This is a genomic window from Streptomyces sp. NPDC002701 (assembly GCF_042889045.1).
Lineage (GTDB): Bacteria > Actinomycetota > Actinomycetes > Streptomycetales > Streptomycetaceae > Streptomyces.
The window spans coordinates 1-54,615 of the sequence record NZ_JBIAQL010000026.1; the positions used below are offsets into that span (position 1 = coordinate 1).

61 protein-coding genes and 2 pseudogenes (1 of these 63 only partly in view) are annotated in these 54,615 nt (G+C 70.2%); 13 read left to right on the forward strand and 50 right to left on the reverse strand.

Going from position 1 to position 54,615, the window contains the following annotated elements; translation table 11 throughout:
* Nucleotides 1-724: 724 nt before the first annotated feature.
* Nucleotides 725-1,201: an ATP-binding protein gene (locus ACFYXC_RS36285; RefSeq protein ID WP_389556768.1), complete on the reverse strand. Its 477-nt coding sequence runs from the start codon at nt 1,199-1,201 to the stop codon at nt 725-727.
* Between the two features lie 1,298 nt (nt 1,202-2,499).
* Between ACFYXC_RS36285 and ACFYXC_RS36290 the strand changes: the two genes are divergently transcribed.
* Nucleotides 2,500-2,868 (forward strand): STAS domain-containing protein, encoded by a 369-nt coding sequence (locus ACFYXC_RS36290; protein ID WP_389556769.1) that lies wholly within the window; start codon nt 2,500-2,502, stop codon nt 2,866-2,868.
* 221 nt (nt 2,869-3,089) lie between these two features.
* Complete coding sequence (locus ACFYXC_RS36295) at nt 3,090-3,299, forward strand: DUF6207 family protein (protein WP_389556771.1); 210 nt, start codon at nt 3,090-3,092, stop codon at nt 3,297-3,299.
* 126 nt (nt 3,300-3,425) lie between these two features.
* Here the strand turns inward: ACFYXC_RS36295 and ACFYXC_RS36300 are convergent, their stop codons facing one another.
* The 5 genes from ACFYXC_RS36300 to ACFYXC_RS36320 form a co-directional block, all read right to left on the reverse strand.
* Nucleotides 3,426-3,725, reverse strand: a complete 300-nt coding sequence (locus ACFYXC_RS36300; RefSeq protein WP_389556772.1) for a hypothetical protein — start codon at nt 3,723-3,725, stop codon at nt 3,426-3,428.
* Nucleotides 3,726-3,805: 80 nt separating this feature from the next.
* Nucleotides 3,806-3,940, reverse strand: coding sequence for a hypothetical protein (locus tag ACFYXC_RS36305; RefSeq protein ID WP_389556774.1), 135 nt, complete (start codon nt 3,938-3,940; stop codon nt 3,806-3,808).
* Between the two features lie 15 nt (nt 3,941-3,955).
* On the reverse strand, nt 3,956-4,141 hold the full coding sequence (locus ACFYXC_RS36310; protein ID WP_389556776.1) for a hypothetical protein: 186 nt from the start codon (nt 4,139-4,141) through the stop codon (nt 3,956-3,958).
* 401 nt (nt 4,142-4,542) lie between these two features.
* The gene (locus ACFYXC_RS36315; protein WP_389556777.1) at nt 4,543-5,586 is read right to left on the reverse strand and encodes a magnesium and cobalt transport protein CorA; all 1,044 of its coding nucleotides are present in this window, start codon (nt 5,584-5,586) and stop codon (nt 4,543-4,545) included.
* A 213-nt stretch (nt 5,587-5,799) separates the two neighbouring features.
* Nucleotides 5,800-6,948 carry a magnesium and cobalt transport protein CorA gene (locus ACFYXC_RS36320; protein WP_389556779.1) on the reverse strand — a complete coding sequence of 383 codons (1,149 nt, stop codon included), beginning with the start codon at nt 6,946-6,948 and terminating at the stop codon, nt 5,800-5,802.
* Nucleotides 6,949-7,274: 326 nt separating this feature from the next.
* On the opposite strand from ACFYXC_RS36320, the gene ACFYXC_RS36325 reads away from it, so the two are divergent.
* Nucleotides 7,275-7,667 (forward strand): hypothetical protein, encoded by a 393-nt coding sequence (locus tag ACFYXC_RS36325; protein ID WP_389556781.1) that lies wholly within the window; start codon nt 7,275-7,277, stop codon nt 7,665-7,667.
* A 44-nt stretch (nt 7,668-7,711) separates the two neighbouring features.
* Here ACFYXC_RS36325 and ACFYXC_RS36330 read toward each other — a convergent pair.
* A pseudogene (locus ACFYXC_RS36330) lies at nt 7,712-7,925 on the reverse strand (IS5/IS1182 family transposase); the annotation flags it as partial.
* 204 nt (nt 7,926-8,129) lie between these two features.
* Nucleotides 8,130-9,599, reverse strand: coding sequence for a replication-relaxation family protein (locus ACFYXC_RS36335; RefSeq protein WP_389556783.1), 1,470 nt, complete (start codon nt 9,597-9,599; stop codon nt 8,130-8,132).
* A 282-nt stretch (nt 9,600-9,881) separates the two neighbouring features.
* On the opposite strand from ACFYXC_RS36335, the gene ACFYXC_RS36340 reads away from it, so the two are divergent.
* Entirely contained in the window at nt 9,882-10,550 is a 669-nt protein-coding gene (locus ACFYXC_RS36340) for a DUF3223 domain-containing protein (protein ID WP_389556785.1), read from the forward strand.
* 255 nt (nt 10,551-10,805) lie between these two features.
* Nucleotides 10,806-10,931, forward strand: a complete 126-nt coding sequence (locus tag ACFYXC_RS36345) for a hypothetical protein (RefSeq protein ID WP_389556787.1) — start codon at nt 10,806-10,808, stop codon at nt 10,929-10,931.
* A 1,913-nt stretch (nt 10,932-12,844) separates the two neighbouring features.
* On the opposite strand, the gene ACFYXC_RS36350 is transcribed toward ACFYXC_RS36345, so the two are convergent.
* Nucleotides 12,845-14,449 (reverse strand): carboxylesterase/lipase family protein, encoded by a 1,605-nt coding sequence (locus ACFYXC_RS36350; protein ID WP_389556788.1) that lies wholly within the window; start codon nt 14,447-14,449, stop codon nt 12,845-12,847.
* A 237-nt stretch (nt 14,450-14,686) separates the two neighbouring features.
* Between ACFYXC_RS36350 and ACFYXC_RS36355 the strand changes: the two genes are divergently transcribed.
* Entirely contained in the window at nt 14,687-15,058 is a 372-nt protein-coding gene (locus tag ACFYXC_RS36355) for a DUF6233 domain-containing protein (protein WP_389556790.1), read from the forward strand.
* Between the two features lie 80 nt (nt 15,059-15,138).
* Complete coding sequence (locus ACFYXC_RS36360) at nt 15,139-15,351, forward strand: hypothetical protein (RefSeq protein WP_389556792.1); 213 nt, start codon at nt 15,139-15,141, stop codon at nt 15,349-15,351.
* 202 nt (nt 15,352-15,553) lie between these two features.
* Here the strand turns inward: ACFYXC_RS36360 and ACFYXC_RS36365 are convergent, their stop codons facing one another.
* Entirely contained in the window at nt 15,554-16,309 is a 756-nt protein-coding gene (locus ACFYXC_RS36365) for an ANTAR domain-containing protein (RefSeq protein ID WP_389556794.1), read from the reverse strand.
* A 488-nt stretch (nt 16,310-16,797) separates the two neighbouring features.
* Entirely contained in the window at nt 16,798-18,705 is a 1,908-nt protein-coding gene (mobF, locus tag ACFYXC_RS36370) for a MobF family relaxase (RefSeq protein ID WP_389556795.1), read from the reverse strand.
* 337 nt (nt 18,706-19,042) lie between these two features.
* Here mobF and ACFYXC_RS36375 point away from each other — a divergent pair, with 337 nt between their 5' ends.
* The gene (locus ACFYXC_RS36375; RefSeq protein ID WP_389556796.1) at nt 19,043-19,345 is read left to right on the forward strand and encodes a hypothetical protein; all 303 of its coding nucleotides are present in this window, start codon (nt 19,043-19,045) and stop codon (nt 19,343-19,345) included.
* Between the two features lie 304 nt (nt 19,346-19,649).
* Here the strand turns inward: ACFYXC_RS36375 and ACFYXC_RS36380 are convergent, their stop codons facing one another.
* The 23 genes from ACFYXC_RS36380 to ACFYXC_RS36490 all read right to left on the reverse strand — a co-directional run bounded on the left by ACFYXC_RS36380 (nt 19,650) and on the right by ACFYXC_RS36490 (nt 34,927).
* Entirely contained in the window at nt 19,650-20,084 is a 435-nt protein-coding gene (locus ACFYXC_RS36380; RefSeq protein WP_389556797.1) for a peptidase inhibitor family I36 protein, read from the reverse strand.
* 421 nt (nt 20,085-20,505) lie between these two features.
* The gene (locus ACFYXC_RS36385; RefSeq protein WP_389556799.1) at nt 20,506-21,696 is read right to left on the reverse strand and encodes a ParB/RepB/Spo0J family partition protein; all 1,191 of its coding nucleotides are present in this window, start codon (nt 21,694-21,696) and stop codon (nt 20,506-20,508) included.
* Nucleotides 21,693-22,928 (reverse strand): ParA family protein, encoded by a 1,236-nt coding sequence (locus tag ACFYXC_RS36390; protein ID WP_389556801.1) that lies wholly within the window; start codon nt 22,926-22,928, stop codon nt 21,693-21,695. The genes ACFYXC_RS36385 and ACFYXC_RS36390 overlap by 4 nt, the downstream gene beginning before the upstream one ends.
* A 402-nt stretch (nt 22,929-23,330) precedes the next feature.
* Nucleotides 23,331-23,858, reverse strand: a complete 528-nt coding sequence (locus ACFYXC_RS36395; protein WP_389556802.1) for a hypothetical protein — start codon at nt 23,856-23,858, stop codon at nt 23,331-23,333.
* A complete protein-coding gene (locus ACFYXC_RS36400) occupies nt 23,855-24,544 on the reverse strand; it encodes a hypothetical protein (protein WP_389556804.1) in 690 nt (229 codons plus the stop codon). Before ACFYXC_RS36400 ends, ACFYXC_RS36395 begins: the two co-directional genes overlap by 4 nt.
* The gene (locus ACFYXC_RS36405) at nt 24,541-24,978 is read right to left on the reverse strand and encodes a hypothetical protein (protein ID WP_389556806.1); all 438 of its coding nucleotides are present in this window, start codon (nt 24,976-24,978) and stop codon (nt 24,541-24,543) included. Before ACFYXC_RS36405 ends, ACFYXC_RS36400 begins: the two co-directional genes overlap by 4 nt.
* Nucleotides 24,979-25,082: 104 nt before the next feature.
* Complete coding sequence (locus ACFYXC_RS36410) at nt 25,083-25,511, reverse strand: NUDIX domain-containing protein (RefSeq protein ID WP_389556807.1); 429 nt, start codon at nt 25,509-25,511, stop codon at nt 25,083-25,085.
* 22 nt (nt 25,512-25,533) lie between these two features.
* Nucleotides 25,534-25,716 carry a hypothetical protein gene (locus tag ACFYXC_RS36415; protein WP_389556809.1) on the reverse strand — a complete coding sequence of 61 codons (183 nt, stop codon included), beginning with the start codon at nt 25,714-25,716 and terminating at the stop codon, nt 25,534-25,536.
* Nucleotides 25,716-26,195: a hypothetical protein gene (locus ACFYXC_RS36420; protein ID WP_389556810.1), complete on the reverse strand. Its 480-nt coding sequence runs from the start codon at nt 26,193-26,195 to the stop codon at nt 25,716-25,718. Before ACFYXC_RS36420 ends, ACFYXC_RS36415 begins: the two co-directional genes overlap by 1 nt.
* The gene (locus ACFYXC_RS36425; RefSeq protein ID WP_389556812.1) at nt 26,192-27,304 is read right to left on the reverse strand and encodes an RNA polymerase sigma factor; all 1,113 of its coding nucleotides are present in this window, start codon (nt 27,302-27,304) and stop codon (nt 26,192-26,194) included. The genes ACFYXC_RS36420 and ACFYXC_RS36425 overlap by 4 nt, the downstream gene beginning before the upstream one ends.
* A complete protein-coding gene (locus tag ACFYXC_RS36430) occupies nt 27,301-27,948 on the reverse strand; it encodes a hypothetical protein (RefSeq protein ID WP_389556813.1) in 648 nt (215 codons plus the stop codon). The genes ACFYXC_RS36425 and ACFYXC_RS36430 overlap by 4 nt, the downstream gene beginning before the upstream one ends.
* A complete protein-coding gene (locus ACFYXC_RS36435; RefSeq protein WP_389556815.1) occupies nt 27,945-28,253 on the reverse strand; it encodes a hypothetical protein in 309 nt (102 codons plus the stop codon). The genes ACFYXC_RS36430 and ACFYXC_RS36435 overlap by 4 nt, the downstream gene beginning before the upstream one ends.
* A 223-nt stretch (nt 28,254-28,476) precedes the next feature.
* Nucleotides 28,477-28,773, reverse strand: a complete 297-nt coding sequence (locus ACFYXC_RS36440) for a hypothetical protein (RefSeq protein ID WP_389556816.1) — start codon at nt 28,771-28,773, stop codon at nt 28,477-28,479.
* Nucleotides 28,770-29,471, reverse strand: coding sequence for a GGDEF domain-containing protein (locus ACFYXC_RS36445; RefSeq protein ID WP_389556818.1), 702 nt, complete (start codon nt 29,469-29,471; stop codon nt 28,770-28,772). Before ACFYXC_RS36445 ends, ACFYXC_RS36440 begins: the two co-directional genes overlap by 4 nt.
* 309 nt (nt 29,472-29,780) lie before the next feature.
* Nucleotides 29,781-30,698 (reverse strand): AAA family ATPase, encoded by a 918-nt coding sequence (locus ACFYXC_RS36450; RefSeq protein ID WP_389556819.1) that lies wholly within the window; start codon nt 30,696-30,698, stop codon nt 29,781-29,783.
* 48 nt (nt 30,699-30,746) lie between these two features.
* The gene (locus ACFYXC_RS36455) at nt 30,747-30,914 is read right to left on the reverse strand and encodes a pRL2-8 (protein ID WP_389556821.1); all 168 of its coding nucleotides are present in this window, start codon (nt 30,912-30,914) and stop codon (nt 30,747-30,749) included.
* 1 nt (nt 30,915) lies between these two features.
* Nucleotides 30,916-31,254 (reverse strand): hypothetical protein, encoded by a 339-nt coding sequence (locus ACFYXC_RS36460; protein ID WP_389556823.1) that lies wholly within the window; start codon nt 31,252-31,254, stop codon nt 30,916-30,918.
* Nucleotides 31,251-31,835 (reverse strand): hypothetical protein, encoded by a 585-nt coding sequence (locus tag ACFYXC_RS36465; RefSeq protein ID WP_389556825.1) that lies wholly within the window; start codon nt 31,833-31,835, stop codon nt 31,251-31,253. The genes ACFYXC_RS36460 and ACFYXC_RS36465 overlap by 4 nt, the downstream gene beginning before the upstream one ends.
* A 132-nt stretch (nt 31,836-31,967) precedes the next feature.
* On the reverse strand, nt 31,968-32,474 hold the full coding sequence (locus tag ACFYXC_RS36470) for a hypothetical protein (RefSeq protein WP_389556827.1): 507 nt from the start codon (nt 32,472-32,474) through the stop codon (nt 31,968-31,970).
* A 98-nt stretch (nt 32,475-32,572) separates the two neighbouring features.
* Entirely contained in the window at nt 32,573-32,860 is a 288-nt protein-coding gene (locus ACFYXC_RS36475; RefSeq protein ID WP_389556829.1) for a hypothetical protein, read from the reverse strand.
* 2 nt (nt 32,861-32,862) lie between these two features.
* Complete coding sequence (locus ACFYXC_RS36480; protein WP_389556831.1) at nt 32,863-33,393, reverse strand: hypothetical protein; 531 nt, start codon at nt 33,391-33,393, stop codon at nt 32,863-32,865.
* Between the two features lie 28 nt (nt 33,394-33,421).
* Nucleotides 33,422-33,886 (reverse strand): RRQRL motif-containing zinc-binding protein, encoded by a 465-nt coding sequence (locus ACFYXC_RS36485; protein WP_389556833.1) that lies wholly within the window; start codon nt 33,884-33,886, stop codon nt 33,422-33,424.
* A gap of 249 nt (nt 33,887-34,135) precedes the next feature.
* Complete coding sequence (locus tag ACFYXC_RS36490; RefSeq protein WP_389556835.1) at nt 34,136-34,927, reverse strand: hypothetical protein; 792 nt, start codon at nt 34,925-34,927, stop codon at nt 34,136-34,138.
* 113 nt (nt 34,928-35,040) lie between these two features.
* On the opposite strand from ACFYXC_RS36490, the gene ACFYXC_RS36495 reads away from it, so the two are divergent.
* Complete coding sequence (locus ACFYXC_RS36495; RefSeq protein ID WP_389556837.1) at nt 35,041-35,235, forward strand: hypothetical protein; 195 nt, start codon at nt 35,041-35,043, stop codon at nt 35,233-35,235.
* Nucleotides 35,236-35,320: 85 nt separating this feature from the next.
* Here the strand turns inward: ACFYXC_RS36495 and ACFYXC_RS36500 are convergent, their stop codons facing one another.
* The 16 genes and pseudogenes from ACFYXC_RS36500 to ACFYXC_RS36575 all read right to left on the reverse strand — a co-directional run bounded on the left by ACFYXC_RS36500 (nt 35,321) and on the right by ACFYXC_RS36575 (nt 48,091).
* Nucleotides 35,321-35,833, reverse strand: a complete 513-nt coding sequence (locus ACFYXC_RS36500; protein WP_389556839.1) for a hypothetical protein — start codon at nt 35,831-35,833, stop codon at nt 35,321-35,323.
* A 79-nt stretch (nt 35,834-35,912) separates the two neighbouring features.
* Nucleotides 35,913-36,104, reverse strand: a complete 192-nt coding sequence (locus ACFYXC_RS36505; protein WP_389556841.1) for a hypothetical protein — start codon at nt 36,102-36,104, stop codon at nt 35,913-35,915.
* A 72-nt stretch (nt 36,105-36,176) separates the two neighbouring features.
* Entirely contained in the window at nt 36,177-37,622 is a 1,446-nt protein-coding gene (locus ACFYXC_RS36510; RefSeq protein ID WP_389556843.1) for a transfer protein, read from the reverse strand.
* A complete protein-coding gene (locus ACFYXC_RS36515) occupies nt 37,619-38,461 on the reverse strand; it encodes a hypothetical protein (RefSeq protein WP_389556845.1) in 843 nt (280 codons plus the stop codon). The genes ACFYXC_RS36510 and ACFYXC_RS36515 overlap by 4 nt, the downstream gene beginning before the upstream one ends.
* Before the next feature lie 82 nt (nt 38,462-38,543).
* Entirely contained in the window at nt 38,544-38,978 is a 435-nt protein-coding gene (locus tag ACFYXC_RS36520) for a hypothetical protein (RefSeq protein WP_389556846.1), read from the reverse strand.
* An 11-nt stretch (nt 38,979-38,989) separates the two neighbouring features.
* Complete coding sequence (locus ACFYXC_RS36525; RefSeq protein WP_389556848.1) at nt 38,990-41,152, reverse strand: hypothetical protein; 2,163 nt, start codon at nt 41,150-41,152, stop codon at nt 38,990-38,992.
* A 132-nt stretch (nt 41,153-41,284) separates the two neighbouring features.
* Nucleotides 41,285-41,485 (reverse strand): hypothetical protein, encoded by a 201-nt coding sequence (locus ACFYXC_RS36530; protein WP_389556850.1) that lies wholly within the window; start codon nt 41,483-41,485, stop codon nt 41,285-41,287.
* Nucleotides 41,486-41,488: 3 nt separating this feature from the next.
* Nucleotides 41,489-42,007 carry a hypothetical protein gene (locus ACFYXC_RS36535; protein ID WP_389556852.1) on the reverse strand — a complete coding sequence of 173 codons (519 nt, stop codon included), beginning with the start codon at nt 42,005-42,007 and terminating at the stop codon, nt 41,489-41,491.
* Nucleotides 42,008-42,161: 154 nt separating this feature from the next.
* Nucleotides 42,162-44,069, reverse strand: a complete 1,908-nt coding sequence (locus ACFYXC_RS36540; protein WP_389556853.1) for a DUF2637 domain-containing protein — start codon at nt 44,067-44,069, stop codon at nt 42,162-42,164.
* Between the two features lie 318 nt (nt 44,070-44,387).
* A complete protein-coding gene (locus ACFYXC_RS36545; RefSeq protein ID WP_389556914.1) occupies nt 44,388-44,582 on the reverse strand; it encodes a DUF5999 family protein in 195 nt (64 codons plus the stop codon).
* Between the two features lie 190 nt (nt 44,583-44,772).
* Nucleotides 44,773-45,027: pseudogene (locus ACFYXC_RS36550) on the reverse strand (WhiB family transcriptional regulator); the annotation flags it as partial.
* 156 nt (nt 45,028-45,183) lie between these two features.
* On the reverse strand, nt 45,184-45,726 hold the full coding sequence (locus ACFYXC_RS36555) for an ATP-binding protein (protein ID WP_389556855.1): 543 nt from the start codon (nt 45,724-45,726) through the stop codon (nt 45,184-45,186).
* 164 nt (nt 45,727-45,890) lie between these two features.
* Nucleotides 45,891-46,166 (reverse strand): hypothetical protein, encoded by a 276-nt coding sequence (locus ACFYXC_RS36560; protein WP_389556857.1) that lies wholly within the window; start codon nt 46,164-46,166, stop codon nt 45,891-45,893.
* Between the two features lie 142 nt (nt 46,167-46,308).
* Nucleotides 46,309-47,055, reverse strand: coding sequence for a hypothetical protein (locus ACFYXC_RS36565; protein ID WP_389556859.1), 747 nt, complete (start codon nt 47,053-47,055; stop codon nt 46,309-46,311).
* 262 nt (nt 47,056-47,317) lie between these two features.
* Nucleotides 47,318-47,629, reverse strand: coding sequence for a hypothetical protein (locus ACFYXC_RS36570; protein ID WP_389556861.1), 312 nt, complete (start codon nt 47,627-47,629; stop codon nt 47,318-47,320).
* Between the two features lie 42 nt (nt 47,630-47,671).
* Complete coding sequence (locus ACFYXC_RS36575; protein WP_389556863.1) at nt 47,672-48,091, reverse strand: hypothetical protein; 420 nt, start codon at nt 48,089-48,091, stop codon at nt 47,672-47,674.
* A gap of 188 nt (nt 48,092-48,279) precedes the next feature.
* Between ACFYXC_RS36575 and ACFYXC_RS36580 the strand changes: the two genes are divergently transcribed.
* From ACFYXC_RS36580 to ACFYXC_RS36595, 4 genes are all read left to right on the forward strand, one after another.
* A complete protein-coding gene (locus ACFYXC_RS36580; RefSeq protein ID WP_389556865.1) occupies nt 48,280-48,612 on the forward strand; it encodes a GntR family transcriptional regulator in 333 nt (110 codons plus the stop codon).
* 153 nt (nt 48,613-48,765) lie between these two features.
* On the forward strand, nt 48,766-50,199 hold the full coding sequence (locus ACFYXC_RS36585; RefSeq protein ID WP_389556867.1) for a helix-turn-helix domain-containing protein: 1,434 nt from the start codon (nt 48,766-48,768) through the stop codon (nt 50,197-50,199).
* Nucleotides 50,200-50,220: 21 nt separating this feature from the next.
* Entirely contained in the window at nt 50,221-50,904 is a 684-nt protein-coding gene (locus ACFYXC_RS36590) for a RibD family protein (protein WP_389556869.1), read from the forward strand.
* 1,640 nt (nt 50,905-52,544) lie between these two features.
* Nucleotides 52,545-54,615 carry the 5' portion of a hypothetical protein gene (locus ACFYXC_RS36595; RefSeq protein WP_389556871.1) on the forward strand. Its footprint extends 371 nt past the window's final position, so only the first 2,071 of its 2,442 coding nucleotides appear in the window; the start codon lies at nt 52,545-52,547; its stop codon lies beyond the right edge, outside the window.

Sequence of the window (54,615 nt, forward strand, 5' to 3'; positions counted from 1 at the left end):
CAGCCGGTGATGGCCAGAGCGCTGATGACGGCGCCGGTGCCAAGTGCGCGGCGTGTCAGGGGAGTCAGTGGCGTTTTCACCACGACATCGTTGTGTAGAGAACTGATCAGATGGGCGTGCTTTCCGGAAATCGGCTGAAAAACCACTGCTCAGGCTGACAGTGCATCCCTTGTTGCGGCCGCTTCCCGCCCCGTTGGGGACCGGCGGGGACCCGTTCGTGGGCGGCCAGGCCACGCAAACAGCCTCCCGGTTCGCCCTGCTGCTCCGGCGCCGGGTCGTTGAACTAGCAGCCTGGATGATGAACAGCCCGCTGGCATGCTCGGACTACGTGCCTGTTTACTGCGTGCCGGGGGCACAGACGGCGGCTGCGGGGTATTGGGGGGCAGGGCCGTCGTACTTCCATCGTCACGGGGCATTTCCGTGGGTGCTGCCGCGTCAAGGACGACCACCAAGACCACGGTGGGAGCCCTTCGCAGGGCTCCCACCACCTTCCCCTGTCTTGAAAGGTGGACTCACACTTCCCCACTGGCCACTCGCATGACGTGCGACCCGCCGGTTTGCACCCCACGCGTGATCAGGAGCGGTCCGGCCGGAGGAAGACCGGGCGGGCTGCTCGAGCGCCGGGGCGAATGGCACCGCACGCTTTGGAACCGCCGGGGCTCACGACACACCGCTTGTCCTGCCCGGCCAGGAGCCCACGGGCCTTGGACTTCGCAGCCCGGCCTCACATGGCCCGACGGCCGGCAGGATCCCCGCCGGGATCGTCGGCGAGCATGACGGACGCAGTGATCCGCTTGCCCACCGGTTCCTGGTGAACGCAGAAGGTCTGGGACACCGCCATCACGATCTCCAGGCCATGCTGACCGATGCGTTGCGGGTCGGCCGCCTGGATGGACGGCTGTGTGGGGCTGCTGTCCCATACGCTGATCTGGACAGCGCCCTCGCCGATCTGAAGGTCCAGCAGGCACGGGCCGGGGGCGTATTTGGCGGCGTTGGTGACCAGTTCACTCACGACCAGCTGCACCGTGTCCATCGCCCGCGCCGAGACCGGCAGACCGTGCTGGGCCTGCACCGCGGTGAGGAAGTCGCGGGCGAGACCGCGGGCCTCGGCGATGCCCGCGCTGTCCTCGAACGCGGCAGACGCCGTGACCGGGGCGTCGGCAAGGGGCTCCTGGCCCTCGTTTCGGGCAGCAGCATCCACGGGAACCGCCTCACTTCCGAAGCGTCGAGCACTGCCCAGTGCAGTTACCCCACAAACCCTGCAGCATCCTCACACCAAAGAGACCGGTTTCCGGAACCTTGGTGCGGGTTCTTCGCACGGGCAGAGGAGGAAAGGGCAAAGGTGAACGAGCGAACCGGGCAGTGGCACTTCCCGGCCCGCCACGCCCGCGGGGTGTTCGCCGTCGTACGCCATTGCGCCACCCGGCTCCGCGGCCTCGCCGAGGTCTGCCACATCGCCAAACGCACCGCCCGGGGGGATACGGGCGGGGCCGCACCCCTGCGAAATGCGCCATCGCGCCCCTGGTCCGGCACTACAGCAAGCGCGGACCATCTGGCACGCTGCAGATACGCGCCATGCGCGTCAGCCCCTTGACCGTCCCGTATCCCCGCGACGGTCAGGGGTTGTTCCCCCGCTCTGCGACCGCTTCCCGCCGGCTGGGAACGCGACGCCCACCGACCACCGTGACCGCGCGGTGGAACCGTCGTTGCATACGACGCTCCGTGTTTTCACCCCCGCCCCCGGGACCTGCGCGAGTGAGCCCTGCGGGTCCGTCCAGGATCCGCAGGGCTCGCTGCTGTCACAGCCGCACACGGCCCTGATCACTGCAGACCCGATCACGGCAAGTCATCACGGTGCCCAGGGCGGGGTACATTCAGCGCAGGTCCGTGCCTGACGGAGCCGGCACGGACCGCCCACCGCCGTGTGCGCAGACCGCAGGGGCCTCGTACCCGATCGGTGACAGGCACGAGACCCCTGCACCCTCCCCCTGCGGTCCCAGCCGGGGAGGCAGGCCGGACGCGCTTTCGGGAGTCGCCGCCGGCCCGGTCACCAGACTGCCCCCGGCCGCCGGACCTCACACCGGCACCCCGGACCGGTCATCCCTTCGTGTCTTCCTCACACCCGCCGGCCCCGATGAAAAATCCCTCCCCCGCAAGACCTCGCATGCGCACCCAGATGCCACCCGGACGCCCGGACTGATCCGGATACGGCCCCACCACGGCAAACCGTCACCGACCACAGCCACGCCGTCCCAGATGTCCGCGTGAGCACCAACTCATCACCTGGTCCTCACCCACGCCCTCAGGACGGATCCCACCGAGACCACCTCCTGCTCCCCCGCTCGCCCTTGTCCGCGTAGCCTGCACTCTTGCCCGCCTGTCCCCGGCAGGTACGGGCTCACAGACCGAAGTGCTGCTCGCCGCCATACAGGGGCAGGCTTTCAGCGCCAATCGCACCAAGCCCTCTCTCAGCGGGCGCAGCCGAGGAAACGGGACACGTTGACAGACACCCAGGAACCAGACCCCTTGCGCCATCTGTCGGTCACCCACACCACCGTTGACGGCGTCCAGGTCGTCACCCTGCGCGGCGAGATCGACCAGCGTGTCAAGGACGCGTGCCTGAAGGCCCTGCTCCCCGCCGGCGATGGTGCGGCGCCCTGGCGGGTCGTGGCGGACCTCAGCGGCGTGACCTTCATGGACTCCACCGGCATCAACACCCTCATCACCGCACATCAAGCCGCGAGCGGCACCGGGGGATGGCTGCGCATCGCCGGCGCACAGGAAGCCGTCCAGCGCGTTCTGGCCATCGTCGGCCTCGACCAGCTCATCGACTGCCACCCCACCCTCACCCAAGCCCTCAACAGCTGACCTCCCGGCACCCCACCCAGTCATCGCACTCGGCGCCGGCTGCGGACAGAAGACGGTCAACTACGAGCTGGCGCCGTAACGGTATTTCCCGGCTTGCCGGTGCCCGTCGCCTGTTCCAGGCCGCGAGCACCGACAGGTTGCGGGCTCCGGCAGCCGAACCCAGTCGGGTGAAACCGTCCCGGCACCCGAACCTCCACGGACGCCGGCACGTCGTGCCAGGCATGAGACCCATCCATGACGCACACATCGCCCTGCCCGGCCTGGCCGTGGTAGACATCGCGGCCGCCGACGACGCCACCGCCTTCGCCATCCAGAACCTCCTCGCCACACACCACGCCATCGCCCCCGCCGACCGGACCACGAGAGAACCCGGCGAGCCCGGCGTACGACTGCGCTGCTTCATCGACCTACGCCAGCAACCCGATTCGTAGCGCTGCGGCCGGCCATGCTCGGCTGACCAGTCGTGGTCGGGGTGGACGGCAGCGTGGTCTGCGCCGTGGTCGGTCAACCAGCCGACCGCGGGCGAATCGCAGGCAGCGGTGCTGGCGGACTGTGGGTCAGGGCGTGTCGCCGCAGTAGTAGAAGCGGCAGCTCACTCCCGGGCCGGGCGTGCGGGGCTCGCCGGTGAGCGGGTCGTACAGCGCGCGGCCGCCGGGCCACCGCCCCAGCTCGGTCATCAGGGCGACGCCGTCGTCTATCTCTTCCGGCCGCCAGCCGGTGATGTCGAGCAGCAGGCCGTCCAGCGGGCCGCCGACCAGCGCGGCGTACGTCTGGTGGGGCAGCGGGCCGGGGTTGGGGTCGTCGTGGTCGTGGCCGTACACCCGGCCGCGCAGCATCTGCTCGTCACCATCGTTCATCCGACCAGCCTCCCAGCCGCCACCGACAGCCGGGACAGACCCAGCGGGCCCGGCCTGGGTGGAGACCGGGCCTGCTGTGCTCACCGCGGCTTGGGCAGCGCGGTCAGCGTCCGCCGGCCCTCGCTATGGCCGACGACCCGCCACACCGGCCGGTCGGCCCCGCGTTGGGTGAGCTGGTGCAGGGTCGTCGTCGCCACGGTCATCCGGTAGTTCACGCGCGATACGGGACGTCAGTCGATGCGCTCGCCGTCGTACCTGCCGCCCACACACCGGTCGCCACGTTCTTTTCCTCCGCCACGTTCGCACTGGTCATCGCCGATGATGGAGACGGTGGCCGAGGCGGTAGTGGCCAGGCCGACGCCGATCGGGGCAGTGAGGGCAATGACGGTGGCGAGTGCGGTCAGTGCACGGCGCATAAGAACCTCCTTGTCGGTGGAAGACGGTCCTCCACGAGAGGGGTTCTTCACCGCCGCTTACTCCTGTATGCGCTGGTTCCCACGAAGGAGGGACTGTTGTGGGTTGTTCGGGTGAAATGAGGGGCAGGGTGCATCGGCGAACCGGCTCGGCAGGCTCCCGGTCCCGCGCCCAGTCGGCGCGTCGGCTGCCGACAAGGGGCCGCACTCCCACGTGCCGGGGCGGAACGACGGTCAAGGTCTCCTGACACACGGCCAAAAGTCCCTGTCAAAGGCAAGGAGGACGGGCGCGAACTGACTCCGTTCTTCCGGGCCGTCAAGATTGACATCTCTCCGGTGTCCAAGACCTCGCGGTCAAGGCCTGGGTTTTCGTCCTGGTGTGGGCCTCCCTTCGAGGAGGCTGGTCAGAGCCATTTGTTGCGACGTAGGGCGCGGTAGATGAGTGCGCAGACGGTGACGATGACGGTGAGGACGGCGGGGTAGCCGTAGCGCCAGGTGAGTTCGGGCATGTGGTCGAAGTTCATGCCGTAGACGCCGACGGCCATGGTGGGCACCGCGATGAGGGCGGCGAAGGCGCTGACGCGGCGCATGTCGGCGTTCTGCTGGACGCCGAGCTGGCTGATGCTGGCGGTGAGGATGCCGGAGACGAGTTCGTCGAAGGCGGTGATCTGTTCGTTGGCGCGCTGGTGGTGGTCGGCGACGTCGCGGAAGTAGGCCGCCACCTTCGCAGGCACGTGGGGAAGGGAGCCTTCGCTGAGGCGTTGCAGGGCGGGGGTGAGCGGTTTGACGGCGCGTTTGAATTCCAGCAGTTCCCGCTTGAGCTGGTAGATGCGGGCGGCGTCGACCGGGTGGTCGGGGGAGAACACTTCGGCTTCCAGGGTGTCGATGTCGCCGGCGAAGGCGTCGGCGACTTCCAGGTAGCGGTCGACGACCATGTCGGCGACGGCGTGCAGGACCGCGGCGGGTCCGTGACCGAGCTGGTGGGCGTCGGCCTCCAGGCGGCGGCGCACCTCTTCCAGGGGCGGGGCGCTGCCGTGGCGGACGGTGATGGCGAAGCCGGGGCCGGCGAAGACCATGATCTCTCCGGTGTCGACGATCTCGCTGCTGGCGGTGACCTGCTCGTGGTCGACGTAGACGATGGTCTTGAGTACCAGGAAGAGGGTGTCGCCGTAGCGTTCGAGTTTGGGCCGCTGGTGGGCGTGGACGGCGTCCTCGACGGCGAGGGGGTGCAGGTCGAAGGCGTCGGCGACCTGCTGGAGCTGTGCGGCGGTCGGTTCGTACAGGCCGATCCACGCGAAGCGGCCGGCATCGGGGTCTATCCGGTCCAGGATCGTAGGCAGGGCGATCTGGCCGGGGATGCGTGCGCCGTTCTCGTACACGGCGCAATCGACGACTGCCTCCGGCAGGTTCGCGGCGCTGTGCGCCGTGCCGTTGTCCTGTCCCGTCATCGCCTGGTCCTCCCGTGTAATCGACTGGTGGTGCCCGTCAGGGGTTGCTGAGGGGCCGCTGCCTGGCGGGCCTGCCCCGGGGCGCTATTCGCTGAGGTGGATCGTTACGGTGATGAAGACGATCCAGGCCACCAGGGCCGCGGTGCACAGTGTTCGCAGCGTCGGTTTCATCGGTGCTCTTTTTCCTTTCGTTGGCCGGCGTGGTGCCCGAGGTCAGAGCCAGTTGCGGCGTTTGAAGACGACATACAGGCTGGCGCACACGATGCCCATGAGCAGCAGGGCGAAGGGGTAGCCCCACATCCAGCCGAGTTCGGGCATGTGGTCGAAGTTCATGCCGTAGATGGTGCCGACCAGCGTCGGGGCGAACAGGATCGCCGCCCAGGAGGAGATTTTCTTGATCTCCCCGTTCTGCGCGTGGCTGGCCTGTGCCAGGGCCTGCATCTCGGCGTTCTGCTGCTGGGTGACCAGCGTGGCGTTGACGGTGAGGATGTCCTGCAATGCCTGCTTGAAGCTCTCGACGCGTTCGGTGACGTGCGTGGCGTGGTCGGCGACGTCGCGCAGGTAGCGGCGCAGTTCCTCGTCGATGTTGTACTTCTCGAAGCCGGCCGTCAGCCCGCCGACGATGGCGGCCAGCGGGCGGGTGGCGCGCTGGAACTCCACCACCTCCCGGGAGAGCTCGTAGATGCGGCGGGAGACGCCCGGGGCGTTGCCGAAGACCTCGGTCTCGATCTCGTCGATGTCGTTCTGCAGGCCGGCGACGACGGGGGCGTAGCCGTCGACGACCGCGTCCAGGATCGCGTAGAGGACCGCCTCGGGGCCCAGGCGCAATAGGTCGGGGCTGTTCTCCATGCGGGTGCGGACCGCGGCCAGGTCGGGGGCGGCGCCGTGGCGGACGGTGATGACGAAGTCCGGGCCGACGAACAGGTGCAGTTCGCCGAAGTCGACTTCCTCGGCGGCGTCCATGTAGCGGGCCGCACGCAGTACGACGAACAGGGTGTCGCCGTAGCGTTCCAGTTTGGGCCGCTGGTGGGCCTCCAGCGCGTCCTCGACCGCCAGCGGGTGCAGATCGAACTCCCCGGCCAGGGAGTGCAGTTCCGCCGGGTCGGGCCGGTACAGACCGATCCACGCCAGACCACCGGGCCGCTCGCGCAGCTGCCGGAACGTCTGCGTCAGCGAGTCGTGGGTGCTGGCACGCCGGCCGTCCTCGTACAGCGCGGCTTTGATGACACTGCCCTCGCGCCCCCTGGGCCCGGCCTGCGGCTGAGGCGCACAGTGCTCACCGGCGTCAGGGCCGGGGGCGGAGCGCTTGGCGGTCTTGGAGGGGGTGAGTGCGCGCAGGGCGCGCCGACGACGCTCAGACATGGGAAAGGGACCCTTTCCGCAGAGGGCAGGGAGATCAGGAGTGACGGACGGGCGGCATGCCGCTGGCGCCACCCCCAGGTCTCCTGCTTCAGGTCCCGGAGCGGACGGCGCCGTGCGGCATGCGACTGGGAGGTTCAGCGCTCATCGCGAACCCCACCACCTTTCGACGCAATACGGACACGACCGCTGAGCAGGTTATACCCCGCTCCCGGCAGGCAAGATCGGACCGGGGAAGTCCATACGTAATCTGTACGCCGTCCAGCAGCGCATACCGCGTCCTGCGAGGGCCCTGCCACCCTGAGCAGACCCCTACATAACCTGTACGCATGAACATGCAGGCAGCGGCAGACGCGGCGATCACCCAGGCCCGGACCTGGCGCGAAACGGGCGTCTGGAACGTCACCGACACCGACACCGCCATGGCCGCCGAGTTGCTGACCTCCCTGCCCTGGCCGACCGAATCAGCCCACTCAGCGGGCGACAGACTCGATCACCTGCGCGAGGTGCTCGCCGCTCTCGCCGTCGCCACCGCAACCTCCCGCACCCCGATGGGCTGGTTCCTGGGCCAGTGCGCCGCAGCCCTCGCCCCCGTCCTGCAATGGCAGCCCGACGGCACCGCCGACCACGCCACCATCACACCCACCCCCGGCGAAATCACCGATGCCGAAACGGCCTTCGCCCATATCCACGACTTCCTCGCCGCTCTCCAGCACAGCTGACAACCGGCCGGTACCGGCAGCCGGACCGCCGACCGGGCTGTCTATCCGTCGATTTCCTTGCCTGCGTCGATGCCCTGGTCGGCCGCCGGCACGTTGGCGGAGGTCTTGACGCTCTGAGCGCCCAGCACGCAGGCGGTCGACTCAGCATCCCGGCCTTCGGCTTCACGCACCAGGCGGCTCAGCAGGCCGTTAAGCCGGTCGAAGACACTCTCCTTCTGCCAGGTGGCGAAGTAGTCCGTAGACCGTCTCCCACGGTGCGAAGCCGTCGCAGACGTACAGGCCGGGCTCGATGAAGGGCATGGTGACGATCCCCTTCCGCCCGGCCGTGCCGGTCTCCCGGGTGGAGACGCGGTCGCGGGACCGAGCGGGCGGGAACGTAGAGCACCGACCTCGTTAGCGTCGCGGCAATCGGCCGGTAGCGCGGCACGGCGTGGGTCAGGCCGGATCCCACGCCGTGCCGCGCTACCGGCGACGCCCGAACAGGCCGCGGCCCTTCTTCGCGTCCGCTTCGGCCGCCTCCCGCGCGGCGTCCTCCTGCGCCTGCCGCCGCGCGACACGCTCGGCTTCGAGCTGGGCGAAGTGCTCGTCCAGGCACGGCCCGCACAGCTTGTCGGTACGGTCGGCCCCGAGCCTTCCCCGACTCAGCAGGGACGCCCAGCACTCGTTGGTGAACTTCGCCCCACACCGGGCGCACACCGGGCGGCGTGCCTCCTTCGCCGCTGCTTCACGCTCCTTTCGCCGGCGGTGGGCCTCCTTCGACTGCACGGCGTGCAACTGGTCGCCGTCGGGGTTGTCCAGCGCCTCGTTCAAGGTCTGCCACTCCTGCCGTCCGAGCCTGCGCCACACCTTCCCCGCGGCCCCGGCCGGGTCGGTGGTGATGCGCTCCAGCTCGGTGACGACCACGGGCACCGCCTGGTGGTAGTCGACGGCCGTGATCCCTGCCTCGCTGCCCGGGTAGGGGGTGCCGGCGAAGTAGCGGCGGGCGGCGTGCTCCATGCGTCGGATGCGGCTTTCGCGCTGCGCGGCCGTCTTGCCGGTGAAGACGAACGCGACCGGGACGTAGCCCTCGCGGCCGGTCGCCGGATAGAGGCGCGACCACAGCCGGGGGACGTGCACCGCCGCTCCCCGGGCCGGCCTACGGTCCTTCGCCACCGGGAGCCCGAACCAGTCGTGGTAGCGGCGCAGCTTGTCCACGAGGTCGTCGACGGGCTCGGTGACGCGGTCGACCTCCAGGAGCATCGCGGGCACCCCGGCGTCGGGGGCGCGCATCGTCAGGTCGGCGTACTGGGTGTATCCGTACGGCAGGCGGTGGGCGATCTCGGTCTGCCAGGACAGCGGGGTGCCGAACCCGGCCCCGGTGAGGACCGAGGCGGTCATCGTCACGGCGGCCGCGTGTTCGTCGTAGCCGTCGCCGTCGACCGGCTCTCCGTCGTCGTCGTACTGGAGCTTGCGCAGCACGGACATCCGCGCGCTCTTCGGGAGCAGCTGCTTGGCTTCCTTGTGTCCTCGCTCGGTCAGCACCCACAGCTGGTGGCCCGACTCCAGTCGTGTCTCCACCCGGACCTTCCCCTCGCCCTTGAGGGCGTTGAGGGTGTCCCTCGTGCACCGGTCGTGCCGGTCCCCGGGACGCAGCATCCGCCACAGGTGGTCAGCGGTAGCCCTCTGGAAGATGCCCAGAGCCTTCAGCACTTCCTTCTTCCTGGTGTGGGTCGGCTTCCATGTCTGCTTCAAAGACTTGGAAGGGTTGTCGAACGTGTCGGGGACCCCCGGTTTCTGGGGCTGACCTGCACCGACGCGTCCGGCGGCCGTGGAGGGGGTGATGGAGGGGCCCGTGGAGGGGGTCGGCGGGATCTGGTCGACGTCGTCGGCAGGCCCGCGGTCGGCCGGCTCGTGCGGCTCGGAGACGGGGCCGGGGGTGAGGTCGGTGGGCACGGTGTCCTCGGTTTCTCCGGCCTGCGGGCCGGGTCGGTGAGCGTCCGGCCCGCACGCGAGGGTGCGCGCGGGCCGGAGCCACCGTCGGAAGGACCCCCTTGTCCGCGGTCTGACGGTCACCGACGCCGGACGCCCGATTCCTCCTTGACCACCCCTTGCAGTCCTTTTTTGTCCGTGACTGGAGTCACAACCGTCTCCCTGTCCCCCGGCGGGCTGACAGCAAGGACGAAGCTCCGTCCGGACCGGGAGATGTGCTCTAGCGTGAGCGCTCCCGTCACCCGCTTGGCAGAGGAGCTGAAGTTGCCCGAGGTCTGGATCGGCCCGCGCCGCTACGCGACGAAGAAGGCCCGGCAGGAGGCCGTACAAGCGGTCCTGGCCCGCTACGGCCTCGGGAAGGACGTCGACCAGGAGGACGACGACCTGCTCCTGCGGGACCTGCTCGACATGCACCCCGACGCGGCGGAGAAGGTCGGCCCGGGGGTAGACCGCTTCCGGATCATCCCCACCCCGCGCGGTCACCACAAAGGCCCGGAAGCGGTCCTGGTCGACGGCAGCAAGGTCGCCTTCTCATACCAGAAGTGCCTGGACGCACCCACGCACCGACAGCGCGTGCTGGCAGCGATGCGCACCGAGATCCAGCCGCAGGTCAACACCTACTACGAGTCCCGCAAGGCGTCGAACACGCTCGTGTCCGACGAGAGCGGCCAGCCTCTGGCCCCCGCCGACATACACGTCTCCTACTTCCAGGGCCCGCGGTTCCACGACATCGCGCTGGAGTTCGTCCAGGCCGCCGACGGCTTCGATGCCGTCGACCTGACCGCAGAGACGGCGCGGGGTCTGGCCCTGTTCACCGATCGGGCCCTGGCGGAGCGCTGGCACGCCCACCACCAGGAGCACGCCGTCCTCGGTCTGCTGTCGGCCAAGGAGAACCTGCGCCGCCCGCGCGTGTAGCGCACCGGATGTCTGGGCCGGCGGCGCGCGGGTGCGGACCGGCGCGCATGGTGCGTTGAGTTGCGCGCGATGGAACGCACTTCCCCACCCGGTGGAGCACACCGGGTGGATTCCATCCGCGCCTGGTGCGCTTCGCGGTGGCCTCCACTCTCCACTCGGTGCGGACGATGTCGTGCGCTTCCACCCGGTGGAACGCGCCGCGCACGGCATCGTCCCCACCGCGCACCGCCCCTACGGACGGTGACGGTGGGCAGCGTGCCGGGAGGGAGAGATCTCCCCTCCGCCACCGTGCACCGGGGCCCGGTGCGTGCCGCCTCCGAAGGGGTAGCGGACGTGAAGAAGGCGATGAACGACCTTCGCCGCAAGCTGCCCGAGCGGTGACATCCGTCAGCCGGCAGCAGCGCTGCTTACCATCTCCGGCCTCCGACCCCCGAGGCCCGCCCACACACTCGCTCGCCCGTCCCTTTCTCTTCTTCCGGGCCGGCGGGGTGTGGGGGTGTGCCGAGGGGGTTGTCCGGCTTGAATCAGGGCCGGTCGGGGTGCGGTGACCTGCGGGAACGAGCAGGGCCGATAGCGGGCGCCCTACCTCATGGCCTATTCGATGTCCTACCTGCTGGCCTCCCTCCTGCTTTCCCTCATGTCCTCCCCGTGGCCCGGAGCTCCGGGGCGGTGACGTCCCGCTCGCGCGGCCCTGCCGACGCGCGAGAAGGCCGGCCCGGCACCCGATCCCCCGACGTGCTCGCCGCGCCCGCCCGCTTCCCACCCACCCTTTTTCCAGGTGAGGCGGGCGCGGGGTGCTCTGAGGGGGATGTCCGCACCCCGACCACGCGACAACAGGCGTTGTCACCTGCGTAAACGCCGCACGATCCAGAAGGGGTGCGCAACCTCCAGCGCAACCCTTGCCGCAACCTCCAGTGCAACCCTGTACGCAACCGTGGTCACCGCTGACAGCGCAGCCTGTCAGCGGTCGTGCGCGGACCCTCGACACGCACGAAAAGCCCGGCGGGCTCGCTCCCCGCGGCTGTTCCCGAGGCCCGCCGCTCCCTCCCCTTTCACTCAGGAGAGGCGGACGAGGGGAGATCCAAGGGGGATGTCAGCACTCCGACCACGCCCTTACCGGCGCGGTGACCTGCATAAACGCGATACTGCGTGGTGAGGGGTGCACGTCAGATCATGCGCCGCGTTCCGCGCCACATCGGGCGCCGGATGCTGCGACCAGCGGGGCCCTGTCAGTGGTGAAGATCAGCTGGCTCCACCCCTGGAAGACCTGAGCCCAACACACGCTCCATGCTCTGCCCGGTGGGGGCCCACCAGGCAGAGCGGTAGGCCCCCACCAGTCGCAGCCGACCCCGACCATGACCATGACCACAGCAGGTCACGCCCATGGCCGGGGTCAGCGAACGAGGAGCGCAGTCTCTACGAGCAGACCGTGACCGGGGCGCACGCGACGTCGTTGAAGTCGACGAAGCGTGTTTCCCGTCCCCCGCGTGGAATGCGAAGCGACCCCCGGTGATGACGCCCCTCCGGGGGTCGCTGCTTTCACCACCCAGGCAACACGGTTGCGCAGCCGAATGTGCAGCCTCCTGCGCACTACGCACCCGCCCTGCGCATGCACGGCCGCGCTGCACAGTCACCGCCGCGGTGAACCCTTACCACCGGCCTTACCGGTCCCCCGCCGGCCCTTACCGCTGCTCTCCCCATCGCAGGTCACAGCCCTGCCTGTCCGGGCGGGGCGGATCCGGCCCGGGCCCCTGTGCGCAAGGAGCGACTGCGCAATCCCGTGCACGGTGCGCAGGCTGCGCAGTCTGTGCGCACAGGACGAGAGCCGCCTGCACAGAGCAGACCGGGCGCTGCGCAGGTGGCCGGCTGCACGCTCGGCAAGCCGTTCCGGCGCACCGTGCCCCGCAGCTTGCCCTACAACTTGCCTTTCAAGTTGCCCTACAACTTGCTCTACAACTTGCCTTTCAACTTGCTCTACAACTTGCCTCAGCAACTGACCCGGAGCCGGAAAAATCCCACGTCACACGCCTGGTCAAGGGGGGGCAGACGCGGCGACTACTTCTGTGAGAGACCCTCCGGAGAAGTACCAGCCCAAGACTGACAGGGTCCCCATCACCGTTCTGACCATGAAGCGGAGACCGCGGCGGCCGTGCGGAGAGGGGGAAGCCCTCCTGCAGCTGGACACGTTCACCTGTGACCGGTCGGGATAGTTGTCACCAGCTTGGACGTGCGACCTGGACGTCATCCCAATTCTGAGCGGGGTAGTTGTCACCGCTTGGCCGTTCTTGTTGTTACTACCTCGTGTTTTCCATGCTTGCTGTCACCGGCCGGGATTTTGTGTCCGCTGGCTGGGCTCGGGTACCCCCTTGCCTATCCGATGCCCGGTTGCCGCTCGCCCGCGGGTGCAACAGGTCGAACCTGACGTTCCGCCACTGGGTGCGGAAGGGGGACGTGTCGTCATCGGCCAGGTGGTCGTGGGGGAGCGCCCAAGACTTGACCGGCGTGGTTGTGGCGGTGACGGCCGGCCAGCCCGGGTCGCCGGTGGCGGCGAAGTCGGCCCAGGAGCAGAGCATGCGCTGGGAGAGGGCGTGGTCGAGCTCATCGGGCGGGCCGCCGGTGAGGAATTCGGCGCCGAGAGCGTCCAGGTTGCCGAACGCGAAGGGGATGTCCGCGTTGTGCCAGGGCCGGGCGTCTGCGCGCCTGCGGGCGAAGCGGGCCAGGTAGGACCGGCCGCCAGCCTTCGCGTGGTGCTCGGCGAGGCGGGTGGTGTACTCGCCGAACTTCGCGTCGCCGAACATCGAGAGGTAGCGGTCGAGCACCGGTGCGTCGGGCATGGACGTCCGGTAGTCGTTGACCAAGTTGGCCGGCAGGCGCAGGGCTTCGGCGAATTCTTCCAGTTCTGCCTCGTTGGTGACTTCCCGGACGGCTCCGACCGCGTGGAGGAACCAGCATTCCTCCAACGTGTGGCATGCGAGTAGGTCCACGTCCCGTGCCGCCCCGGAGGCGATCAGGCGGAGCGGGTCCGCGGGCAGGACCTCGCCGTCGACGACGGGTTGAAAGATCACCGGGTCATAGGCATGGATCGTCGCTACAGGGGCGGCCCTGCACTGGGCGGCGACCTTGTCGGAGGCGGCCACCAGAGCCTGGGGCGGTACGGACAGCAGCCCCTCCGCCGTCGGTGCGACGCCGATCTCCGCGGCGATGCGACCGGCGACCGCCGCGGCGAGTTCGACCGTGTAGAAGGCATTGGGCACGCTGTGGGCAATGGCCCGCCGGAACAGTCCCTTGCTCTGCTGCATCGCCATCAGGCAGGCGACCGAGCCTGCCCCGGAGGAGTGCCCGGCGACGGTGACGTTACCTGGGTCGCCGCCAAAGGCCGCGATGTTCTCCTGAACCCAGCGCAGGGCGGAGCCCTGGTCCAGAAGACCGCGGTTGTCGGAGAAGCCGGGCACGTGGCCGAAGCCCTCGAAGCCCACCCGGTAGTTGCAGCTGACCACTACCAGCCCGCCGCGGGCCAGAGCCGCGCCGTCGAAGTCGGGCTGAGCCGAGGAGCCGAAGGTGTAGGCGCCGCCGTGGATCCAGAAGAACACCGGCAGCGCGCCGTCATGCGTGTGCTCCGGCAGCCACACATTGACGGTGAGAACATCTTCATCCCCGGGGCGCCACACGGGCGCCCCGGGCAGCTCAGCGGACTGCGGCGAGATGGGTCCGAAGGCCGTGCAGTCCCGAATCCCGCCCCAGGCCGGCGCCGACTGCGGCTCCCTGAATCGACGGGCGCCGAACGGCGCGGCTGCGTACGGGATGCCGAGCACCGCAGTGACGCCGTTAGCGGGCCCTCTGCCCTGCACACGGCCCCTCGCTGTCCAAAAGACCACCTCAGCACCCGATTGCTCATTCATCGCGCACCAGTCTCACCCGTCAACAGGCTGCCACGCGAGTGAGTTTGGATCCGCCGGCAAGGAATCGACAGGCCCTCGGAGGCACCGATGACAGTTACCACGACCAGGTGACAACTATCTCGACCAGTCACATCACCCGGCGGAAGGGCACGGGTTTCACCCTCGCCCGCTGTCGAACTAGTATTCGATCTCGTGGGGAGCGGGCCCGCAGCACGCACCGGAGGGGAGAGCCCGGCTATGTTCGAGGACCTACCTCCCGATCTGGCACGACTGACCACCCTGAGGACCTGGCACGCCATGTGGCTGCAGCGCATCGACGCCCAGATCGCCGCCGTGCAGCGGCGTGAAGCCGAGCAGGCGCGTGCCCGCCGGTCCCGGCCGGCGCAGCCGGAGTGGGTCGTGGAACTCGGCATCGGCGCCGGGCGCCCGCCCCTTGAGGTCCACGCCGGGGACTGCTACTCCCTCGGCAAACGCCGCCAGGCCGTCAGCCGCAACGAAGCCCGCCGGCTTCTCGCCGACGGCGTACGCGCGTGCAGCCACTGCACCCCCGACACCACACTCGAGATCCCGTTATCCAGCCGCCCGGCCCCCACGGCCGCGGCGCGCTGACGGACCTCTCTGCTCCTGGACGGCCTCGCGCACCGCGGTGACCCACCCCGACCCAGCGCCCCGGACAGGACACCCCAGCGATGACCAGCACTCCCCCACCACCGATCAGCGAACCCGATCCGTCGACCTTCACCACCTCCAGCAGCTACACCGGACCCTGCTCCGGCTGCCAGCGGCCGACCTTGAAGTACGGCTCCGGCGGACTGCCCCTGTGTCAGTGGTGCCTTGAGGCCGCCCGCGAGAACTGGGGGACGGGCGTGCGCTTCACCAACACCCGCCATCCGGCAGGTTGAGACGTGCCCCTCGTGCAAGCACAGCGCGCTGACGGAGTCGATCCGAACGAATGACTGGCGCCTGCTCCTGGGCCGGTTGCATCCACTGGATCAGGGACAGATGCGGGAGCGGCCGAACTTCGCCGCCAGCACGTCCGCGGGGACTCGCTGCAGTTCTCGACCTCGAACAGCAGGACCTGCGAGAGCTGTGCAACTACGTCTGTCACCGTGGGGCGGGGCCGTCGGTGGGCCGGGCCGTGATCTCCCCCTCGAAGGTGTCGTCGACGATCTGCTGGCACACCTCAGCCAGGCGCAGTCGGCGGCGGCGGACGTAGGCGCGGATGGCGGCGAAGGCATCGTCGAGGCCGAGGCCATGGCGTTCGGCCAGGATGCCCTTGGCCTGTTCGATGACGACGCGGCTGGACAGGGCGCGCTGCAGCTGTGCTTTCTCGGCGTGGACCTGCTCGATGGTGCGCTGCTGGAGGATGGCAATGGTGGCGACGTCGGCGATGGCCTGGCCGATCTGGACGTCGGAGTCGCTCAGGCGGCGCAGGCGGGTGTCGAAGAGGTTGACGGCGCCGACGGTCTGCTCGCGCAGTTTCATCGGCAGGGCGTGGGTGACGGCGAAGCCGGCCTGCCGGGCGCAGGCGGCGAAGGGAGCAAAACCGGCGGTGGCGGCGCTGGAGGTGAGGTTGATGTTCAGCTGGGCCCGGCCGGTGCGGTAGCAGCGCACGCAGGGACCCTGATTGTGCTGCAGAGCGAAGAGTTCCAGGAAACGGGTCTTCTCGTCGGAGGCGGCGATGAACTGCAGTTCACCGTGCTGGTCGACGATCATGATGCCGACCGCGTCCACAGCCAGCAGTTCCGTGCAGCGGGTGGACAGGCGGTGCAGGAAGTCGATGAGGTCGAAGTCGGCGGTGAGGGTGTCCACGGCCTCCACCAGAATTTCCAGGACGCGCTGCTGATTCGGCATGGTCATCAGTCCCTGTCATTGGACGGAGAAACCGTCCCCTTCTGGATTGTTCCGGAAAAGCCGCCGCCGGACGACGAAGTCCCCGGCCGAAGTCAGCACCACCGTGGTCTCCGCTCCCCTCCGTGCACGGGCGCGCGGCGGAGTCCATCGCGTCCACTCATCCCCGGCGGCGGCCCCGCGCGGTGCGCCACTGGTTCGGCCGGCCACCGGGGTACTGCCGGGAGCAGGAGCGGTACCGGGCAGGTAGCGGCGTCGGTGACGGGTACAGCGCCCTACGCAGCCGGGCGGCGTCGGCGAGCTGCGCCAGGCGCTCGCGCTGCTCCGGCGAAAGGTGCGGCGGGGTCGGGGCAACCATGAGGGCCTCCGTGCTTGAGGGGGCGGTCCCTGGCACCCTCCCTGCTCCCGGGTGGCTTCGTAGGCGGGCGGTCGGTCGCGTCCCGGCGCCTGGCGCGGTGACTTCTTCGTCCGTCCCGCCGTGCGGGCCGCACGGCGCTTCACGGCCGGAAGCCCTGGCCTTGGCCGGGGTCGGGTTGCTGGCGCTGCTGCTCGTGCTCCTGGCGGTGCTGGTCGACCGCACTGGCCGGATCGGCGGCCGGGGCCTTTCGGTCCTCCATGGTGCGGCGGCGAATGTCGGCGGCGCGGGTGACGTCGGCGAGCCGGTCCAGGTTCTTGGGCGTGTGCAGCCATGTCGCCGGGTCGGTCGTGCGGCCCTCCAGGTACTCCGCGGGCATCGCGGCCTGCTGGTGGGCCTGGACTGCGGCGGCCCGCTGCGCCGGGGTCAGGGCGGCGTCCCGGCCCGGGTGGTCGACGGCGTGGGGAGCGGACGCCATCTCGCCCTCGAGGTCGCGGTGATCGGCGGGTGCGGAGATGGCCGAGGTCGACGCCTCGGTGGCGGCGTCGGATCGGATGCGGGCGTCGCGGATCGCGTTCTGCACGGCGAGGCTGGCGACCCGGGCCCGCTCGTAGCGGCTGGACTCCCGTGGTGGCGTGCCTTGGGCGGGGGCGATCCACCACCGGTGCGGCACCGGGAAGTCGGCGGTGTAGCTGATCCGGTCCGGCGTCGGAGCCTTCCGGCCGGGCTTCACGGCGGTGTGGCGGTGGGAGTACCGGTGCAGGGCCCGGTGGGTGATGTAGTCGTCCAGGCCGCGGGTGAACTCGCGGCCGCGCAGCGTCTCCAGCAGGTGCCGGCGCGCTTCGGCCAGGATGTGGCGCCGGGAGAACTTTTCGCGCACGGTGAAGACGACCGCGGCGACGTCGACGGCGGCGAGCGCCACGTCCACGGTGGGATCCACTCGCGCCCGGATCGCCGCTCCGGCGGCCCGGCACCTGTCCAGGAGGCCGTCGATGAGCTGCTGGCCGAAGCGCAGGATCGCGGAGGTGCGCCACCACGCGAGCAGCTGCGCGAGTGGCTTCGGCTTCTTCTTCGCGGGCCGGGTCTCCTGCGCCGCCTGCCAGCCCAGTTGGTGACGGCCGCGCTCTGAGGGCAGGTGCCCGTGGTCCTTCACGTGCTGGTCGGTGAGCACCTCCAGGGCGTCCTGAATGCGCTGGCGGCGGGACGCCGACCAGTTGATGAGGTCCTCGGCCACTCCGGCAATCTCCATGACCGGCCGCAGACCCGGCGTGACCTCGCGCGGCACGGTCGCCAGCCCCAAGGTTTCGCACACCTCGGTCGTCATGGTGAGGGTGTAGAGCGTCCCGGCGGCCACCACATTCTGGTAGAGGCGGTAGGTGTCCACAGCCCCCCAGACCGGTTCACCTTCGGTGCCCGGGCGCTGGACGCGGTTGAGGATCAGGCAGTGCTCGTGCAGAAGCGGCAGCCCGTCACGATTGTCGAAGTGCCTAAAGGCGGCGACCACGAGCGCGGGCGTCTTCGCGCGGCCGCGGCCTGACGCCCACCGGGTCTCGGCAACCTCATCCTCCAGCCAGCGCAGCGCCGCGGCGAGAGCCCGCTCATGGGCCCGCTCGATGACCCGGCGCACGGTGGCGTCGCCCAGCGCCCACAGCACGACCAGGGACGCCTGTGGCCGGAAGGTGAAGTCCATGCCGAGCAGCGGGGTCTGCTTGCGGGCCTCGATCTCCTCGATCGGCTGCCCCAGCACGGTGAGCCGGCGGGCGGTGGCCGCGTCGACGCCGTCGTCCAGGAGGCCGCGCTCGATGCGGTCGGCGTCCGGGTGCAGGCCCTCGCCGAACAACAGCTCCAGCTGACGCTCGGACACCTGAGCGCCCTCGGTGAGCCCCAGCGCACGCAGACCACGCCCCAGCCACCGTCCCGGTGGGAGCCCGGCCAGCTCCTGGGCGTCCCTCAACGACTGTCCGACCGGACGGCGGCCGTCCCCGAACGCGACTCCGCGTATGTAGTACCGCCACGCGTTACGCCTCTGAATCTTCGCGACACTCAGCATCGCCCCAGCACACACCGGCTCTGACCTGCAAAAAAGCGCGATCCCGTGAGTCGGGAGGGTTCACCGGAACTTCACGGCTGATCCCGCCCGGCGGGCGTTCGCGGAGCCACCGTGCCCGCCCGGCGGACACCACCAGGGCCATGCAAATGCTGCGCGGCAGCCAGTCACACCCGCCTCACCAACACCGAAAACCACCAGCAGACGACTCCACCGCCAACGAGCGCACCTCTACGTACCGCTCCCCCACCCGGCGGTCAAAGACGCCGCGCCCTGCACCACGTCACCGACTCTCCGCCCCCGACAGCGCCGGGGGCTTCTTGCTGCCCGGAGGACCGACGTGCCGACCTACGAGGCCCTGCCCCGCTTCACCACCGACCTGGACCACCTCACCCCGCAGCAACGCCGCCGCTTCCGCCAGACCGTGGCGGCCTTCGTCGAGGACCTACGCACCGGCCGCTTCCGCGCCGGCCTACGCGTCAAGCGTGTCCAGCGAGCACCCGGCATCTACGAGCTGACCTGGTCCATGGGCACCGGCCCCGCAGGACGCGCAACGTGGGAGTACGGGACGCCGATAGTTCCCGGCGAGCAGCACATCGTCTGGCGCCGCATCGGCACCCACGACATCCTCACCAGGCCCTGACTCGGTGCCGCGGCGTGCGAATTCGCACGCGAGCGTTACCGTCTGCCCGGTCATCGGCGGCATGGGCCCGGAGGTGCTCAAGATGCTCCTGGACGTCGCCGCGCACATTTTCATCCCGATCACCGCCGCGGACGACCACGACGGGAGTTCTGCATGCCGCTCGCTCGTGGGTGTGGCACCCCATACCAGTCCGTTACCTTTCCGTGACTTTTCACGCCGGGAAAATCAGCGGGCTGTCGAACGGGTGAAGCGGGTCAGGAACTTGCACACCGGCCGGCACGGACGCATCGGCGCGCCGGCCGCGTCAGCCGCAGTCGTTGTTGTTGATGCGCAGGGAGCGGGTGGTGTCGTTGAGGTTGTAGCCGCGCAGGTCGTGGATGGAGCCGCCGCTCCTGGTGATGCATACCCAGCGCCCGGAGTAGTTGCGCTTTTCGTACACGCGGGCGGTGCGGCCGGAGTTGTTGCGGATGGAGCTGCCGCGGTCGCGGATCGCGGAGGGCAGATCCTTGACGCTGCCATCCACCGCCCGCTTCACCCAGGGCTGCCCTCCGAAGTTGATCTCCGGGTAGATGCAGACGTACCCGTCCGGGCACTCCACCGCCGCGGTTGCTACGGAGATGGTCCGCGGTTGGGAGCCGGGCGCTGTACCGGCAGCGCCGGCCTGGGCAGGGACGCTGAGCATGAGGGGGGCGAGCGCCAGTGCGGCGGCTGCGGCAAGTCGGTGCACGGTTGAGGTCATGCGGCCCAGGCAAGCGCAGCTAGCCGCACGGCACGCCGCGAACACGGCCTGCTCCACCCTGCCGGGTACACCACGGCCGACAGAAACGATCCCCCTGCCCGGGCCGGTTTAGCCACCTCACCGCCTCGGTCGACGGCATCCGGTCCTCGTGCACCGCTCGACACCACCGAGGTGCCTGGCTTGTGGCCCGGGGGAGGTCCGGTGCGGATCCGTGCCGCGGCGAGGTTCCGGATATCCGTATCCCGCTCGCCTCACAACGGGCCGTGCATCGGCCAGTCGTTCAGGTGCGCCGTCCGGGCCGTACTCAGCTGCCAGTTGTGTACGGCGCTGCGGCTGTTTCACGGGCGTAGGAGCGTTCTTGGTGGGGTGGCTTGCCTCGATAGAGCCATCCCACCAAGAACGGGAGCAGAGGCCGCTTTGGTCAGTCCGTCTGAGCGCTGGCTTGTTCTGCGAAGGATTGCGCCAGTTCACCGAGCCGGGCGGGGTCGCGCTCCAGACCCTTCATGCTCAGGAACCGGAGCAGGTCGAAGAACAAGTCGTCGTTGCTTACCTTCGTGTCGAGGAGCATCGCGAGGGCGCCGGGCTGGTCATAAGGCACCTTGCGGGCTGCCTCGCTGCCTGAGGCGGTCTCCTTAGTTGTGGTGCGACCGGGAGAATGCACGCGCGGTTCAGGGATCGTCTCCGAGGTGGGGGGTTCCGCAGTGTCCGCAGCCTCGGTGCCCTTGGCAGCGGTGCCGGTGATTACGGCGTAATCACCGGTGCGATCGCTGTCACCCGGTTCCGCGGCTGATGCACCGTTGGCAGGAGAGGCGATTACGGCGTAATCACTCCTCTGCCCATTCGCCTTGTCCTCTACGGGCGCTTGCGGCGTTGGTTGCGTCCTCTGCGACGCTCGGGCCGCTTCTTCCTTCCGGGCCCGTTCCGCCTTCAGCGCTTGCAGGGCTGCTTCCTGCTGGTCGGCGGGCTTGTTGCCGACGGCGCGCAGCAGGTCGATGGGTTCCTGGCCGATGCGGGCTTGCAGTTCGGGGGTCAGGTTGAGCAAGGCGAGGCGCTGTGACACCCAGCCTTGGGAGCGGTGGAGGTGTTTGGCCAGGGCTCGTTGGCTTCCGTGCATGGCCAGGAGCCGGTGGAGGGCGCGGGCTTCGTCGAGTTCTTCGAGGTCTTGTCGGTGGATGTTGGCGACGAGGGCGGATTCGAGGAGTTCCTCGGAGGTGCTGCCCTGATCATCGCTGACCATGACCTTGAGGGTTACGAGTCCGGCTTCGCGAGCGGCGGCGAGGCGGCTGCTGCCGTCGACAACGACGTGAGTGGTGTCCGGTTCGAGAGCGGCTTCGTGGTTCGGTGTGGCCTTGATGTAGGCGTCGCGGTTCATGACCGTGATCGCCTGCTTCTGGCCGTGGGTTTTCAGACTGCCTGCCAGGTCAGTGAGGTCGCCGAGGGTGGAGCGGGGGTTGTCGGGGTTCAGGCTGATGCGGTGCACCGGGAGTTCGGCCGGCGGGGCGATGCCTTCGGTCGGCACGCCGGTGGCGGCGGCGACCGCCTGTCGGCGGGCGCTGACTGCGTGGGTTTCCGTGCCGAAGCGCCCGGCGCCCAGCTTGCTGGCCTTGCTCATGAGATCTCCCGGGCGAGCGCGCGCATGCCGATCGCCTGCTGTGACTTGGGGGCGTAGGACAGCAGGGGCTGCTTCATGCGGACGGCCTCCTTCTGCTCCTTGAGGTCTCCGATGAGGCCCACGACTCGTGGATCCTTTATGTCGACCCATCCCTGGAGGGAGGACGTGGCGATGTAGCCGCGGCGGCCGTCGTAGAGGTTGACGACAATGCCGAGGTAGTCGATGTCGACCTGCAGGTCACCTCGGAGGTCGTCGATCTGAGCGGTGAGGAGTCCGTAGGCGTCGGCAGAGCTGTCTTCGGCCTGCACGACGATGAGGGCGCCGGACTGGCCAGGCTTTTCGCCGTCGCGGCGGCGGCCGTAGTAGGCGGCGGCGTCCATGCTGAGGCCGAGGCTGGGCGGGCAGTCGACCAGGATGACGTCGTAGTCGGCTTCGAGGGGGGCGAGCGCCCGTTCGAGGGCTGCTTCCCGGGCGCGTACCGCGGACAGGCGCACGTCGAGCAGGAACGCGTCGTTGCAGGCGGGCAGGAGGTGGAGGCGCCCGCCGAAGGTTTCATCGTCGATGGAGACGATGAGGTCGCGGAGGTCGCCCTTGGGGTCGCTGGCCATGTGGTTGGTGAGGCTGTCACCGGTCATCGGCAACGGTGCCGCACCGAGCTGGTTGGTGAGGTGGGCTTGCGGGTCAAAGTCGACGAGCAGTACGCGTAGTCCGAGGCCGGGCAGGTCTTCGACATCCAGGGGTCCGTCGTCGCCTCCGGTGGCGACCGCGAGTTGCTTGGCAGTGCGGACCCGGTGGAGGGTGCCGGGGTCTTCAGCCAGGGCTTCGCCGGTGCCGGCGGTGATGGCGGTCTTGCCGACGCCGCCCTTCTGGTTGCAGACGATGATGCGGCGTGTGATCGCGGGCCGTTCGATGTCCGGGGCCGGGTTGGAGTCCAGCCACAGTTTCGTGGACTGGGCAAGTCCTTGAATGAGGGAGAGGCCGCGGTCGGCGGCGACGCCTCGGAAGTGTTCCCACTGTCCTGGCGGGAGGAAGGTGGAGAACGAGTCCGCGCCTGCGGTGTCGACGGTTTCGAGTGCGGAAGCCAGGTCGCACCAGGAGTTGATGCCTTGTTCGACGGCGGCCTGGATCTCCATGCCGTGCTGGGCGGCTCTGATTTTGAGGTCCTGCCGGAGCCATCCCGGCAGTTTGGAGACGACCTTCTCGCGGTCGCCGGTGGCGGCAGGTGAAGTCATGGGGGACACCTTACTAACGTCCATGATCCTTGGAAGCGTCGACACGTTAGTTAGGACTACCTCTTGTGGTCGTGCGACAGCCCTCTCCCTCATTACGACGTAATCACCGGCCCCTCAGACTCCCCCGCCCTGTGGGTGATTACGGCGTAATCACCGGACTGGCGCCCGGCACCTCGGCCACCGCCGCACTGACCGCGACCGGTCGCAGGGCAGAGCCAGCGCGCCTCCCATCGGCGCCCCATCCTTAACGGCAATCAACCGCAGGCTCGGTCGCCGGGGCGGTGCTTGCTTCTTCGTGACCGTGAGGAGCGCGGAGCGCGCACCCCAACTGACCACAGCGCCCAGAAACGCAAAAAGGCCGGCTCCCCCGCACAGGATGCGGGGGAGCCGGCCTTCGGCCGTTCAGGCAGCCCACACTGCGGGCGCACCGTCATCAGGGTTGGGGATTGCGGCAGCGGCCGCTTGTGCGGCCGGGTGCCGCATGGCAGTGATCGGCACGGCGCCGGGCTCGGTGGGCGGTGCCCAGACCATGCGCCAGGTGTCGTCCCGCTCGCATCCGCAGCCGTGGTCTGGGCGCGGATGCCGTAAGAACACGCCGTATGTAAGGACAGCGCGCGGGATGCGGGGGATGAGGACCGCCGGGTCGTCGCCGGGGTAGAGGTGCAGGTTCCGCCAGCTGTGGATCCGGAACATGTACGCGGCGGCGGCCTCGATGACGTCGGCCCACTTGTGGTGGCCGAGCACGAGGAATGCGACCGGGTAGAGGTGGTCGTCGGTGGGGTCGTCGATCCCGGTGATGCGCAGCCCGGAGTAGGCGAGGAAGCCGTTCTGCGTCGCGTCCTCGCCGGGCGTCCAGAGCTGTTCGACGGGGTGCATCGTGCCGTCGTCGCCCTCGCTGGCCTCGATCTCGTACAGGGCCGGGGCGGTCACGCGATCACCCCCGCGACGGCGGCGTCCAGGAACGCCACGGCGTCGGCCTCGTACGGGTCGGCGAACAGCGGGTGGTCGCTGACGTCGAACGGCCCGAACCGCACGGCGACACGGTGGCCGGGCACGAGGGTGGTCTCCCGCCCGTCCAGCGCGGCGGTGAGCCGGTCGTAGTCCTGCTGGGCATGCCGGGTCTGGGTGTAGGGGCCGACGCGCAGCAAGGTGAAGCCGTCGTGGCTGTCGTCGCGTTTGCGGGCCTCGATGTAGAGGGCGTAGTGCGCGGGTTCCATGCCGACGTCGTCGGGCAGGGGCAGGCCGGCGGCGGCGTGGGTGAGCATCGCGTAGCCGGGCTGCCAGACGCCGATGATCGTGCTGGTCTTGCAGCGCAGCCAGCCGCGTTCGGTGTAGCCGAGCTGGCGGCCATGGAGGTAGGCGGCGGCGTGGCCGGTGTCGGGATGGACCAGGGCGACGGCGATCAGGTCGAGGCTGTGGTCGTCGCCGGGCCGGGTGTGCGCCCGCTCGATGAACGGCCCGACGCGCACGGCGATGTCCTGGGCGCCACCGGGCTGCCAGGGCTGCGGGGTGCGCAGGGCGGTGAGCATCGCGCGGAAGGCGTCGACGACGGACTGGTCCTCGGGGGCGATGGCTCCGGGGGCGCAGCCACAACGGCGAAAGGGGAGGCGTTTCATCGGGTGGGTTCCTGTTCGGGGTGGGCGGGACGGGTGCCGACGGGTGTTTTGAGGACGCGCGGAAGGTGGGCGTGGAGGTGCTCGACTTCAACCTCGCGGCCGTGGCCTCGGAGTTCGTGGGCAAGGATTTCGGTGAGGCCGCATGCCCTGTGGCGGCCTCCTGCGCATCCGATGGCGATGCGGCGCGGTCCGGCGGGGAGGGTCGCGTAATCGGTGAGGTTGGCGAGCAGTTCGCGGGCGCCGGGGGTGTTCAGGACGACGTCCTGGACGCGGGGGTGGAGGCCGTCCAGATCGAGGATGTCGCGGGCGGCGGCGGGGTCGCGGAGCCGGTCGCGGACGTCTTCGATGCGGTCGGCGGCGGGCGGGACGGGCTGGCCGTCCGGGCCGGTGGGCAAGTGCAGGTAGCCGAACGAGGTCAGGCGGATAGGTTCCACGAAGGGGCCTCCGGAGCGGTGGTGAAGGGCGGGAGCACCGGAGCGCCGCGCCCGGCCGGGAAGGTCGGGCGCGGCGCTCCGGTGTCGCGGTGCGTGCGGTGTGTTCAGGCGGTGAGGGCCGTGACCGTGCTGAGGATGTCGGCGTGGTCGAACGCCAGCCGTTCTGGCAGGTTCTTCAGGGGCCACCAGCGGGCGGTGCGGGCGTCGTCCCCGGCGACGATCGGGGTGTCGGCGGGGACGGTGGCCACGTACGCGACGGTGACGTACCGGCCGCGCGGGTCGCGGCCGGGCTGGTCCCAGACGCCGATCTGGCGGAGGTCGTCGGAGCTCACGTGGACGCCGGTTTCTTCGGCCAGCTCGCGGACGGCGGCCGAACGACTCGTCTCTCCGACGTCGACGTGACCACCGGCAATGGCCCAGTGGCCTTCGTACGGCGGCCAGTCGCGCTCGATCAGCAGGACGTCACCGCCGGGCGTCAGGACCACCACGTCGGCGGTGTAGCGGATGGTCTCGAACGTCTCGGTCTCGGTCATGTGCACCTCTCGGCAGGGCGGGTTAGCGGGTGGTGGTGTCGGTGACCACGAGGAACTGGTCACTGTCGAGATCCATCACGACCTGGCCGTCCGTGCCCTGGGCGCGCTGGGCGGCGGCGCACTCTTCCGCCGGCCAGGAGCCCCGGGGGCCTCCGGCGGGAAACCGCTCCAGGACCGTGCGGGACTGCGCGGTGGTCACCGCCATCACGCATCACCGCCGTTCACGCGCTCGTGGATCTCGATCAGCGTGCCGATGGCGTCAGGACTCTCCGCCGTGCCGACCCACTGCCCGAGGGCGGTGAAGACCGGGACGGCGTCGGCGTCGGCGTCGGCGTCAAATACCACGACGTAGTCGCCGTACCGGTCGAGCACCATCTCCTTCAGGGCCCGCGCCGGTGCGTTGGCCAGCAGCTCCAGCGCGTCGACGGTGAGCCGGGCAGGCTCTGCCGGGTCGCCGGGCTGGGTGAGGACGCCGGAGACGTGCAGCAGGTCGCCGGGCTGGATCTCGGTGAGCAGCGTGTGCGCGATCCCGGGTGTGCTGGTGGTGCAGGACCAGATCACGTCGTCCACGACGTCGTCGGTGGGTGAGACGACCAGCTGGAACCGGGCAGTGTGCGGCGCGTCGCCGGGTGTGGGGACGGTGTCGAGGAAGCCGTCGACAGTGAAGGGCTCGGTATTCATCATCGTGTTGCCCTCCTCCTGCGTCCGGTGACCTGGCGGCGCATGGTGCGGGGCAGGGAGTTGATGGACTTCCGGTGCCGGGCACGAGCGCGAGCCTGGTTACGGCCGTCGGCGAGAGTGCACTCGTCGCACGGCTCGGTACCGGCTGCTTCGTGGCAGCGGTGGCCTTCCACCGTTCCGTGTGGGCCGCTGATGTCGTGGCCGGCGGCGAGCCGGTAGAGGGTGTCCCCCGATATGCCGGTGCGCTGGGTGATGCTGCGTTCACTTGATCCGTCGCGCAGCAGGACCAGGGCGACAGCCTGGCCGGCCGTGAGCGGAGCGGATATGGCGGAGGTCGCCATGGGGTGGATCCTTCCGGGGTTCGGGGGGTCTGAGGGCGCGGGCCGTCGCGGTGACGGAACACGCGGTGGGGCATGTGGGACGGCGTATGCCTGCGGGGGCGTGGGGGAGGCGGTGCGGGAGGCGGCTTCAACAGGTGCCGTGCGCTGTGCGGTCCTGGCCGATTCCGTCAGTGCTGCCTGGATGTGCGGGGCACGCAGGCTGCGCAGCGCACGCTGGTGGAGGATCGTGGCCGCGTGCTGGCTGCGGTTCAGGCGGCGGCCGATCTCCGCGTGCGGCAGGTCGTGCCAGTAGCGCAGCCGCAGGCACTCCTGCTGGGCACGGGTCAGCCCGGCGAGGGCGTCACGGAGTGCGGCGAGAACGTCGGCGCTGGCCAGGTTTTCGGTGACCTGTTCCCCGATGTCTGCGACGGCGAGGTCGTGGTCGTACATGTCGCCTGTCGGGACCTCCCGCCGGTAGCGGGCACTTTTGAAGTGGTCGAGGAGCCGGTTGCGGGCGATCGTGGCCAGCCAGGCGCCGAAGTCGTGGCCTCGCCAGGTGAATGTGCCGATCCGGTCCAGGGCCCGCACGAACACGTCGCTGGTCAGGTCCTCGCTCAACTGCTGGTCGTGGGTGCGGCGCAGCAGGTAGGTGTGGATCTGCGGCCGGTAGCGGACGTACAGGTCGGCGAACGCCTGCCGGTCACCGCTGCGGGCCCGGTCGACGGTGGTGGACACGAAGGCGTCGGTCGTCGTTGGGCCGGGCCGGGCGGTTGTCCCGTGGGTGGCGGTCATGCGTCGGCTCCTGCGGTCGTGGCGGCCAGCCGGCCGCGCAGGTGGGGGTTGGCCTCGGTGATCCGCCGCAGCAGGTGCGGGGTGGGCGTCCACAGGCGCTGTGCGCCGCGCGCGGGGACGGGTGAGGTCAGCCGCTGCACCCGGGCAAGTTCCCAGTGGAAGCAGCCCGGTTGAGACCAGGGCGTGCACGCGCCGTCGTCGGCGTGAACGCCGACCAGGTCGGCGACGGCGACCACCGACCCGCGCACCAGCTCGTAGTCGTCGTCCAGCGTTTCCCGTACGGCAGGCAGGGCCAGGGCCGGGATGTCGACGTCGGCTCCGGCGTGGATGAGCAGAGTGCCGCGCCAGCGGCTGCTCCACACCCGGTTCTCGATGCGTTTGGCGACCTGGTTGTCCTCGATGGCGATCAGGTCCGACCAGGGCGGCCGGATCGTCAGGCACCGGATCGGGGTGCGGTCGTGATCCGGTGCGGTCTGCGGCCGGCTTGAGACCGCGGCGAGCTGCTGGTAGTTGGCGTGCTGCTGCTGGGGAGTCAGAGGGCGCGCGCGGCCCGGGGTGCGGGTACGGAAGTAGGCGCCGGTGGGGATGGCCTCGTGGGACAGCCGGGCGAGCAGCGCGGTGTCCGCGGTGGGGGCGAGGGTCATCGCGTGCCCTCCGTGGTGAGGACGCTCTCGGAGTCGTTCCTCGAGGACGGCAGCGTGAGCTCGGGGGCTGATCGCCCGGCGGGCGCCGTGTCGGGGTTCGCCGTCGTCGTGGGGGCGCGGCCGGGAGCCGCGGGGTGGGGGAGGTTCAGGAGGCGCGCCAGGGCCTGGCGAGCGGACAGGTCGTGCGTCGGGTCGTGGATGAAGCGGGCGACCAGGGCGAGCCGGCCCCGAAGCTGCTGCAGTTCGTCCTCGGCAATGCGCAACAGCTGCGGGGTGGTTGTCGTCCCGAAGGCATGTGTGGTCATCTCGTAGGGCCTCCCTCGCAAGGGGTGGGTGGTGGGGCGTGCCGGAGCTGTGCAGGCCAGGGCACGCCCCACGCGGGTGGGCAGGGGTGGCAGCCGGGGCAGCCGGACTCAGGGGTCGGCAGCTGCCCCGGGCCGAAGGAGTGCAGGCCGGTCGGGCCTGGCAGAGGGTGCGCTGGGCGCGTGGGCGGCCCACCGCATCCGGGGAGAAGCGGGGGTCGCGACGTCAGGCGTGGTCGTCGTAGCTCTTGCCGGTCTTGCGCCGGGCATCGGAGGCGAAGCGGCCCTCCCGCGCTTTCACGGGATGCGCGGCGATCCAGCCCTCTGCGCACGTTTTGTGTACCGGCTCGCCGCCGTGGGAGCGCATCGGTGTGGGCTTCTTGCACAGCACGCACGCCAGATCCCGCCAGCGGTCGAAATGTTCGTGGTGCTTCCAGACCAGGAGCTCGCCGGGTGCCGGGACCAGACCCGGTTCGAACGGCTCGGCTGCCTTCGCCTTCGTCTTGCGGGCCCGGGCGGTCATCCGACCGGCAGGTGAGTGCCGGGGCGGCCGGGGCGGCGCCCGTGAACCGACGGCACGTAGGCGTCCTGACGCGTCGCCACGTATCCGACCGGTTCCTGGCCGCTCTTGACCCGGTACATCGCCATATCCGCGCCCCGCAGGATCCGGGACGCGCCGGCTGCGTCCGGCAGGTCGGCCGCGCGGGCGATACCGATCGACACCGCAGGGCGCACGATCTGCCCGTCACCGTCACGCAAGGGTTGCCCCTCATAGCGGACCGGGTGCGCCAGCACCTCCCGCAGCGCGAGAATCTCGCGGATTGCCGCGGCCGGAGGGAGCAGCAGTGCGGCACCGAACTCATCGCCGCCCAGGCGCGCGGCGAGCCCGCTTCGGGCAGCGGCCCACCTGCTCAGCCGGCGGCCGATCGCGGCGATCAGCGCGTCGCCGGCCGCGTGCCCGAGATCGTCGTTGACGGCTTTCAGGCCATCGGCGTCGCAGACCAGGACGTGCAGGAGCTCGCGGCGGGTGTGGGCGAGCCGGTCGATGCGGCCGGTGAGGATGTCGCGGCCGGGCAGGCCGGTCAGCGGGTCGTGGCGGGCAGTGTGCAGCTGGCGGCGCACACGGAGGTCATCGGCGACGGCCGCCAGGGTGAGCGGCACAGCGGCCGCGGTGATGAGGAGGGTGCGGGTCGGTAGCCGTAAAACGCCGGATCCGGGCATGATGGTCTCCAGTTCTGCCCCTTGCGGGGCGGGCGTGAGAGAGGCGCACCCCGGCTTTGCACGGCGAGGGGTGCGCCTCTTGTTTTGGATCATTCGTTCCTGGTCTGACCAGGAGGTCGGGCATGCTGGAGGGTGCTTCTGTCTTGTGACGGGGACAGGAGCCCCTGGGGTGGCCAGCTGGCCTCTTAGCCGTTGCTGCGGGCACCCCGGGGCCACCCCGTTCAGTGCGGTACCGGCTGGCTGCTGTGACAGTGCGGTGTGCGGGGCCGGACACAGGGGCCGTCAGACCAGGGTGTGGTGGTTGGCTTCCTAGTCGTTGTTCTCGCGGGAGCCGTGGACGGTGCAGCGCACGTCCGGGTCGTTCATCAGCTCGCCGGTCAGGGCGCGCAGGAGATCGGTCACGTTGTAGACCGGCGCCCACGCCTGCCCGTCGCATTCGTCGTCGGCCGCGCAGCCCACCAGGACCTCGAAGCCGACGTCGCCCGCCCCGTCGATGTCGTTGCGCTGGGCGAGGACGATGCGGTCCGCTCCTAGCCGGATCTCCGCGACGCGGTCGCCGCCGGCGAACGGCGAGTTGTCGCGCCAGCGCCACATCGGCAGGATCTCGGGGCCGAAGTAGCGGCGGACCAGGAGCAGGTCGCCCAGGCCCTTGCCGCCGTCCCAGCCGAGATCCGCGCGCCGGGCGTCGCTCAGCTGCTGGAGCAGCGCCTGAAGGCGGTAGAGGTTCTCCGCGATGACGACGTGGTCGAAGCCCTCGCCGGGCAGGCCGGGCCACGCGTCGACCATGGCGGCGTGCTGCGCGAGGACGACCGGCTCGGGCACCCGCCGGTTCGCGGGCCGGCCTTCCTGGCGCTCCACGCACACGGAGGCTGGGGTGGGAACGACCAGTGCGACCGTGGGCACGCCGTGGCGGCGGGCGGTGGCGATCAGATCTGCTCGTACGGATTTCTCGCAGTTCGTGGCGTCGATGACCGTCATCTTGCGGCGGGCGAGGCGGGCTTCCAGGACGGTCTGAAGCGCGAACACGGCGTCGCCGGTGGACTCCTGGCAGCCCGGGTCATCGCTGACCAGGGCCCTGAACCTGTCGAGCTCTAGGACCTGCGTGTCGAGCCAGGTATTCGCCCACGTCGACTTGCCCGAACCAGCCGCACCGATCAGGCAGACCAGCGACGGGTCGGGGATCGTCGTGTCGACGGGCAGCGCGTTTTCCAAGCGGAAGGTCTTCATTCGGCTTCTCCCTGCGGGTGAAGAGCACTGCGGCTTCGCGCAGCGGCGTCAGCGGGCGATCATGTGGGCGGGGTGGCCCTTCTTCATGTGGTCCACGCACTGCGGACAGTCCTCGCGCGGACCGAGCCCGGCGTGGGCCTGCCGGCTGGCGTTCGCGTGGTACCAGCACTGCGTGCACTGCCCTCGGGGCGGGTTCTCCGCCTTGGTGTTCGCCACTTCAGTTGTCTCCCTGCGGGTGAAGGGCACGGGCGGCCCAGATCAGGCGCATCCCGGCGTTGTCGGTGATCAGGGCGGCGGCCTCGTGCAGCGGGCAGGAGGCGTCGCCGTCGCGGTCGGGCTCGATCTGCTCAGCCCGGCGGGCGGCGGTGGTGACCAGCTGCGCGAGGAACGAGATGAAGCCGCCGGGCGGGTCGGTGTCCTCGATGAGCTCGCGCAGGATCGCGGCGAGCTCCTCCTGGTCGACATCGTCGGCGCTGAGGTCGTCCTCGATCTGCTGGAGAGCCAGGGAGGCGATGCCGACGGCGGCGCGGACGCGTTCGATGCGGGTGCGGGTCACCGGCGGCCGCCGGGGCGGGTGGTGAGCCAAGTGGTGACGGCGGCGGCACCGATGCCGATGGCGCGGTGCAGGGCCGCGTCCAGCTCCATCCACGCACTGCCCGGTCCGTTGATCTCCTTGGTGGTCGCGCCGTCGTCGTCGAGACGGACCGCCTGGCAGTGCTCGATGTAGCCCGTCTTCTTGGTCTTCTTCGCCAGCCACAGCAGCAGTGCTCCGCGGTCGATCGCGGCGTGTGTCGATGCGTTGATGGCCGCACCGGTAAACAGCGCGGTCGGGGTGACGCGGTAACCGAACGCGCGCGTGATCGCGACGGTCGCCCCGAGCTGCACGGCGGTGTACGACGCGACGTGGCAGGCCACCGCGCGCCTGCCGAGGGTGCTGGTGGTCATGGTCGGGCGGGTGGAGTCCTCGGTGGCGGGGGAGCCGTCGGCGTGGACCAGGTCCTCGCCGTACAGGCGCTTGCGTGAAGCCGTTGTGGATCCCTGCGCCCAGTGGTCGCAGAAGGGGTGGAGCTCGCCGAAGGTAGCCAGCAGGGTGCCGAAAAGAGCCAGGCGCTCGGTGGTGCGGGGCAGACGAGGCATGCTGGAGATCTCCTGATCTCGATGAGGGTGAGGGAGCGGGGCGGCCGGCCTCTTGCCGATGCTGCGGTCGCCCCGAGAAGTGCTGTCGCCCCGGCCTGCCCGGCCGGGGCGGTAGTTTGTGCAGGTGGGGCGTCAGACCGTGGCGGTGGCCGGGGCGTCGCCCCGGGCACGCAGATGGGATCGGCTGCCGCAGTCGGGGCGGTCGTTGTTGTGCGGGAAGCGACCGCCGGTGGCGCGCAGGTCGTTGAGGACCTCGAGTAAATCCCACTCGCCGTCCAGCGCGGTGTCGACGTAGCCCGCTCCGCAGGTGCACGGTGCGATGAGAGTGAGGACGTCGCGCTCCTGGTCGCCGTCGATGGTGTGGTGCAGCCACCAGCCGCCGTCCAGGTAGGCGACAGCGCACGGCTCGATGCCCGGCACGGCGAACCGGCCGGACCAGTCGTCCTCGTCCACGGCCTTGCCGAGAGTGTCGGGGTAGGCGCTCCACACGTGGTCCAGGGCGGCCGTTGTGGCGTCGTCGCACTGTTCGTCCCGGCCCTGCACGCCGATCTCCAGGGCGATGTCGAAAAGCAGGGCGAGCGGCGAGTCCGCACCGGCAGCGGCGGCGGCGATGGCGGGCGGGGTGAGGGTCTCGGTCATGTACGGCTCCTTCGAGATTCGGGAGTGACCGGGCTGTCCGGTCCTCCGCACCGCCCCGGCCAGCTCCTGCCGGCTGGTCGGGGCGGCACGGGGATCCGTCAGAACGGGGATTCGTCGTACGGGCCGGCGGGGCGCGGCAGGAGCCGCCAAGTCAGCCGGCGCCGCTCTGCCCAGCAGCCGCACGCCTCCATCTGCGGGTTCGCGCCGTCGGCCCACCAGCCGCCCGCGCCCCGGCAGTGAGGGCAGGAGCGGCGGGGTCGGGGCGTCAGCTCGATGCGGTGGCGGTCGGCGTACAGCTGCCAGTGGCCGGCCTTGAGGGCGACGGCGGCCGCGGCGACCGTGACGGGCACGGTGGCCGCGATCAGCACGGCGGTTCGGGCGCGCACGGTCAGGGCCGGTCGAAGGGCTGGACGGTGAAGCGGACGCCCTGTCCGGAGCTGGTGGGCGTCGCGGCGAGGAAGCCGGGGTCGGACTGCGCGAGATCGGTCAGCAACGCCTTGAACCAGTCGGTGGTGCGCTGGAGGTCGACCCGGATCGCGTTGAAGTGGGAGATGTGCACCGGGTGCGGGCTCTTGCCGTAGCGGCGGGCCCACAGCCGGGTGTGGATCATTTCGGCGGCCTCGGTGTCGTCGGGGCGGGCGGGCACGCCGCGCGGCATCGCCCGGCATCCGGCCGCGTGCGCGTTGGCGGCCTTGGCGGCGTCCGTCTCGGACATCGGGTGGTGCGCAGCGTTCGTTGCGGCGCGGTAGGTGCAGCCGAGGCAGGCGACGGCGTACTTGGCGGTGCCCCGGTCGGCGTCGGCGGTGTAGACGAGCACGATCGCGCCCTCCAGCGCCCGGAAGCGCTGGGAGACGATCGTGCCCTCCGGCGTCCAGGTCTCGGGGACCGGGGCAGGAGCGGTGCGGGTGAACAAAGCCACGGTGACTCTCCTTCGCAGGGAGCATTGATCAAGCGGCCAGCCGGTGGGTCACCGGGGCCGTAGCGGTGAAGTACGTGTCAGGACTGGGCTCGTATCCCCTGGCGCAGGGGTCGCAGCAGCCCTGGGTGCGCAGCGGGAGGCAGAAGTAGTAGCGGCGCCTGCACGCCGGGCACGTGGACCTCGCAGCCATCGCCCGGTCCAGCGCCTCTTCCTGCGCGAGCGTCGGCACGCGCTTGGGCCGGGCGTTCTTTACGTCGTAAAGCCAGGCCCGGGTGGGGTGGTTGCACGACTGGTCGGGCCGGTAGGAGCAGCCCTTGCAGCGCAGGACCGCGACCGGTCCGTGCCCGCCGGGGCTCAGTCCGAGCTCGCGCAGTTGCCGTCTGGTGACCAGGCCCTCGGGACAGGTGCGCCGATCGAACTCCGGCAGGGTCGCGGTGCTGCGTGGCACCTTCTTGATCTCGCGGCGGCGCCCCTTCTTCCGGGGGCGGGGCATCACCGGCTCCAGGGACCAGGGAGCCGGACCGGGCGCTGCGGGTAGCGGGGGCCGGGGCGCTGCGGGCGGGGCCGGCCGATGCGGCGGCGCGGGCGGGGGATGAGCACGAGTGTTCTCCTCCAGCAGGTGGGTGGACGACACCGCGCCCCGCTGACGTCGGTGCGTCGGCGGGGCGCGGGAACGGCGGCCGGGCGGCCTGTACGGCTCTCGCCCCGTGAAGGGCGGGCGAGAGCCAGGCAGGGCGACGGGTCAGCGCTTTTGGAGCGGGTGCACGTTGTCCGGGGTGTCTTCGGCGGGCGGGGCGGTCGGGGCCGGGAGGTGGATGTGCGGCTCGATCTGGTGACCGGCGTTGTGGATGTGGGTGAAGAACGCCGGGCGCAGGCTCAGCCCGCGCAGCGCGAGCGCGGAGGCTGCGGTCCAGGCGAGGACGGCGAGCCCGGTGGCGATGGTGCGGCCGTCGGCGGGTGCGGCACTCCACACCATGGCGATGCTGGCCGCGCCCCAGGCCGTCCAGGTGAAGCGGGCGCCGGTGCTTCCGGCGAAGCCGCCGATCAGGCCGAACAGCCCGGCGAGCTGCCAGAGGGTGTAGGCGGTGGATCCGCTGATCGCGAGCGAAGCGGTGTGGGCCGCGATGTACGAGCGGATCGGCTGGTCGACCACGGCGAAGACGCCGGTGGAGGTGTCGGCTCCGACCTGCACGCGCGGGACGGCGGTCAACAGCCGGTGCAGTGCGTCGGCCAGGACGTCGGTCGCGCCGTCCAGCAGCAGGATGATCAGGGAGATCCCGGCGAGTGCGATCGCTGCCTTCACCCAGTTCGCCATGGAGTGCCAGCCGAGCTCGGGGGCGCGGCGCAGGTCCTCCCAGCGGTCGTGGAGGAAGCCGCCGTCGTCCCACCATTCGCGCAGGGTCTCCAGCCGCGGCTCCTTCGCATCGAGCGACGGCGCGGGCGGCGGCGGGACGTTGAGGTCCTGGCCGTTGTCGGCCGGCTGCTCCTGGCGCTGGCCGGGGATGTGCGGGGTGCGGTCGTTGTGGTCGGTCACGGTCGGCTTCTCCTTCGAGGCGGTGACGCTGCGTACGGGATGGGAAGGGCTCTGTTGCCGGGGCCTTGGGTGCGACAGGCTGGGGCGAGGCCAGGGAGCAGCGAGGGGGCGCGATGGCAGTCGAGTTCGATTCGGTGATCGCCGACGGGGTGATCTATCCGGCGTTCACGGACGACGACGGCGTGCTGTGCATCGACGACGAAGACGACTACGAGGTGGTCGTCGACCATGCGGTCGTCGACGGCGTGATCTATGAGGCGGAGGTCGATGAGGACGGCCGCCTGCTGATCTACCTGGATGACGACTGATCGGACGCTGCTCCGGGCGGCCTGCGCCGTACTCGACTCCCGGCCGTGCGGGCGGGGTTCGAGTACGGCGCAGGGTGCCCGGTGCTCAGCGGACGTCGTTACGGGTGCGGGCGAAGAACATCCCGCGCGTGGTGGTCGTGTTGTTGATCTCGGTGTTGTGGGTGACGGGGCCCTCGAAGACGTTCGTCGTGCTGCCCTCTCTTGCCTTGGCGATCGCCGCGCCAGCCGCCGTGAGGACCATGGCCGCACCAGCGAACGGGGCGATGACGATGAGCGCGAAGCGTTCAAGGCCGGGGACGCTGACGAGGGACAGGCCCTTGAACATCAGCCAGGCCGCGCAGCCCAGGCCGGTGGACCCGGCGCCGACGCCGATCGAGGCGACGGCGATCCCGGCCGCCCAGGCGGGCACGATCCGCCGGTCGTCCTGCTTCACGGGCGGGGTGTCGCCGTAGGCGGGCACGGGCGTGTCGTCGCGGAACGACGTGGGGAAGTGGCGTACCGGCTGCTCGGGCCGGAATTCGGCCTCGAGGATTCGCTTGGCTTCGACGGCGGCCTCGGCCTCGGACATCGGGCGGCCGGCAGTGGGGTGGAAGTCCATGGTGTTCTCCGTTCGGGACGGGTGCGCCCTCCCGGCCGTGGTGGCGGGGAGGGCGCGAAGGGCGGGGGAGGAGCCGGGGCTATCCGAAGCTGCCGATCCAGCCGGTGACGCTGTTGATCCCGCTGGTGATGGCGGGCGCGAGGCCGGTGGAGGCGAGGGTGAAGCCGAACAGGGCGGCGGCGAACGCGGGCCATAGCCGCAGGTAGCCGGTGCGCAGCAGGACCAGCACGATGATTCCGGCGAAGACGACCAGGGAGACGGTCAGCGCCACGGCGGGGAACTCCTTCGGGAAGGCCGGCGGCCGGGCGGGCGCGAGGCCCGGCCCGGCCGGAGGGTGAGGGGGTTACTTCTTGAGGGTGGTCAGGGTGTTGCGGACGCTGCCGAGCTGGACCGTGCGGCCGCCGTCCTCGTTGACGAGCTCCAGGACCTCAAGCGCGTCCAGCGGGTCGTCGTGCGCGTCCAGGACGGCCTGGACGCGGTCGCGCAGGGTACGGGCGCGGGGCTTGGTCGCCGCGGCCGGGACCGGGGAGGCGGCCCGGGTGCCGGCGGAGCCGGAGCCCTTCTTCTTGCCCCCGCCACCGCCGCCTTCGCCGTCCTCGTCTTCCTCGGGCTCGGGGAAGACGGCCCGGTACGCCTCCATGCCGTCCAGGCGCTGGCCGTAGGCGTCACCGACGATGTCCCAGGCGTCCTGTTCGATCTCGGCAGGGGCGCCGGGGCCGTAGAGGTCCAGGATCATCGGGTCCAGGCCCTCGGTGGGCATGTCGGAGCCGATGTTCCAGAACCGCATTTTCGAGCTGGGGTAGCGGCCGTTGACGTTGTAGGCGGTGCCCTGGGTGCCGGGCAGGTCGTCGTCCTCGTGATCCTCGTCGAACTGGCTGATGAGGTCGACTTCGCCCGCGTACTTCGGGATCGGGGCGAGGACCTGCCCGGTGGGCAGCAGGCCGTCGGTCACCAGCTGCTTCATCATGCTGGACGTCCAGCGGAGCAGGACGACTTCGCCTTCCTTCAGCATCGCGCGCAGCGTGTCGCTGCCGCCCATCTCCTCGAGGTGGCCGGCCTGCGCGAACAGGCCGATGCCGATGCCCAGGGAGCGGCCGGTGCGGCCGATGTCCTTGATGTAGAACGTCGCTTCGTCCCGGTAGGGCGCACCCTTCTCCAGCAGGCGGTTGGCCTCGTCCACGATCTGGTAGATCAGCGGGTCGGGGCGGCCAATGAGGAACTTGGAGCGGCCCATCCTTGAGTAGCGGTCCTGGCGGTCCATCATGGTCAGCCACGTGGTACGCAGCTGCGCCATCGTGCCTTCCTGGGTGGTGACCCGCCAGGAGACGTTCCCGTCGTCGCCGTGCCCCTTCTGTCCGAACGCCTCGGGTGCGGACTGGCCGCCCTTGAGGTCGGCGTACAGCACCGCGATCCCGGAGCGCTTCATCGCCGCGAGGATGATCTGCCCCGCGGTGGACTTGCCCGCGCCGGTGGTGCCGAACAGCAGCAGGCGCTGCGCGGAGCCGGACTTGGGGTCGTACAGGCGCAGCAGGGAGGGGCGGCCGTTGTGGTAGCGGCCGATGTAGATGCGGCCCTTGGCGTCCATGACGAGCAGTTGCGGGTCGGCCAGGATGACCTGGGCGAGCGGGTCGTCGGGGTAGATGGTGACCAGCGCCTTGGACGTGCCGTTGGTTTCCACCGCGAGCCGGTTGACGTCCTTGATGCCGAGCGCGTCGGCCAGGCGCATCGGGTGGTAGCTGATGATGTCGCCGGCCGGGGCTTCCACGGTCAGCTCGAAGATCCTGCTCATGCGGGAAGCCCTTTGTGGTCCTCGTCGGGGATGTCGACGGTGCGGATCGCGGTGATGACCGTGCCGGGCATGCCCTTGGGGGCGATGAGCTTCTCCCAGGCGGTGTAGAGGTCCATGGCCTGTTCGGGGGCCTGGCCGACGGTGAGCCGGCGGACCCCGGCGCCCTGGCGGGGCACGGGGGTGATGGCGATGTCGTCCTCGGGCCAGTTGATGGCCGCGGACAGCTCCAGCAGGTCGATCTTGGGGACCGGCTTGCCGGGGAGGGTGGAGCGGATGACGGCGCTCATCGAGTCGTCGCCGGTCCGCTCGATCTGCTCCAGCACGGTGTTCGGGGCGGCGCCGTCCTCGATGGCGACGTGCTGCGCCCAGAAGGTGGCCATCGGGTGCTGGGGCCCGGCCTGGACGGTGTCCTGGACCAGGAGCTCCTTCGTCTGCTCGATGGCCTGGGGGGTCAGCGACTTCTCGCGGCCGACCAGGACGCGGGCCAGGCGGGCCGGGCGCACGTACAGCACGGCGGCGCTCCACCCGGCGTCCGCGAGCAGCTGCCAGTACCAGTCGATGCCGGGCACGATGCGCTGCGCGGTGAGCAGCGCGGCCATCGACACCGAGGGAGACAGGTACAGGCCCATCGCGGTGTTTCCGACCGCGTCGCGCGGCAGGGTCATCGACCACAGGGCGCCCCATCCGGCGCAGCCGAGGGCAGCCAGGACGGAGGGGCCGTAGAGGTCGTGGGTGAAGGCTCCGGTGGCGAGCGCGCCGGTGCCGGCCACGGTGGCGACGCGGCCGAAGGCGTTGCGCGCGAGGGCGAAGCGGCCGCGCAGGGGTCCGAGGCGGATCATCGGTGGGCTCTCCTTGTCAGGGCATAGGGAAGGGCGGCGAACCCGTGGTGGGTTCGCCGCCCTTGCTGCGGGGTGGGGTGGGTCAGCGGTTGCTGTAGAAGGTGCGGTCGGCCATCTCGATGCCGTCGGGCATGTTGTTGGCGGCGTCCGCGACCGCCCCGTAGTCGGCGATGTGGCCGTCGGCGGTCTCGTGGAAGAGCGAGGACATCTCCTCGCACTCCACGGCCATGGCTTCGGCTTCGTCCTTGCAGGACCGCATCACGGTCGCCGCCTCGCGGTGCTCGTTGACGGTGGACTGGTCGACGGCCTTGGACGCGGCGAGGTCGGCGAGCTTGTCGACCGACTCCGCGCAGTCCTCGACGTACTTGAAAGTGGAGCGGACCTGGTTGGACAGGCCCGCCATGGTGGCGCTGGCGGCGGTCAGCTGCGCGACGACGATGCCGAAGCGGACCGCGCCGACGATGGCGGAGCCCGTCTTGGCGAGGGCGCCGCCGATGACGGGAACGAGATCAGACACGTGGGTTTCTCCTATTCGACGTGGTAGTCGCGCTCAGCGGGTGCGGCGTGGCCGTGATCGCGGGTGATGTCGGCGAGCGGCTTGTGGCGGCGCTCCGCGTTCTCACCGGCGGTGCGGATGGCCTCGGATGCGGCGGGGAGCTTCTCCGCCAGGGCCTCCGCCTTCGCCTTCACGCTGACGGCCTTCTCCGCGAGGATCAGGACCCAGCCCTCCAGGACGCCGGGCACCTTGAGGTCGACGATCTTCTGGTGGAGGGCCTCCAGCTTCGTCATCATCTTTTCGCAGCCCTCAGCCGCGGCGTTGGCCTCGTCGACGCCCGCCATGATCTCTTCTGCCATGTCGGCGTCGGAGTCGATGACGTCGTAGATCGTCAGGTCGCTGTCCGCGTACTGGGTGCTCGGTGCTCGCGTCGGGACGGGCACGGTCACTGCGGTTCCTCCTGTCCGTGATGCGGGAATGGCCCCGGCCGGGACGCCGGCCGCACGGCGGTTCTCCTTACGGCGGGCACTCCAGCTCTCACCGCCGACCTGTTCGACGGTGATCGTCGCTCCCTGCGCGTAGCCCCAGCCCGGGGGCGGGCCGAAGCCCCCGCCCGGTGCTGCGCCCGGCCCCGGCGCGGTGCCGGAGCTGGTGGAGCTGGGCGGGTCGGGCTCGGAGCGTCCTGAGCGGCGGGAGCTCGCCCGCTCCCACCAGCCGCGGCGGGTGCGGGACTTGCTGGCCTTCGACTTCGGGCCGGTACTGGTCGGTGCGGTCGGCTTCGGGCCGGTCGTGCCCGCGCCACCGGTGGCGGCCGGGCCGGATCCGGGTTTGCGCGGCCTCTTGGTGAGCCGGACCTTCTTGCGCAAGTTCACCTTCGGGACCGTCCCACCGGGGCCGGCCGTGCCGCCCGGGGCGGGCTTCGGCTTCCTCGTGAGGCTGACCTTCGGTGTCGCCGCCGTTCCGCCCGCGCCAGCAGTGCCGGCCTTGGGCTTCTTCGTCAGGTCCACCTTCGGCCTCGCCGGAGCCGCTGCAGCGGCCGGATCGGGCTTGGGCTTCCTGCCGTTGACGATCCGGCCGACGGCCCGGTGACGCAGCGCCCCGCGGATCGTCGCCGGTGTCGCCGACGACCCCGAGCCCTTCTTGGTGAGGTCGACCGGCTTGCGGCCGGTCGGCGTCCAGGCGCCGGTGGTGATGCGGTCGGCGACCCGGGCCCGCGCGGCGTCCCGGACCCGGGGGCCGCGGTCCGGCTTGGTCGTCCCCTTGCCGCCCGCGCCGGACGTTCCGGTCGTCGGGGTCTTGGGCTTGGGGCCGTTGCGGATGCGGTCGGCGGCACGGTCGCGGGCGGCGTCCCGGATTCCCGGGGTGCGCGTGTTCGTCGGCGTCGGGGTCTTCGGCTTGGGGCCGTTGCGGACCCGGTCCGCCGCACGGTCACGAACGGCCCCGGCAAGGCCCCCGGAACCGTTCTTCGTGCCGGTTGTCGGGGCCTTTCCACCCCCGGAACGGCCCTTTCCACCGCCCTTTGTCCCGGAGGACTCCAGGGCGCCCCTGCGGCCTCCGCCGCCGCCTCCGCGCCCTCCGTTGCCCAGCGTGGGCGTACGGCCGCCAGAGCCGCCGCCAGGCGTCTTGCTGGGCGTCTTGCCTCCGGAGCCGCCCGGCGTCTTGGAGCCGCCGGAGGACCGGAACGTGCTGGGCGGTGAATTCTTTCCCGAATTCGTCCGGCCGCCGCCCCCGCCCGCTGTGCGGGTGCCGCGCCCGAATTCCGGACCGGACTGCAACCGGCCTTTCTGGCGTGCCGCTTCCACCCCGATAGAGGCTTTATCGGCCGCCGCCCGCTGCTGATCCGCAATGGCCCGATGGTGTTCATGACGGGCTCTCAAATAGGCTGCCGCATTCCATGCACCGCGCATCGCGGCGACGGTAATACCGGCCATCATCACCACCGACATGGCGGCGATTCCCTGCCCTTCAGGGCTGTCCGGCATTCCCGGGTCCGCGTGTGCGGTCGTCGTACTCCCGCCGCCGCTGATGTCGGAATTTCCCGCCACCAGCAGGGAGGGCGGGGGCGCGAGAGCGGGGAGGGCGGGCAGGCTGGGGGCCGCGGCCCCGGGCGGCGGCGGGCCGCTGCCCACCGGACCCGGGATCGTCAGCCCGCCGGGGAAGCCGTAGACGGTCCCCCCGGCGTCGTCGTCGGCCATCGGCCGTCTCCTTCGATCAGTCACTCAGGGTCACGAATCCGGGGGGCTCACGCGCGCGTATAGGCGCGCATGATGGGCCCCCCGGATTCACGGGGTGAAGCGGTGATGATGAGCAGTGATGAGCGCGGAGCGTTACGAGCCGGGCCGCCAGCCCCGCTGCTCCGTCGTCCAGCGCTGGAGCAGCAGGACCAGGTCGGCCCACGCCCTGTCGTCGTCGCCCGCCAGGAGGCGGGCGAGGTCCCACAGCGCGGTCGCCCGCGCCTTGTTCGTGGTGGTCTCCGCCAGGCGCTTGTCCCAGCGGGCGACCTGCCCCTTGGAAAGCTGAGCAGCCACTTATCAGGCCCTCTTTTCCAGGAAGTCCAGGAACGTGTGATCGCCGCCTTCCGTGCCGGTCTTCTTCACGACGCCCTGTCCGTCGCCGGTCGGCTCGGCCAGGGCGCTCGAAAGGCCGTTGAGCTGCCCGGCGGTGTTGACCGCGCGGGCGGTGTTGAGGCCCTTCTTCCTGGCCTTTTCCAGCTCCTTCTTCTCCGCCTTCTTCTCACGCTTGACCGGCAGCTCGACATAACGCCGCTGGTATTCGACGTCGAGCTTTCCGGCGTGATTCACGGCGTCCCGAAGGTCGCTTTCGAGCTGCGCCAGCGGACGCGATGCGAGAAAGGCCCGGATACGGGCCTCGAAGGGCTTGTCCCCGTCGAACTTGATGTTCTCCAGGTCGGCCCGGTACTCGCGCAGCAGCGCCCTGACCTCGTCGGCCATCTGCCGCAGCCGCTCACGCTGCTGGGCGCCGTAGAGGGCGGTGCCGCCGGGCTTCATCAGGTGGTCCGAGGTCCACCGGGCGTTGTTGATCTCAGTCATGGGACAAGACCTCCAGGTCTCAGGGATAGGGCTGTGCAGGGGAACACCCAGGTGGGAGGGTGGAGGCGGCGTTTCGGCGCCTTCACCGCGCTCCCGAGGCGCTGGCTTCGTCTCGGGGGCCGGTGGAACCGTCGAACAGGCTCGTTTGTGCAGGTCACTGCTCCGGGCGGTATCCGCCGGCGATGAGCGCGACGGCCTCCTGGCGGTACTTGGAGGCGGTGTCCGTGGACGACACGTCGAACTCGCGCTGGACGTCGGCGATCGAGACGACCCGGCACAGCTCGCGGTGGATCCCGTCGGCGCCCAGGCCGACGAACACCGCGCCGGCCGCGAACGCCATGCGCGCGACCTTGCGGACCGCCCGCTCGCGCGGCGTCAGCTTCGCGGCGTCCTCGGCTTCGACCACGCGCCGCTCGATTTCGGCAGCGACCCGCCGCGTTTCGGCAGCGGCCCGCTCGGCTTCGGCCGTCTCCTTCTGGGAGCGCGCGATGTCGGCGAGAGCGGCCGCCTGGCGGCGGTCCTCCTCCGCCTTCTTGCGGTCGGCTTCGGCAGCAGCGCGGCGCGTTTCGGCGGCGGCCCGCTCCGTTTCGGCAGCGACCCGATCCGCTTCGGCAGTGGCCTGGCGGGCTTCGGCGATGGCCTGGGTCTCGATGGCCTGTGCCTCTGCCGCGGCGACCCTGTCGGCTTCCGCAGCTTCCTTCCGCTTCTGGGCTGCCTGGCGTTCCAGCTCGGCTGCCTCCAGGTCGGCGGCGGCCGCCGTCCGGCGTGCCTGCGCGATCCGCTCGGTCTCGATCGCGCCGGCCTCTGCGGCGGCGACCTTGTCCGCCTCGGCCGCCGCCCTGCGCTGCTCAGCGGCCTGCCTCTCCAGCTCGGCCTTCTCCAGGTCGGCGGCAGCCCTGGCCTTGCGCTCCTGAGCCTCCTTGCGCTCCGCTTCCGCCTCGCGGGCTCGGGCTTCGGCGACCACGGCGTTGTCGAGGGCCTGCTGCTCCAGTTCAGCGGCCCGCTCTGCGGCGCTGACCTGGGCTCGGGCGTTGGCGCGGGCCTGGCCGGTCTGTCCGTCGACCTCGGCTCGTACCGTCTCGACGTTGCCCTTGGCCCGCAGGCGCTCGGCTTCGGACTGCGCCTTGGCGACCTCGCTGCGGGTCTCCGCGTCCAGGCGGCGGCGCTCGGCTTCTTCCTCGCGCTCCTGGGCTGCCTGTTCCTGCTGGTCGGGCATGGCCAGGGCCTGGGCGACGGTGTAGCCGTAGGGGGCCATCTTCATCGGCAGCAGTTCGTCCTCGCTGGCCTTGGAGATGTCGCCCTTGTACTTGCGCTTGAGCCACTGCTCGTAGGCGATGAGGTCCTGGTCGCGGCGGATCATCTCCGGGTAGGAGGTGACGCCCCACAGCCGCATCCGGCGGAAGATGCGAGCGGTTGCGATCGGGGCGAGGATCCACCGAAGCAGCGGGATCGAGTCCCGTTCGTCCTGGTCGGGCCGCACGATCCGGTCGATCGCGGAGCGTCCGAGCTCCACCACCGTGATGAAGAGGACCGGGACGACGCCGTGGGCGCCGGCGGCGATGTAGTCCATCAGCTTCCAGGCCCCCTGCGGGGCGCCGGAGGCGGCGTTGAGGACGACGGTGGCGCCGGTCAGCAGCCATACCGGGTAGCGGATCCAGCTGATGGGGCGCTTGAGCCAGGCCATCAGCAGGTCGACGGCGATCATGACCATGATGCCGACGTCGACACCGACCGCGAACAGCTTGCCCTTGTCCAGCGATTCGAAGCGCAGCTCCTTGTGGGCGAAGTCTGCGACGTGCTCGAAGCTGAGGTAGAGGCCGATGCCCGCGAGCACGAGGGCGGCGATCACGATCCCGCCGGTCGCCCATTTCTGGGTGCCGGTCAGCTTCCCCGGGGAGGGCTTAGTTCCGGTTCCGCTTTCCGTCGGCGAAACGAACTCCGCCGTCTGCGAAACAGCGTCGGTCGTGTGCGAAACCGGCGTGGACGTTCCCGAAACGGCGGCCGGTGAAGCCGATTCGGAGTCGGGCTCAGCCGCGGTTCGCGGCCAGTCGGTGATCGTCATGGGGGCCTCCGAGAGGGGTCGTTTGGGCGTGCGCGAAACGGCGGGGGCTGCTCCCGAAACGCGGTGAGGCGTTCCCGAAGCGGCCGATTGTGCGGGTGGTTGCTTGCGAACCGGACACCGGCCCTACCCGCTCCACGCGCACGAGAAGACCGGCGGCCCGGGGGGCGGGCTGCCGGTCTGGGGGAGTGCTGCGGGGCGGACACGAAACTGTGTGCGCCTCCCGCCGGGCGGGAGCGAAACGGGACTGTCCGACTCCCCGTCACCGCCCGATCCGGCCCGCCATGGTGCGGCGGCCGGTGCGAGCGGATCAGGCAGTCGTCAGACGGTGGTCGCGAGGGGACGGTGCGGGTCGATGACCCGGCCGTCGGGGAGCAGTTCGCCGGTGTCCTCGAAGAGCAGGACGCCGTTGCACAGCAGGCTCCAGCCCTGCTCCGGGTGGCCGGCCACGACCTGCGCGGCCTCGTGGTCCGGGCTGTCAGCGCCCGGGCACTTCTTCGGGGTGTGCGTGCACAGCGAGTCCGGCAGTCGCGTGGTGCCGGTGTCGGTCGTCGCGGTGTCAGGCTGGGCGGTCGTCGTCGTGCCCATCAGTGCCTCCCTGGGCTGTCGGTCCGGGCTGTCCGGCTCCCCTGGACACCGCACCGGCCCGGCCCCCCGCGGGATGCGAGGGCCGGACCGATGCGGGTCAGGCAACCGACAGAACGGCTCAGGAGGCGTTGCGGGCCCGTCGGCGGGCGGCACGGCGCTTCACGGAGCGGCGTTCGTCCTCGCTGAGGCCGCCCCAGACACCGGCGTCCTCGCCGTTCTGCATCGCCCACTGGAGGCAGATCTCCATGACGGGGCAGCGACGGCAGACGGCCTTGGCTTCCTCGATCTGCAGCAGCGCCGGGCCGGTATTGCCGATGGGGAAGAAAAGCTCGGGGTCTTCCGCACGGCAGGCGCTGCGGGCCCGCCAGTCGGTGTCGTCCGGTGCATCGGTGGAGACGGGCGCGTAGGCGTGGCTGAGTACGAGGGCGGCGGACAGTCGCTTCATGTGGGCCTCCCAGAAGGGCCGGGTGCGAGACAGCCCCGGGGCAGTATCCCCGGGGCTGTCTCAATGGATTGGTGGCGGGCTGTACTACCGGGCGTTGATGCGGCAGCGGATCTGCTTGCCGACCGGCGAGGACACGACGTCCCAGCCGGGCGCGAGCACGTCCAGCAGGCCCAGGCCGCGCCCGGACTCCGCGGTGTCGCTGTCCATCGCCGCCGCCACCGTGCTGCGGTGGGGCAGCAGATCGGCGGCGGGGTCGTGCACGTTCACCTGGACGCTGCGTCCGGTGACGTACACCTCCACGACCAGCGGCACGTGGTCACCGCAGGCCCGCACGGCGTTGCCGCACAGCTCGGAGACGAGCCACGCAGCGGTGTCGGCGCTGTCCTGGCTGGCCCCGTACGCCGTCGGTACCGACGCGGTCAGGGCGCGCACCGTGCTGAAGGCGGACTCGGAGGCCGTGATGTGGGCGACGAAGCCGCGGTCGCGGTGCTGGACGTACAAGCCCGGGACGCAGGCCGGAAGCGCCGGCCGCTGCGAACGGCGGTCGTCCATGCGGGCCCGGCGGAGCATGTCGTCCATGTCCGGGCTGCTGTCGGCCCGTACGCCGGGAGGCGCGGGAGATGTCATGATGGGAGCCAAGGTTCTTCCTCTCACGGAGTGACCTGCTGAACGGCCCTGGGGCGCAATCCCGGGGCCGCTCGTTTTGGCTGTCTCGTACGAGCAGCCACGGCCCTGGCCGACCCGAGGTGATCGGGGTCGGCCAGGGCCGTGGTCGTTCGTCGTTGCGGCAGTCAGAGCGCGAACTCGTAGACCGCGCCAAGGTCGGTGTCCTGGTGCGCCTCGGGTATCACCTTCAGCAGCACGATCCGCAGCGGCTGTCCCGCGCGGTCCGTGGCGAGGTACTCCTGTTCGGAGACCGTGTCACCCATCGCGCGGGACAACGCCAACTGGTCGTTGGCGTCCTCTGCGGGCATCTGGTCCCAGGGCTTCCTGGGCTCACCAGGGGGCGTCCAGTTCAGGTCCCAGTCGATGTCGTGCACGGAGACGGTGGAAGCGGTGTGCGTCATGAGCAGCTCCTCACGGTGCCGGGTCGGGGTTGGCGTACTCGGTGCGGAGATAGTTCGTACGAGCAGCCACGGCCGCCGCCCTCCCCGTGTTGGTCGGGAGGGCGGCGGCCGTGGTCGTTCGTGGTCTTCTCAGGCTTCGGAATCAGGTAGTCGCGGTCTGGACGACGAAGCCCTCGCGCGTCATGTGGACCGTCGGGACCTGACGGGCCGTGCGGTACAGGTCGGGACGGGCGCTGCGCATCTGGTCCTGGGCGAGGTCCGACATCCGGGCGGCGAGTCGGCGGCCCGCCTCGCAGGGCGTGCCCGCTTTGCACGGCGAGCAGCTGGTGCGGTGCTGGTGCAGAGCCGTGCGCAGCTGCCCGTACAACTCGGGAACCTCGGTGTGGGCGATGCGGCTGATCAGCTTGCGCAGCTCGATCACCCGGGCGCAGTGCCCGAGTCGGCACTGCGAGCAGTCGTCTTGGAGGTGCTCGGCAAGCTGCTCGCGCGGGCCGCGGGCCGCAGCGTTCATTTGTGCGGTCGCGGGCGCGGCCTGGGGGCGGGGCTTGCGGACCGGGCTGGTGGTGCGGCGGCTGGACGCCGTGCTCTCGGCGGTGAGCAGCCGTTCGGTCCACTGCTCGGGGGTGATGTCGATCTCGATGCGCTGCGCGCTGCCGGGGCAGCGGCGGCCGTTGGACGGCTTGTCCTTGACGGAGGCGTCGCGGTAGCGGCGGCCTTCGGGCTTCGGCTGGGCAACGCCGTCGCGGTGGGGGTGGATCATCGACCGGGTCAGGCGGTGCCAGGTCTTGCATTCGGGGCAGACGACCCTGCGGGTCTCGCCCTCCCGGAGGTTGAGGTGTTCGGGGCGAAGAGTGCTGGCCTTGATGGGGGCGCGGCCGTTGTGGCGCATTGAGTGACTCCCAGGGATAGCGATTGCGTTCTCCTTCAGCCAGGAGTCGGGCGAGCCCGAGCTTCCTGACCGGCGGGCAGCGCAATAGCTGCGGGTGGCTCATCTGGCTGTGGCTCCAAGGGACCGCGTCGAACTCGTCACCAAAGGCCGGCGTGTAAGCACGGACAGCCAGACATATGAAGTTGATCGGGATCAGACCGTGGGTCCGGCTTCCCACCACCAGGGCCGAGCAGGGCGCGGTCCTGATAGAAGGCCTCCGGGGTCAGCTGGCGAAGCGCTCAATCTGCGCCTGCAGGAGCGCGGCCTGGCTGGTCTTGCCGCTGCCCGTGGTGCCGCCGATGAGGAGGTGGAGGGTGCTGGCCTCGCGACGCTGGGCCAGGTCCTCGGCGGTGGCGAGGTCGACGACGACCTGACCGCCCTCGGCGTGACGGCCGAGGACGAATCGGTTGGTGGCGGTGGCCTCGGCGAAGGCCGGGCTCGCGGCTTCCACCGTGTGCTCGTAGCCCTCGATCTCGGCGGTGGACCAGGTGGTGACGTCGCCGTGCGCGTCGTGGAAGGAGTCCGGGGTCTGCATCGCGATCAGGTCCTCTCGGTGTGATCTGCGGATCGGCGGGGTTCAGGCGGCGAGCGGGGCGGAGGTCACGCTGCCGTGGCAAGCGGACACCTCCGTGCTCGCGGGGTTGAGCTGGGAGGCGTAGGGGAGGAGGACGTCGACCAAGCGCTCACGGACCAGGACGGTGACGGTCGGGTCGGCAGCGACGATGTCCAGCGCCGCACACCGCCTCGCCAGGAACTCCGCCCACAGCTCCCGCTCCCGCTCGGCCTGGCTCTTCAGACCTACTCCGGCCTCAAATCGGGCCAGCTCGCGCGGGGTCGCCCACGGCTCGTACATCTCCAGCGGCGTACCGAACGCCACGTCCAACTCGATGTCGCCGAAGTCGGGGAGCGGCACCCCAACCGCCTCCAAGAGCGCGAGCGTCTCAGCGTCGAAGTTCTCGATGGTGAGGCTGGCGGCGGGGCGGCGAGTGACATTCATGGGGTGGAGCTCCCTTCGAGGTTCGGGCTCTGCGTGATCCCGGGATGTGGCAGGTGGGGGCCTTTGCCACTCCACTCACGTTATCGACATACATAACTTAGCTGATACAGTTCGAAGCGTGTCAAGTGGTTCGTTGAGAAAGCTATGGAAGCTAGCTATGTCGAGGGGGTCGACCTACGATGTCGCTCATGAGCAACGAGGCCGTCCAGCCATACCAGCGAATCGTTCAGGACGTACGGGACAAGATCCGCTCGGGACGGTGGACAGCCGGTACGAAGTTGCCGAGCACTCGGGAGCTGGCCGACGAGTACGGCGTTGCGCCAGGCACCGTCCAACGCGCACTGACTGAGCTGCGGACAGCCGGACTGGTCTACTCCCACCAAGGGCGCGGATCGTTCGTCACCGAGACCGCCAGCGACACCACCGAGGACTCGACGACTCGCACCCTCAAAAGACTTGAGGAGCAGGTCGCTGACCTGTCCACCCGTCTCGAAAAGATCGAGAAGGAACGCAGCGACTGACGTCCTTTCCTGCGTCACGTTCTGCATGTTCGTCCCTCCGAGGCGGGTTCAACTTCGTTAGCAAAGTTGTAGGCCCAGCCACGGAGCGAGTTCTAGATCGACCGTGTATCCAGCCGCCGGATACACCGAGTGGAGACATGAAGGAGGCACCAAGTGGGCCAGCGGCCGAAGGTGTTGACGCCTGATCAGTCACCCGTGTACCGCTTCGGCTACACACTCCGGGAGTTCCGAGAAGCGCGGCGCTACTCCCTGCGCGGCCTAGCCGAGAAGGCGTTCATGTCGCACTCCAAGCTGCAGAAATGGGAGAACGGCGAGCGGCCGCCGAAGGACCGGACAGAGGTCGAACTGGTCGACTCGTTACTCCGGGCCGGCGGCGTCCTGGTCGACCTCTGGGAGCGCATCCATCCGCCTGTATCCGTCCCTGGGCGTGTATCCGTTTCGGCCCCCCATGTATCCGAAGCATCGATCGGGCTGGCCATGGCTGGTGTCCAACAGGCAGCGTCTGATCATGAGGGGACCCTTGTCCCCGCTCGTCTACGGGATGGATCGGTGGTATTCGTGGCGCTCGATCGACGTGACCTGCTGCGTGGTGGGGTGGGCCTCGGTGCTGCGGCGGCATTCGGCGTAGGCACGCCGGCGGTCGCCGACGCTGAAGCCGTGCCGGGCCTAAAGCTGCCCGCACGGTCCGCAGCCGCCTACAGCGACACGCCCATCGAGCACTTCAAGCGCGCTCGCCGACTGCTGATCGACAACGACAACCTGCTCGGACCGGGGCACGCCATCAAGACCGTGCGCGAGAACATCGAACACATCAAGACCCTGCGCCGCGACACCCAGGGCGTCGACCGTCAGGCCCTGATGGAGTTGCAGACCCAGTACGCAGAATTCGCCTCCTGGCTCTACCAGGACCTCGGTGATTTCGAAAGCGCGGAGTTCTGGCTCGACCGCGCCTTCCAGTGGAGCCACACCGTCGGCGACAGCGACCTGACCTCTTACGTCATGGCTCGCAAGGCGCAGCTCGCTGGGGAGAAGCGGGACCTGGTCGACGTCGTCGACCTGGCCGAGGCGGCACAGCGTATGGCCCGGCCGCGCAGCCGTCTCGCCGCGGTGGCCCGGACTTACGAGTCCTACGGCCACGCGCTGCGAGGCGAGTTCTCGAACAGCGAGCGCGCTATCGATGACGTCCGCAACGCTCTTGACCGCGTGTCGAGCGACGCGACTCCCTGGGGCGTGTGGCTCAACGAGCAGTACGTCGACGTCCACCGCGCGCAAGGGCTGGAGGTTCTGGGGAAGCACACCGAAGCCGCAGAGATCTTCACCAACGCCATCAAGGCCCTGCCAGAGGGCTATCACCGGGACCGGGGCGTATACCTGGCCCGCGCGGCGGTCGCTCACGCCGGTGCAGGTGCACCCGAGGAAGCCGCCGCAGTCGGCCTCCAGGCCCTGACGGTCGCCAACGACACCGGGTCGGGCCGCATCATGCGCGAGCTCATCCGTCTCGATCAGACGCTGATCCCGTGGCAGTGCCAGCCGGAGGTGTCCGCCTTCCGTGAGAACTTCGACGCCGTCCTCGCCCACGAAGCCTGAGAGAAACGGATCCCAACTCCAATGACCACACGCCCGTACGTCATCCTCTCTGCCGCAATGTCGGTCGACGGCTACCTGGACGACGCCAGCCCCGAGCGGCTGCGCCTGTCCAACGCCCCCGACTTCGACCGCGTCGACCAGGTCCGCGCGGAGTCCGACGCCATCCTGATCGGCGCGACGACCATGCGGAAGGACAACCCGCGCCTCCTGGTCAACAGCGCCGAACGCCGCGCTCAGCGCGTTGCCAAGGGCAAGCCGGAGTACCCGCTCAAGGTCACGGTCACCCGGACTGGCGATCTCTCCGCCGACCTCAACTTCTGGCACCACGGCGGTGAAAAGCTGGTCGTCACCGTCGACGACGCAGTGGAGAAGGTGCGCGCCACGCTCGAAGGCCTCGCCGACGTCGTCAGCGTAGGTCCGGAGCTCGACTGGGGCCTGGTCCTCGATGAGCTCGGACGACGTGGCGTCGGCCGGCTCATGGTGGAGGGCGGCGGCACGATCCACACCCAGCTCATGGCCGCGAACCTCGCCGACGAAGTGCACCTGGCCATCGCGCCGCTGCTGGTGGGTCAGCCGGAGGCGGCACGCTTCCTGGGCGCCGCCGACTACCCCGGCGGAACGACGGCCCGGATGAAGGTGCTGGAGATCCGAGCGATCGACGACGTGGTCCTCGTCCGCTACGCACCGAAGGAGCGCACCGCCTGATGTACGCACCTGACCGAGACCACGACCTGCGCTGGATACAGCGTGCGACCAGGCCGGCTCGCACAGCGCCTTGGCCATCGCACGTATCCAGGCTGGCGAGCTGGAAGGTGCCGAAGTTGCCGTAGCACCGGTCCTCGGGCTCGCTCCCGGCAGTGCATCAACGGAATCATCACCTGCACCCAGCGAGTGCACCGCGCGCTTCGGGAGCCGATCGCTGGTGCGTCCGTAGGGCGGGCGCCGCGAGCAGGTTGTTTCCGCCCGGTGGGATTCGCGGGGGTGTCTGTGCAAATCTTCTTGGGATTCCGGCCCGGTTCCTGTTCGGATCATGGGCACGTGCCGTGTGATCAGCGCAGTTGATCGCCGAGAGGTACAAATTCGGCAGGGAGGTATGGGGTCATGATGTGCCGTCAGTGGTCGTCTGGCTTTGCGACACGTATGCCCTGGGACAGTGCTGAGTTCGGCGGGACCGGTACAGTGACCCCCAGCGTTGATCAAAAAGAAAAGTGGCCCCGTCTACCGGCCTTGGACAAGCCGGGAGGGGCCACGTGGCCGACGGACCTTGTAGGAGGGGTCCGAGAGCCTGCCGAGCACCCTTTTCGCGAGAAGGAAGGTGCCGACGTGATCAGGGTACCCGTACCCGTCACCCGACACACAGCACCCCGCCGTGGGGGCAGCAGCCATGCCGACTGCTGGTCCTTCGACGGGGTGATTGCGCTGTCCGTGCACGCCCCGGTCCGCACCTCTTATGAGGGGGCCGGGATGACGTAGTCGTCGGGGGCGGCGCCCGTACGGGTCTTCGTGCCGCCCCGGGCCGCTCAGCCGCTAGGTGATTGGGAAGTCACCTCGGCTCAGCGCCCATCTGCCACCGGAGAGGGCTTGGGAGGCCCCTCCGAAGGGATTGTCCGTCCGGTTGGGAGCCGGTCGGACGGTTCAACATCAGGTTTCGCCACGAAACCCGAAGCACCCCTAGGGGGCTTCGTCATGCCGTGAGGCGGGAGCCCCTCGACAGGAGTCATTGTGCATGACCATCCTGCGGGCCGCCAGCTTCGGCATGCCCGCACATACAGCCTTTACCGCGCAAATCCGCCATATTGCTCTACAGGCATGGCCGACGTCACACCCCACGCAATCACTGTGACCGGGGGCTGCGGCCAGTCTGTGTGCCGGTGGATGCCGGACGCCCTCGACAGCACCGTCCCGCCTGAAGGGACGCGTTCCAAGATCGTTACTCGCCGTGCGGGAACGCGGAGGATGATCGGGGCTTGGCGGACTTCGTCCACAGACCATCCGGTGCAGGGTCGGCGGATGGATCAGGAAACGCAGGTTCCGCACGCTCCGGACGGGGGTGTGCGCTACGGCATGAACACCGGCCCAATGACGCAAGCGACGATGGGATGTTCGACTCTCGCGGTGTCCGCCACTTCGGTCGGGGCGGTGCGCCGGTGAGCGCCCCGGCGGCACCGGCCGCCGTGCTGGACCACCCTCTGTGGGAGGACGTCGACAACTCCGTCGACCGGCCCCGGCTTCCCGGGCAGCGGAACGCGTTGCGGTCGGTGCCGGCCTCCGGGAAGCCGGACGATGAGGGCCCAGAGGACCCGCTGCGTCTCGGGCGGGCGATGCGGCTGCGGCTACGCGACGCGGTGCAGGCGCTGCTGACGGACCCGTCGATCGCCGGATTGAAGGACGCACCGAAGCTGGCAGCCGTGGTGCTGTACGCAAAGTCGCGGGCGCCCAAGGGCGAGAAGGATGACAACCAGACCTCGATCTGGGGCGCGGAGCTCGGCCGGTGGATGGGCATGAAGGAATCCACGGTCCACCACAAGGTGCTGCCCGCGCTGCGAGGCACGGACGCGCTGCACACCAAGGTGAAGAGGAACGCGAAAGGGCACCCGACCGGGCTGGACTGCCTGGTCATGCCGCTGTGGAACGCCCGCAAGAGCGGGGGAGCGGGGCACCCTCTGGCGCTGACGAAGGCGGAGCTCGCGACGCTGCTGCACCTGTGTGAGGCGCTGTTCGGGCACGGCTGGACGCCGGAGGACAAGGAGCCGACGCCGCCGGGGCTGCTGGCCGGCCGTACGGGTAAGGGGGCGGCGACCGACCGGCTCGGGCTGCTGCTGATGGTGCTGAACACCCCGGCCTCGGGCTGGCTGCAGCTGGTCGGCGGCTCTGTGAAGAAGCGTGAGGGGCGTGGGGCGGCGACGCTGGCCCGGTTGCTGGGCTGCTCGACGTCGGGTGCCCGGAAGGTTCTGGCGCGGCTGACGGAGGCCGGTGTCGTGGCGCGGCAGCACCGGGAGACGTCGACGCGGATGCGCGGCCGGGGCCGGGTCATGCTGCTGCCGGTCGCCCGCGCGTACGGCCGCCGCCTGGCCTCTGTAGAGGCTGTTGAGAGCGCCAGTCCGGTGTTTTCGGCGCGTCCTGATGGTGCGTGCGGAGATCATGGTCCGGCCGGTGCTGCTGGTGCCCTTGGTACGTCTGGGATCGGCGGTGCCGAGGGCACCGGGGATGCGGTGGATCAGGAGCGTCCCGATGGTGCAGAGCTCCACGCACACCACGCTTCTGTGGTTACTGCCGTAGTTCCTCCGCAGCTTGATTATGGTTTTTCCGGCGAAGACCGTGGGGGTGAAGGCCGTCGGCCGGAGCGCGTGTGCGCGGGCGAGGACCAGGCCGTCGACGATTCCACCGGCGTTGCCCGGAGCGGGTCGCCGGTGGCCGAGGATGGCCCGCTGCGCGGGGAAAAGCCGAAGGAGTCCCAGGTCGATGAGCGGGTGGGGCAGCGCGTTACCGGGGCTGGTGCCGGTGGCCAGCCTAAGACCGGGGGGTGGGAAGAGGCGCAGCAGCAGAGGCATGTGGCCCTTCCGGCTGATCTTCGTCTGCGGGTAGCGCTGGGGCCGGTCTCCTGGCTGTGGGAGCGGCTGTCGGGGTGGCAGCAGGACCAGGTGAAGGCCGCCGCGAAGGCGGAGTTGGAGCACCTGGCGGGCCTGGGAGTAGCGCCGGAGGGTGCGCCGCGGCTGCTGGCCGACCGGCTCACCGACCGCCTGGCGGAGACCGGCGGCGGGGCCCTGGTCGACAAGCCGTTCCCCTGGCTGATCCGCCGGGGTCTGCCCCAGCGGCGCGCCTGCTCGCATCGCAAGTGCGACGACGGGGTCCGGCTCGACACGGGTGAGGACTGCGAGAACTGCGGCAACGTCATCCACCTGCGCCGTGCCTGGCGTGCCCGGATCGGCGCGGACATCGACCGGGAGCTGCCCGGCCTGGCCGATGGCGAGCGCCGCCGCGTCCTTGAGGAGCGGCTGCGCGAGCGGGTCGCCATCGAGGCGGAGGACCTCGCGTGGCGCCAGGAGCAGGCCCGCGCGGAGCGGGCCCGGCGCGAGGCGGCCCGTGCGGCAGCCGCTGAGCAGGCGGAACGCGAGCGCCAGGCCGCGGCCGCCGCCGACGCAGTCCGCCAGGCGCTGGCGTGCGAGGACTGCGGGCGCGGCCGGGCGGCCGGGCTGTGCGAGGCGTGCGACCACCGTCGTCAGACCGAGGCACTGATCGGTGAGGCCGGTCTCCTCGCGGCGGCCGGGTCCGCCGACCTGAGCGAGGCGGGCAGCATCGCGGCCGCCGTCGCCGGGGCCCGCACGGCCATCGGCGACAGCACCGCCGCCGCGTGGCAGGAGTTCCTGGAGATCACCGACGTGGCCACCCTGGAGGCCGATCCGCAGGCGGCTGCGG

Bases quoted from the DNA above. Each gene is read 5' to 3' on its own strand.
- ACFYXC_RS36325 (WP_389556781.1), top strand. From the start codon at position 7,275: ATGAACATGCAGGCAGCGGCAGACGCGGCGATCACCCAGGCCCGGACC.
- ACFYXC_RS36300 (WP_389556772.1), bottom strand. From the start codon at position 3,725: ATGAACGATGGTGACGAGCAGATGCTGCGCGGCCGGGTGTACGGCCAC.
- ACFYXC_RS36435 (WP_389556815.1), bottom strand. From the start codon at position 28,253: ATGACCACACATGCCTTCGGGACGACAACCACCCCGCAGCTGTTGCGC.
- ACFYXC_RS36425 (WP_389556812.1), bottom strand. From the start codon at position 27,304: ATGACCGCCACCCACGGGACAACCGCCCGGCCCGGCCCAACGACGACC.
- mobF (WP_389556795.1), bottom strand. From the start codon at position 18,705: ATGCTGAGTGTCGCGAAGATTCAGAGGCGTAACGCGTGGCGGTACTAC.
- ACFYXC_RS36315 (WP_389556777.1), bottom strand. From the start codon at position 5,586: ATGACGGGACAGGACAACGGCACGGCGCACAGCGCCGCGAACCTGCCG.
- ACFYXC_RS36295 (WP_389556771.1), top strand. From the start codon at position 3,090: ATGAGACCCATCCATGACGCACACATCGCCCTGCCCGGCCTGGCCGTG.
- ACFYXC_RS36400 (WP_389556804.1), bottom strand. From the start codon at position 24,544: ATGAAACGCCTCCCCTTTCGCCGTTGTGGCTGCGCCCCCGGAGCCATC.
- ACFYXC_RS36570 (WP_389556861.1), bottom strand. From the start codon at position 47,629: ATGCAGACCCCGGACTCCTTCCACGACGCGCACGGCGACGTCACCACC.
- ACFYXC_RS36500 (WP_389556839.1), bottom strand. From the start codon at position 35,833: ATGGACTTCCACCCCACTGCCGGCCGCCCGATGTCCGAGGCCGAGGCC.
- ACFYXC_RS36515 (WP_389556845.1), bottom strand. From the start codon at position 38,461: ATGATCCGCCTCGGACCCCTGCGCGGCCGCTTCGCCCTCGCGCGCAAC.
- ACFYXC_RS36535 (WP_389556852.1), bottom strand. From the start codon at position 42,007: ATGACTGAGATCAACAACGCCCGGTGGACCTCGGACCACCTGATGAAG.
- ACFYXC_RS36380 (WP_389556797.1), bottom strand. From the start codon at position 20,084: ATGACCTCAACCGTGCACCGACTTGCCGCAGCCGCCGCACTGGCGCTC.
- ACFYXC_RS36525 (WP_389556848.1), bottom strand. From the start codon at position 41,152: ATGGCCGACGACGACGCCGGGGGGACCGTCTACGGCTTCCCCGGCGGG.
- ACFYXC_RS36365 (WP_389556794.1), bottom strand. From the start codon at position 16,309: ATGACCATGCCGAATCAGCAGCGCGTCCTGGAAATTCTGGTGGAGGCC.
- ACFYXC_RS36445 (WP_389556818.1), bottom strand. From the start codon at position 29,471: ATGCCCGGATCCGGCGTTTTACGGCTACCGACCCGCACCCTCCTCATC.
- ACFYXC_RS36555 (WP_389556855.1), bottom strand. From the start codon at position 45,726: ATGACATCTCCCGCGCCTCCCGGCGTACGGGCCGACAGCAGCCCGGAC.
- ACFYXC_RS36320 (WP_389556779.1), bottom strand. From the start codon at position 6,948: ATGTCTGAGCGTCGTCGGCGCGCCCTGCGCGCACTCACCCCCTCCAAG.
- ACFYXC_RS36470 (WP_389556827.1), bottom strand. From the start codon at position 32,474: ATGACCGAGACCCTCACCCCGCCCGCCATCGCCGCCGCCGCTGCCGGT.
- ACFYXC_RS36590 (WP_389556869.1), top strand. From the start codon at position 50,221: ATGACCACACGCCCGTACGTCATCCTCTCTGCCGCAATGTCGGTCGAC.
- ACFYXC_RS36465 (WP_389556825.1), bottom strand. From the start codon at position 31,835: ATGCCTCGTCTGCCCCGCACCACCGAGCGCCTGGCTCTTTTCGGCACC.
- ACFYXC_RS36450 (WP_389556819.1), bottom strand. From the start codon at position 30,698: ATGAAGACCTTCCGCTTGGAAAACGCGCTGCCCGTCGACACGACGATC.
- ACFYXC_RS36540 (WP_389556853.1), bottom strand. From the start codon at position 44,069: ATGACGATCACCGACTGGCCGCGAACCGCGGCTGAGCCCGACTCCGAA.
- ACFYXC_RS36575 (WP_389556863.1), bottom strand. From the start codon at position 48,091: ATGAATGTCACTCGCCGCCCCGCCGCCAGCCTCACCATCGAGAACTTC.
- ACFYXC_RS36350 (WP_389556788.1), bottom strand. From the start codon at position 14,449: ATGAATGAGCAATCGGGTGCTGAGGTGGTCTTTTGGACAGCGAGGGGC.
- ACFYXC_RS36420 (WP_389556810.1), bottom strand. From the start codon at position 26,195: ATGATGAATACCGAGCCCTTCACTGTCGACGGCTTCCTCGACACCGTC.
- ACFYXC_RS36485 (WP_389556833.1), bottom strand. From the start codon at position 33,886: ATGCCCCGCCCCCGGAAGAAGGGGCGCCGCCGCGAGATCAAGAAGGTG.
- ACFYXC_RS36410 (WP_389556807.1), bottom strand. From the start codon at position 25,511: ATGACCGAGACCGAGACGTTCGAGACCATCCGCTACACCGCCGACGTG.
- ACFYXC_RS36355 (WP_389556790.1), top strand. From the start codon at position 14,687: ATGTTCGAGGACCTACCTCCCGATCTGGCACGACTGACCACCCTGAGG.
- ACFYXC_RS36430 (WP_389556813.1), bottom strand. From the start codon at position 27,948: ATGACCCTCGCCCCCACCGCGGACACCGCGCTGCTCGCCCGGCTGTCC.
- ACFYXC_RS36495 (WP_389556837.1), top strand. From the start codon at position 35,041: ATGGCAGTCGAGTTCGATTCGGTGATCGCCGACGGGGTGATCTATCCG.
- ACFYXC_RS36565 (WP_389556859.1), bottom strand. From the start codon at position 47,055: ATGCGCCACAACGGCCGCGCCCCCATCAAGGCCAGCACTCTTCGCCCC.
- ACFYXC_RS36310 (WP_389556776.1), bottom strand. From the start codon at position 4,141: ATGCGCCGTGCACTGACCGCACTCGCCACCGTCATTGCCCTCACTGCC.
- ACFYXC_RS36440 (WP_389556816.1), bottom strand. From the start codon at position 28,773: ATGACCGCCCGGGCCCGCAAGACGAAGGCGAAGGCAGCCGAGCCGTTC.
- ACFYXC_RS36560 (WP_389556857.1), bottom strand. From the start codon at position 46,166: ATGACGCACACCGCTTCCACCGTCTCCGTGCACGACATCGACTGGGAC.
- ACFYXC_RS36510 (WP_389556843.1), bottom strand. From the start codon at position 37,622: ATGAGCAGGATCTTCGAGCTGACCGTGGAAGCCCCGGCCGGCGACATC.
- ACFYXC_RS36360 (WP_389556792.1), top strand. From the start codon at position 15,139: ATGACCAGCACTCCCCCACCACCGATCAGCGAACCCGATCCGTCGACC.
- ACFYXC_RS36415 (WP_389556809.1), bottom strand. From the start codon at position 25,716: ATGGCGGTGACCACCGCGCAGTCCCGCACGGTCCTGGAGCGGTTTCCC.
- ACFYXC_RS36385 (WP_389556799.1), bottom strand. From the start codon at position 21,696: ATGAGCAAGGCCAGCAAGCTGGGCGCCGGGCGCTTCGGCACGGAAACC.
- ACFYXC_RS36390 (WP_389556801.1), bottom strand. From the start codon at position 22,928: ATGACTTCACCTGCCGCCACCGGCGACCGCGAGAAGGTCGTCTCCAAA.
- ACFYXC_RS36580 (WP_389556865.1), top strand. From the start codon at position 48,280: ATGAGCAACGAGGCCGTCCAGCCATACCAGCGAATCGTTCAGGACGTA.